Annotated in this window: 56 protein-coding genes and 1 tRNA gene (2 of these 57 cut by a window edge); 40 read left to right on the top strand and 17 right to left on the bottom strand. The window is 36.8% G+C overall.

Features of this window, described 5'->3' with window-relative positions:
• Positions 1 to 128, bottom strand: partial view of a DUF1284 domain-containing protein gene (locus GZA11_RS01655; RefSeq protein WP_163182652.1) — the 5' portion only. It extends 289 nt beyond the left edge of the window; the window shows 128 of its 417 coding nt (coding positions 1-128); its start codon is at positions 126 to 128; the stop codon falls past the left edge of the window.
• A gap of 230 nt (positions 129 to 358) precedes the next feature.
• Here GZA11_RS01655 and GZA11_RS01660 point away from each other — a divergent pair, with 230 nt between their 5' ends.
• Positions 359 to 538, top strand: coding sequence for a hypothetical protein (locus GZA11_RS01660; protein WP_163182653.1), 180 nt, complete (start codon positions 359 to 361; stop codon positions 536 to 538).
• A 145-nt stretch (positions 539 to 683) separates the two neighbouring features.
• Here GZA11_RS01660 and GZA11_RS01665 read toward each other — a convergent pair whose 3' ends face one another.
• Together GZA11_RS01665 and tagU are read right to left on the bottom strand one after the other, a co-directional pair.
• Positions 684 to 1,751: a C40 family peptidase gene (locus GZA11_RS01665; RefSeq protein ID WP_163182654.1), complete on the bottom strand. Its 1,068-nt coding sequence runs from the start codon at positions 1,749 to 1,751 to the stop codon at positions 684 to 686.
• Between the two features lie 320 nt (positions 1,752 to 2,071).
• Positions 2,072 to 3,019 carry a polyisoprenyl-teichoic acid--peptidoglycan teichoic acid transferase TagU gene (tagU, locus tag GZA11_RS01670; protein ID WP_407938523.1) on the bottom strand — a complete coding sequence of 316 codons (948 nt, stop codon included), beginning with the start codon at positions 3,017 to 3,019 and terminating at the stop codon, positions 2,072 to 2,074.
• 244 nt (positions 3,020 to 3,263) lie between these two features.
• Between tagU and GZA11_RS01675 the strand changes: the two genes are divergently transcribed.
• Complete coding sequence (locus GZA11_RS01675; protein ID WP_158332811.1) at positions 3,264 to 3,419, top strand: hypothetical protein; 156 nt, start codon at positions 3,264 to 3,266, stop codon at positions 3,417 to 3,419.
• A gap of 96 nt (positions 3,420 to 3,515) precedes the next feature.
• Here the strand turns inward: GZA11_RS01675 and GZA11_RS01680 are convergent, their stop codons facing one another.
• Positions 3,516 to 4,289, bottom strand: coding sequence for an SGNH/GDSL hydrolase family protein (locus GZA11_RS01680; protein ID WP_163182656.1), 774 nt, complete (start codon positions 4,287 to 4,289; stop codon positions 3,516 to 3,518).
• 320 nt (positions 4,290 to 4,609) lie between these two features.
• Between GZA11_RS01680 and GZA11_RS01685 the strand changes: the two genes are divergently transcribed.
• The 31 genes from GZA11_RS01685 to manA all read left to right on the top strand — a co-directional run bounded on the left by GZA11_RS01685 (position 4,610) and on the right by manA (position 40,849).
• Positions 4,610 to 5,359 (top strand): YveK family protein, encoded by a 750-nt coding sequence (locus GZA11_RS01685; RefSeq protein WP_163182657.1) that lies wholly within the window; start codon positions 4,610 to 4,612, stop codon positions 5,357 to 5,359.
• The gene (locus tag GZA11_RS01690; protein WP_407938520.1) at positions 5,349 to 6,050 is read left to right on the top strand and encodes a CpsD/CapB family tyrosine-protein kinase; all 702 of its coding nucleotides are present in this window, start codon (positions 5,349 to 5,351) and stop codon (positions 6,048 to 6,050) included. Before GZA11_RS01685 ends, GZA11_RS01690 begins: the two co-directional genes overlap by 11 nt.
• A gap of 32 nt (positions 6,051 to 6,082) precedes the next feature.
• Entirely contained in the window at positions 6,083 to 6,844 is a 762-nt protein-coding gene (locus GZA11_RS01695) for a tyrosine-protein phosphatase (protein WP_163182658.1), read from the top strand.
• A 438-nt stretch (positions 6,845 to 7,282) separates the two neighbouring features.
• Positions 7,283 to 8,176: a UTP--glucose-1-phosphate uridylyltransferase GalU gene (galU, locus tag GZA11_RS01700; RefSeq protein WP_163182659.1), complete on the top strand. Its 894-nt coding sequence runs from the start codon at positions 7,283 to 7,285 to the stop codon at positions 8,174 to 8,176.
• A gap of 43 nt (positions 8,177 to 8,219) precedes the next feature.
• Positions 8,220 to 8,873 (top strand): sugar transferase, encoded by a 654-nt coding sequence (locus GZA11_RS01705; RefSeq protein WP_268926745.1) that lies wholly within the window; start codon positions 8,220 to 8,222, stop codon positions 8,871 to 8,873.
• A 21-nt stretch (positions 8,874 to 8,894) separates the two neighbouring features.
• Positions 8,895 to 9,836: a GDP-L-fucose synthase gene (fcl, locus tag GZA11_RS01710; RefSeq protein WP_163182727.1), complete on the top strand. Its 942-nt coding sequence runs from the start codon at positions 8,895 to 8,897 to the stop codon at positions 9,834 to 9,836.
• Positions 9,837 to 9,855: 19 nt separating this feature from the next.
• Positions 9,856 to 10,935, top strand: a complete 1,080-nt coding sequence (gene gmd, locus GZA11_RS01715) for a GDP-mannose 4,6-dehydratase (RefSeq protein ID WP_163182661.1) — start codon at positions 9,856 to 9,858, stop codon at positions 10,933 to 10,935.
• Positions 10,936 to 11,188: 253 nt separating this feature from the next.
• Positions 11,189 to 12,460: a glycosyltransferase family 4 protein gene (locus tag GZA11_RS01720; RefSeq protein WP_163182728.1), complete on the top strand. Its 1,272-nt coding sequence runs from the start codon at positions 11,189 to 11,191 to the stop codon at positions 12,458 to 12,460.
• Positions 12,461 to 12,464: 4 nt separating this feature from the next.
• On the top strand, positions 12,465 to 13,037 hold the full coding sequence (locus GZA11_RS01725) for an acyltransferase (protein ID WP_163182662.1): 573 nt from the start codon (positions 12,465 to 12,467) through the stop codon (positions 13,035 to 13,037).
• A 4-nt stretch (positions 13,038 to 13,041) separates the two neighbouring features.
• Positions 13,042 to 14,151, top strand: a complete 1,110-nt coding sequence (locus tag GZA11_RS01730) for a glycosyltransferase family 4 protein (RefSeq protein ID WP_163182663.1) — start codon at positions 13,042 to 13,044, stop codon at positions 14,149 to 14,151.
• A gap of 462 nt (positions 14,152 to 14,613) precedes the next feature.
• Entirely contained in the window at positions 14,614 to 15,921 is a 1,308-nt protein-coding gene (locus tag GZA11_RS01735) for an O-antigen polymerase (RefSeq protein ID WP_163182664.1), read from the top strand.
• Between the two features lie 22 nt (positions 15,922 to 15,943).
• Positions 15,944 to 17,008 (top strand): glycosyltransferase family 2 protein, encoded by a 1,065-nt coding sequence (locus GZA11_RS01740; RefSeq protein ID WP_163182665.1) that lies wholly within the window; start codon positions 15,944 to 15,946, stop codon positions 17,006 to 17,008.
• A gap of 96 nt (positions 17,009 to 17,104) precedes the next feature.
• Positions 17,105 to 17,920, top strand: a complete 816-nt coding sequence (locus GZA11_RS01745; protein WP_163182666.1) for an ATP-grasp fold amidoligase family protein — start codon at positions 17,105 to 17,107, stop codon at positions 17,918 to 17,920.
• A 25-nt stretch (positions 17,921 to 17,945) separates the two neighbouring features.
• Positions 17,946 to 18,440 (top strand): serine O-acetyltransferase, encoded by a 495-nt coding sequence (locus tag GZA11_RS01750; protein ID WP_204317734.1) that lies wholly within the window; start codon positions 17,946 to 17,948, stop codon positions 18,438 to 18,440.
• A gap of 10 nt (positions 18,441 to 18,450) precedes the next feature.
• Positions 18,451 to 19,881, top strand: coding sequence for a flippase (locus GZA11_RS01755; protein WP_163182667.1), 1,431 nt, complete (start codon positions 18,451 to 18,453; stop codon positions 19,879 to 19,881).
• A 185-nt stretch (positions 19,882 to 20,066) separates the two neighbouring features.
• Positions 20,067 to 21,443 (top strand): UDP-glucose dehydrogenase family protein, encoded by a 1,377-nt coding sequence (locus GZA11_RS01760; RefSeq protein ID WP_163182668.1) that lies wholly within the window; start codon positions 20,067 to 20,069, stop codon positions 21,441 to 21,443.
• On the top strand, positions 21,418 to 22,452 hold the full coding sequence (locus GZA11_RS01765; protein WP_163182669.1) for a GDP-mannose 4,6-dehydratase: 1,035 nt from the start codon (positions 21,418 to 21,420) through the stop codon (positions 22,450 to 22,452). The genes GZA11_RS01760 and GZA11_RS01765 overlap by 26 nt, the downstream gene beginning before the upstream one ends.
• A gap of 156 nt (positions 22,453 to 22,608) precedes the next feature.
• Positions 22,609 to 23,997, top strand: coding sequence for a sugar phosphate nucleotidyltransferase (locus tag GZA11_RS01770; RefSeq protein WP_163182670.1), 1,389 nt, complete (start codon positions 22,609 to 22,611; stop codon positions 23,995 to 23,997).
• Positions 23,998 to 24,063: 66 nt separating this feature from the next.
• On the top strand, positions 24,064 to 25,185 hold the full coding sequence (locus GZA11_RS01775) for a glycosyltransferase family protein (protein WP_163182671.1): 1,122 nt from the start codon (positions 24,064 to 24,066) through the stop codon (positions 25,183 to 25,185).
• A 22-nt stretch (positions 25,186 to 25,207) separates the two neighbouring features.
• On the top strand, positions 25,208 to 26,917 hold the full coding sequence (locus GZA11_RS01780) for a phospho-sugar mutase (RefSeq protein WP_163182730.1): 1,710 nt from the start codon (positions 25,208 to 25,210) through the stop codon (positions 26,915 to 26,917).
• A 204-nt stretch (positions 26,918 to 27,121) separates the two neighbouring features.
• On the top strand, positions 27,122 to 28,093 hold the full coding sequence (gene galE, locus GZA11_RS01785) for a UDP-glucose 4-epimerase GalE (protein ID WP_163182672.1): 972 nt from the start codon (positions 27,122 to 27,124) through the stop codon (positions 28,091 to 28,093).
• A gap of 1,087 nt (positions 28,094 to 29,180) precedes the next feature.
• A complete protein-coding gene (locus tag GZA11_RS01790; RefSeq protein WP_163182673.1) occupies positions 29,181 to 30,323 on the top strand; it encodes a GntR family transcriptional regulator in 1,143 nt (380 codons plus the stop codon).
• 15 nt (positions 30,324 to 30,338) lie between these two features.
• Positions 30,339 to 31,343, top strand: a complete 1,005-nt coding sequence (locus GZA11_RS01795; RefSeq protein WP_163182674.1) for an ABC transporter substrate-binding protein — start codon at positions 30,339 to 30,341, stop codon at positions 31,341 to 31,343.
• The gene (locus tag GZA11_RS01800) at positions 31,343 to 31,660 is read left to right on the top strand and encodes a hypothetical protein (protein ID WP_163182675.1); all 318 of its coding nucleotides are present in this window, start codon (positions 31,343 to 31,345) and stop codon (positions 31,658 to 31,660) included. The genes GZA11_RS01795 and GZA11_RS01800 overlap by 1 nt, the downstream gene beginning before the upstream one ends.
• A 160-nt stretch (positions 31,661 to 31,820) precedes the next feature.
• A complete protein-coding gene (locus GZA11_RS01805; protein WP_163182676.1) occupies positions 31,821 to 32,753 on the top strand; it encodes a carbohydrate ABC transporter permease in 933 nt (310 codons plus the stop codon).
• 18 nt (positions 32,754 to 32,771) lie between these two features.
• Entirely contained in the window at positions 32,772 to 33,614 is an 843-nt protein-coding gene (locus GZA11_RS01810; protein ID WP_163182677.1) for a carbohydrate ABC transporter permease, read from the top strand.
• Positions 33,615 to 33,654: 40 nt separating this feature from the next.
• On the top strand, positions 33,655 to 34,548 hold the full coding sequence (locus GZA11_RS01815) for an N-acetylneuraminate lyase (RefSeq protein WP_163182678.1): 894 nt from the start codon (positions 33,655 to 33,657) through the stop codon (positions 34,546 to 34,548).
• A gap of 114 nt (positions 34,549 to 34,662) precedes the next feature.
• The gene (locus tag GZA11_RS01820) at positions 34,663 to 35,541 is read left to right on the top strand and encodes an ROK family protein (RefSeq protein WP_163182679.1); all 879 of its coding nucleotides are present in this window, start codon (positions 34,663 to 34,665) and stop codon (positions 35,539 to 35,541) included.
• A 269-nt stretch (positions 35,542 to 35,810) separates the two neighbouring features.
• Positions 35,811 to 37,730, top strand: a complete 1,920-nt coding sequence (locus GZA11_RS01825) for a BglG family transcription antiterminator (protein ID WP_163182680.1) — start codon at positions 35,811 to 35,813, stop codon at positions 37,728 to 37,730.
• 106 nt (positions 37,731 to 37,836) lie between these two features.
• Entirely contained in the window at positions 37,837 to 39,783 is a 1,947-nt protein-coding gene (locus GZA11_RS01830) for a fructose-specific PTS transporter subunit EIIC (RefSeq protein ID WP_163182681.1), read from the top strand.
• Between the two features lie 109 nt (positions 39,784 to 39,892).
• Complete coding sequence (gene manA / locus GZA11_RS01835; RefSeq protein ID WP_163182682.1) at positions 39,893 to 40,849, top strand: mannose-6-phosphate isomerase, class I; 957 nt, start codon at positions 39,893 to 39,895, stop codon at positions 40,847 to 40,849.
• A 223-nt stretch (positions 40,850 to 41,072) separates the two neighbouring features.
• On the opposite strand, the gene GZA11_RS01840 is transcribed toward manA, so the two are convergent.
• The 6 genes from GZA11_RS01840 to GZA11_RS01865 form a co-directional block, all read right to left on the bottom strand.
• Positions 41,073 to 41,291, bottom strand: coding sequence for a DUF2922 domain-containing protein (locus GZA11_RS01840; RefSeq protein ID WP_163182683.1), 219 nt, complete (start codon positions 41,289 to 41,291; stop codon positions 41,073 to 41,075).
• A gap of 37 nt (positions 41,292 to 41,328) precedes the next feature.
• Complete coding sequence (locus tag GZA11_RS01845; protein WP_163182684.1) at positions 41,329 to 41,547, bottom strand: DUF1659 domain-containing protein; 219 nt, start codon at positions 41,545 to 41,547, stop codon at positions 41,329 to 41,331.
• Positions 41,548 to 42,968: 1,421 nt separating this feature from the next.
• On the bottom strand, positions 42,969 to 43,217 hold the full coding sequence (locus GZA11_RS01850) for a hypothetical protein (protein WP_235924804.1): 249 nt from the start codon (positions 43,215 to 43,217) through the stop codon (positions 42,969 to 42,971).
• Positions 43,218 to 43,243: 26 nt separating this feature from the next.
• Positions 43,244 to 43,314, bottom strand: a tRNA-Cys gene (locus GZA11_RS01855).
• 46 nt (positions 43,315 to 43,360) lie between these two features.
• A complete protein-coding gene (locus GZA11_RS16570) occupies positions 43,361 to 43,558 on the bottom strand; it encodes a hypothetical protein (protein WP_038537584.1) in 198 nt (65 codons plus the stop codon).
• Positions 43,555 to 44,145 (bottom strand): sigma-70 family RNA polymerase sigma factor, encoded by a 591-nt coding sequence (locus tag GZA11_RS01865; protein WP_038537582.1) that lies wholly within the window; start codon positions 44,143 to 44,145, stop codon positions 43,555 to 43,557. The genes GZA11_RS16570 and GZA11_RS01865 overlap by 4 nt, the downstream gene beginning before the upstream one ends.
• Before the next feature lie 284 nt (positions 44,146 to 44,429).
• Between GZA11_RS01865 and GZA11_RS01870 the strand changes: the two genes are divergently transcribed.
• Both GZA11_RS01870 and GZA11_RS01875 read left to right on the top strand, forming a co-directional pair.
• Positions 44,430 to 44,600 carry a hypothetical protein gene (locus GZA11_RS01870; protein WP_158332809.1) on the top strand — a complete coding sequence of 57 codons (171 nt, stop codon included), beginning with the start codon at positions 44,430 to 44,432 and terminating at the stop codon, positions 44,598 to 44,600.
• Positions 44,601 to 44,695: 95 nt separating this feature from the next.
• Positions 44,696 to 45,478, top strand: a complete 783-nt coding sequence (locus GZA11_RS01875) for a hypothetical protein (protein WP_163182685.1) — start codon at positions 44,696 to 44,698, stop codon at positions 45,476 to 45,478.
• A gap of 139 nt (positions 45,479 to 45,617) precedes the next feature.
• On the opposite strand, the gene GZA11_RS01880 is transcribed toward GZA11_RS01875, so the two are convergent.
• From GZA11_RS01880 to GZA11_RS01905, 6 genes are all read right to left on the bottom strand, one after another.
• Positions 45,618 to 45,875 carry a hypothetical protein gene (locus GZA11_RS01880; protein WP_163182686.1) on the bottom strand — a complete coding sequence of 86 codons (258 nt, stop codon included), beginning with the start codon at positions 45,873 to 45,875 and terminating at the stop codon, positions 45,618 to 45,620.
• An 89-nt stretch (positions 45,876 to 45,964) separates the two neighbouring features.
• Positions 45,965 to 46,897: a S8 family peptidase gene (locus GZA11_RS01885; RefSeq protein WP_163182687.1), complete on the bottom strand. Its 933-nt coding sequence runs from the start codon at positions 46,895 to 46,897 to the stop codon at positions 45,965 to 45,967.
• Positions 46,898 to 46,970: 73 nt separating this feature from the next.
• Positions 46,971 to 47,222: a glutaredoxin family protein gene (locus GZA11_RS01890; RefSeq protein WP_268926744.1), complete on the bottom strand. Its 252-nt coding sequence runs from the start codon at positions 47,220 to 47,222 to the stop codon at positions 46,971 to 46,973.
• Positions 47,223 to 47,737: 515 nt separating this feature from the next.
• A complete protein-coding gene (locus GZA11_RS01895) occupies positions 47,738 to 49,069 on the bottom strand; it encodes a (Fe-S)-binding protein (protein WP_163182689.1) in 1,332 nt (443 codons plus the stop codon).
• On the bottom strand, positions 49,066 to 50,478 hold the full coding sequence (glcD, locus tag GZA11_RS01900; RefSeq protein ID WP_163182690.1) for a glycolate oxidase subunit GlcD: 1,413 nt from the start codon (positions 50,476 to 50,478) through the stop codon (positions 49,066 to 49,068). The genes GZA11_RS01895 and glcD overlap by 4 nt, the downstream gene beginning before the upstream one ends.
• A gap of 209 nt (positions 50,479 to 50,687) precedes the next feature.
• Positions 50,688 to 52,394: an L-lactate permease gene (locus GZA11_RS01905; protein WP_163182691.1), complete on the bottom strand. Its 1,707-nt coding sequence runs from the start codon at positions 52,392 to 52,394 to the stop codon at positions 50,688 to 50,690.
• Between the two features lie 343 nt (positions 52,395 to 52,737).
• Here GZA11_RS01905 and GZA11_RS01910 point away from each other — a divergent pair, with 343 nt between their 5' ends.
• The 5 genes from GZA11_RS01910 to GZA11_RS01930 all read left to right on the top strand — a co-directional run bounded on the left by GZA11_RS01910 (position 52,738) and on the right by GZA11_RS01930 (position 57,446).
• On the top strand, positions 52,738 to 53,466 hold the full coding sequence (locus GZA11_RS01910) for a FadR/GntR family transcriptional regulator (RefSeq protein ID WP_163182692.1): 729 nt from the start codon (positions 52,738 to 52,740) through the stop codon (positions 53,464 to 53,466).
• A 244-nt stretch (positions 53,467 to 53,710) separates the two neighbouring features.
• Positions 53,711 to 54,427, top strand: a complete 717-nt coding sequence (locus GZA11_RS01915) for a (Fe-S)-binding protein (protein WP_038537560.1) — start codon at positions 53,711 to 53,713, stop codon at positions 54,425 to 54,427.
• A 27-nt stretch (positions 54,428 to 54,454) separates the two neighbouring features.
• Entirely contained in the window at positions 54,455 to 55,882 is a 1,428-nt protein-coding gene (locus tag GZA11_RS01920; RefSeq protein WP_163182693.1) for a LutB/LldF family L-lactate oxidation iron-sulfur protein, read from the top strand.
• Between the two features lie 2 nt (positions 55,883 to 55,884).
• Positions 55,885 to 56,610, top strand: a complete 726-nt coding sequence (locus GZA11_RS01925) for a LutC/YkgG family protein (protein ID WP_163182694.1) — start codon at positions 55,885 to 55,887, stop codon at positions 56,608 to 56,610.
• A gap of 509 nt (positions 56,611 to 57,119) precedes the next feature.
• A complete protein-coding gene (locus GZA11_RS01930) occupies positions 57,120 to 57,446 on the top strand; it encodes a hypothetical protein (protein WP_204317735.1) in 327 nt (108 codons plus the stop codon).
• 211 nt (positions 57,447 to 57,657) lie between these two features.
• On the opposite strand, the gene GZA11_RS01935 is transcribed toward GZA11_RS01930, so the two are convergent.
• Positions 57,658 to 57,671, bottom strand: the final stretch of a protein-coding gene (locus tag GZA11_RS01935) for a competence protein ComK (protein WP_163182696.1). Its footprint extends 457 nt past the window's final position; 14 of the gene's 471 nt are visible here — the last part of the coding sequence; the start codon falls outside the window, past its right edge; its stop codon occupies positions 57,658 to 57,660.

Raw genomic sequence — 57,671 nt, forward strand, 5'->3', positions numbered from 1 at the left:
ATGAATGTGCTTGGCTCGTTTCTTAACGTTTGATGAAGAATAGTCATGTTTTTCACATATTCTTCGGAATAGCCCATTCCCCGATAGCCAAGCAGGCAAAATAGATGATGGCCTCTTAATTTTAACACCATTACTCCCCCTTAAATGTTAACTTAATTCACAAAAAGGTTAACTTATATTCATCATACCATGCTTGACGAAAAAGTGGTTTTTTCTTTGAGCTAAATTTTAAAATGAAAAATAATCCAAAATCTACAATGACTCCAAAAATTTTACAATATTCACCGGGAAAATATTTACAATAATCTATTATCATAGTAAAATATGACTAATTATGTAGATGGGGAGGATTGAACAGTTGGATCAGAAAAAAGGGAAGACAAGCCCGGCAATAGCCGATTTTGCTGAGATTTTAAAAAAGGCATACGAAAAAGGCATGAATGAAGCAGAAATAACGGTAGAGAAATTAATAGAAGAGTTAAAAGTTGATTTGAAGCAATTACTAGTTGGAGATTCCCAAGCAGTGGTTAAGCTGTGATAGTTTTTCTTTATGGTCCAAGATGGCTTCCCTCCGCCTTAACTAATATCATATTGGCAAAAAAATAGATTTCCATATAGTGAACGGCACCATAATGGTTTCTACCAATTGCGGTGCCGTTTTAGTTTTTAGGCGTTTTTTCAGATTAATAGAATCGCTTAAAACTATCAAAATGCTGTGTCCAATAAGGGTTTTTTAGATCGGAAATCGTTACTCCCTTTGAGGAGCTGGCATGGATAAATTGATTATTCCCCAGATAAATTCCCACATGCGAGATGCCTTTTTTATAGGTGTTTTCGAAAAAGACAAGGTCTCCTGGTTGAGGGGTGTTGACATAGTAGCTGCGGTCATAATAGCCAGCTGCCGAATAGCGGCCAATCTTGTAACCGGCTTGGTTGGCGGTGTAATAAATGAATCCGCTGCAGTCAAATCCTGATTTTGAATTACCACCCCAAACATAAGGCGTACCAAGGACGCTTTTTCCTACCGAAATCATTTTTTCAGCCACACTGGACCCGGTAGGAGCAGGAGTCTGTTGGGAAAGCTTTGTTTCCGTCATTGTTTTTTCTCCAGAAACCTTCAGTTTTTGTCCTACATAAACGAGATCTGATTTTAAGCTATTTAATGATTTCAAATTTGCAACGGTTGTCCCATATTGATTCGCAATCTTCCAGAGCGAATCACCACTTTTTACGGTATAGACAGTCCCTGTACCATTTTCTGTGGATGATGAAACCTGATTGGTAGAAGTATTTTTCACAGTTGTTGTTGTGGATGTTGTTGTTATCCCTGTAACTTTTAGTTTTTGTCCCACATAAATAATATCTGAAGTTAGACCATTTAGTGATTTCAAATCCTGTATCGTTGTTTTATAATCTCTGGCTAATTTCCAAAGAGAATCCCCTTTTTTAACTATATGTACAGTAACGGAATTGCTCGTATTCCCTGTATTTTGTTGCGTTGATCCGCTTGTTGTAGGTGCCGTGGTGGTATTACCTGGTGCAGATACCTTCAGCACTTGCCCAGGATAGATTAAGGTCCCTGAAAGATTGTTCCATTTCTGCAGTTCAGTTACTGTCACATTGTAACGATTAGCAATTTTAATAAGGGCATCCCCTTTTACCACCTTATATGTACTGGCATTGGCCGTTCCAGCGTAGGCCATTGAAATGAGTGCCGTTGTCGATAAAGCACGAATAATGGTTTTCTTCATCTAATAAAATCACCTCTTTTTATTTTTTTATTCTATAAATTTTACCATAGTTTCCTAGAATTCGGGTGGGTTTCTAAAAAATTTGTGGAAATTGTGGTAGAAAACAGGAAAAAAGTCATTTAAATTTTCAAGATAGAATATTAAGAATGACCGAAATGGATTTTGTCATTGGTTGGGGGATTAGAAGAGTTACGAATCATATGGCAACTGTTCAAAAATTGGTTTTACCTTCCATGAGGGCTGTTCGCCCAATAATTAAAAATAAAGATTGTAACAAAAGGCACCCGGTTACCGGATACCTTTTAATGGAGTATATATCATTAGTTGCTCGCTTGCAATTTTAATTCCAATTGGGCTTTTAATTCATTTTGAATTCGTTGTTTTTCTTCCGCAGAAACGATTCCATAATAAATGCCATTAATTTTTGTTCCTTGTTCTTTGATTTCCATTTGTTCAACATTTTGACTGGCCTGTTTATAATTCTTTTGGATATCGACCATTTCGTCAAAAGTTAGGTTTGTCTTGACATTTTTGCCAAGGGCGCTAAAAATGCTCGAATAGTTCGTTAACGTGGATAGGCTAGCTCCTTCGTTAATAACCGCCTGGATAATTTGACGTTGTCTTGTTTGGCGTCCAAAGTCTCCGCGAGGGTCCTCTTTTCTCATTCTCGCAAAGGCTAATGCTTCTTCACCATTCAAGTTGATTTCCCCTTTAGCAAAATGGAAGCCATCATAACTAAAGTCTAAATCATTTCGAACGGTAACACCACCGACAGCATCGACAATATCTTTAAAGCCTTCCATATTCACTTGAATATAATAATCGATCGGAATATCAAGGAAGTTTTCTACAGTATCAATCGCCATTGGAACTCCGCCAAATGCATAAGCATGGTTGATTTTATCTTGTTTTCCTTTTCCGACAATTTCCGTGCGAGTATCACGTGGAATGCTGAGCATTTTAACGGAATTATTGTTTGGATTGACCGTCAAGACGATGATCGTATCCGAACGACCGCGATCATTGCCGCGCTGGTCCACCCCTAGCATTAACACAGAAAATGGGTCTTTTTTACTAACTTCGATAGGAGTTTCACGTTTTTCTGATTGCTTTCGATCAATCGGCTGATGCATGGTATTCACAGCAGTTTTAAATGATTTATATACAGAATATCCATAAACTCCTGCTCCAATAATTAGAACAAGAAAAAGGATACCAGTGATCTTTAGCCATTTTCTATTTTTTCTTCTTTCTGACCGCAAACAAATACACCTCCAAAATATTTACAAATTTCGCATACCAAAAATAGATTATCAAAATTATAGGAAAAAAGATAGAATAAAATAGTGGAATTTTGTTAATTCCTTATTTCGAATCGTTATGAAGGGATAACCTCTTTTAAAAGAAATCTACAAAATTCACAAATGTTTTACAATTTCAGCCAACTTATTTACTTCTCCGAACTTCCTCTAGTAAGATGACGCTAAATACGTTGGATGGAGGATTGAATCGTTGAATCATAAACAAGAGAGAACCAATCAAGCAAATGACGAGTTTACTAAGATTGTGAAAAAGGCGTATGAAAAGGGAGTTAACGAAACGGAAATGACCGTTGAGAAATTATTGGAAGATTTAAAGACAGATCTAAAGCAAATAGTTATTAGTTAATGGCTGTCGAAGGAGAACTTCGGCAGTTTTTTAATAGAGTAAACAAAAAGGGATGTCCCTAATAGTGATACGTTTGGGACACCCTTTGTCAGTAGATTATTTACTGATGAGAAATTGAATTAAATAGTCACTCCAAACTTGAGCCCCTTTTTCATTCGGAGCACTTTGGTCTGGGGTCAAATAGTTTTTCAACTCTTCTGTCGCTGGGTCTGGCCAGGCGGTCCAGTGATCTAGGTATGGAATTTGATGGGTTTCGGCATATTTCTTCAGCTCTTCCACCTGACGGGGATAGATTTTCGCGTTGTATAATGGGTAGGATGGCTGGAGAATCATTGTTGATTCAGGCTTTGCGACTTTCACAGTATCTATGATGGTTGCTAAATCCATTAATGTATTCTCGATTAACACTTCCCCATTGTTTTCTAAAATGAACGGTTCAAGAATATACAAATCAGCTGCTTCAGCACGAATCTCATCTTGTTTCTTATTGTTAATAAATTGGGTGGAAGTCATATCAAAGGTTTTTAATTGAACGTCTATATGATCCCCATAAGTTTCCTTAAGTTTCTGCTTTACAAGTGCGTAAGCCCCCTCAGTATCTGAGCCAATGGCTGGGGAACCAACAAATAATATTTTAAATGGTTTGTTATTTTTCAAAGATTGTTTAAATCGTTCCACAGCTTCCGCTGGCCAGTTCTTCGTAAGTTTAAGCAACTCAGCGCTTGAATGTTTTTGTTTGTTAAATTCCTTTTTAGCTGATGTCGGTGTATCAGAGGAAAGAGCCTTGTTTTGTTGATTCCAGTGGGTTTGACCAAAGAAGATTAATAGAATAAGAAAAATACCTAATAAAACGGTAAGAAACTTCTGCATATTGTAATTAACCCCCAATAAATATATACAAGTTATTCTATGATAGCATTATAGCAGAAAATTTTTCCTAAATAGGCAGTTTTCGACAAAAATTATAAGTTTTAATAGGCGTAGAGTTCTATAAACAAATAGGAAAAAGGATAGAAAATTAGGAATTTTAACCCCGACGACAAGATTCGACAAGATTCTGTAATTCTTTATGGTAAACTAGGAAAGGTTACCCAGAAAAATTTCAAAATCCTACAGATTTTAGTCATTTTTTACAATTTTCATGGTATAATTAGTCACGGTTTTTTATAGAAGATACAGGGAGGATCAGAATGGAAGAAACGATCAGTTTAAAAGAATTGTTTGAAATATTAAAGAAGCGTCTTTCGTTAATCATAAGCCTAACTTTAATGGCTGCTTTAGTGAGTGGAATAGTGAGTTATTTTTTCCTTACGCCGATCTATCAAGCTTCGACACAGATTCTTGTCAACCAAGCAAAAGATGAACAAGCGATGTACAATCCAGGCCAGGTTCAAACCAACCTTCAATTAATCAATACATACAATGTCATTATTAAAAGCCCAGCGATTTTAGATATAGTCGTAAAAGAACTTGATTTAGATATGACTGCTTCCCAATTAAATGAAATGATTACTGTCGGCAGTGAAAAGGACTCCCAAGTAGTCAATCTATCGGTACAGGACCCGAATCCTAAGAAAGCAGCTTTAATTGCGAATAAAACCGCAGAAATTTTTCAAAATGAAATTGTCAAAATTATGAATGTGGATAATGTCAGCATCTTGGCGAAAGCGGAGGTTAGCGAGAATCCATCTCCTATTAAACCAAAACCATTATTAAATATCGCAATTGCCTTAGTTGTAGGACTGATGGCAGGAGTAGGTCTTGCCTTTTTACTAGAGTATTTGGATAATACGGTGAAAAATGAACAAGAAATTGAAAACTTAATAGGGGTACCGGTACTCGGTGTGATAGCCGAAATGGATAATTCGGATGTGATAAGCAGCAAATCAAAAAGAACAGAACGTCAGGCGAAATTAAGAGGTGAGACCGTTGGTTCGTAAAAATAAGAAGAAACTCGTTCAAAATCATAAACGTTCACTCGTAACGATGTTCAATCCGAAATCACCGGTTTCTGAGCAATTTCGTACAATTAGAACCAATATTCAATTTTCCTCGATTGATCAGGAAGTGAGAACATTAATGGTCACTTCCCCTGGTCCTGCGGAAGGAAAATCAACGATTGCTGTTAATATGGCTGTTGTCTTTGCTCAACAAGGTAGACGTGTCTTGTTAGTCGATGCGGACATGAGGAAACCGATTATGCATTATACGTTTAATCAGTTAAATACCTATGGATTAACAAGTGTCCTTACAAGGGAGATGACATTGGTTAAAGCGGTGAAGGAAACGAATGAGAAAGACTTATTTGTCCTCACTAGTGGTCCGGTCCCACCAAATCCGGCTGAACTACTAAGTTCGATGGCGATGGAACGATTCTTCCGAGAGGCGGAAGAACAATTTGATATGATCGTGTTTGATACGCCCCCATTAATGGCCGTCACCGATGCGCAAATCTTGGCGAATAAATGTGATGGGACAATTCTTGTTGTTTCTAGTGGAAAAACCGATAAGGATCAATTAGTAAAAGCAAAAGACCTATTGGACTCTGTACAAAGTAAGTTATTAGGCGTTGTTTTAAACAATAAAAAATTGAAAAACACAAATTACTACTATTATTACGGTGCAAAATAAAACAATGTATGAATGAAAAGGGAGTGGACGTAGTGATTGATATCCATTGTCATATCTTGCCTGGCATCGATGACGGCGCCAATAGGATGGAAGATAGTTTATTAATGGCAAAGGAAGCGGCCAAGGAAGGGATTCGTACGATCATCGCCACTCCTCATTTGAATTCACAATATGACAATCGTAAACCACTGATCATAGAAAAAGTGGAGGAATTGAATCAAGCCCTACGGCAAGCAAATATTGAAGTGAACATTCTTCCTGGACAAGAACCAAGGATTTATGGTGAGATTTTAGAAGATTACGAGAAGGGTGACATTCAAACATTAAATAGCACTCCATACCTATTTATCGAGCTACCATCAAGCCATGTGCCAAGGTATACAGAAAAGCTACTGTTTGATATTCAAGTAAAGGGGCTTATCCCGATCATTGTTCATCCCGAAAGAAATGCTGAATTAATTGAACGCCCAGAAATGTTGTATCGATTCGTAGAAAAAGGAGCATTAACCCAGGTGACTGCATCCAGTTTGTGCGGTTACTTTGGGAAAAAGATTAAAAACTTTTCTATTCAATTAATTGAGGCAAATCTCACTCACTTCTTAGCTTCCGATGCCCATAATATTAGGAATCGTACGTTCAAAATGGAAGAGGCAATGGATCTGGTAGAATCCGAGTTTGGTATAGATTACATTTATCTCTTTCAAGAAAATGCAGAATATTTGATTGAGGGGAAAAATATTATTTATGAAATGCCAACTCCCATTAAAAAGAAAAAGAAATTTCTGTTCTTTTAAGGGGTTTTTTTGTTCTTGTTATAAGTCTTTTGGATGATAGATACTAGTCACAAAATAAAGAATATGTATGTTGTGATTGGGATCATTATCATTAGATATAAGTTTATTAAGATTAAGAAAGACCTATTCTTTTCATCTACTGTTTATTGTTGGAGATAGATCAATTAATTTTTTCAGGTAACAAGCCTGAACGGGGAGGCTACCCTGTCCGTTATCCATGGGGGCACTCGGTCATGCTGTGGGTCTTACGTAGGGAGGACCTTAGACGCGAGTCGTCGAGGGCATGATGTGAGGGTGGGTTAGATGCCCAATTTTAATAACGAATAAAACAATAAATATCTAATGAAAGTTCAAGTATGAAAACACTTGCATTTCCGTTAGATATTTATTTTTTTGTCTATTTTTTTTAGAAAAACGAAAGAATGGGAGGAGAAACGATTGAAAAAAGTTAGAAAAGCCATTATCCCAGCAGCTGGGCTAGGAACAAGGTTTTTACCAGCAACAAAAGCAATGCCAAAAGAAATGCTTCCGATTGTTGATAAACCTACTATTCAGTACATAGTTGAAGAAGCGGTTGCTTCTGGAATTGAGGACATTATTATCGTAACAGGTAAAGGAAAACGGGCCATTGAGGACCATTTTGATATGGCAGCAGAGCTTGAACGAAATTTAATTGAAAAAGAAAAATATGACATCTTGGAAAAGGTTCAATATTCTTCGAATCTGGCAGATATTCATTATATCCGACAAAAAGAGCCAAAAGGACTTGGACATGCAGTTTGGTGTGCCCGCAACTTTATTGGGAATGAACCATTTGCTGTTTTATTAGGGGATGACATTGTTCAAAGTGAAATACCATGTTTAAAACAGCTTATTAATCAATATGAAGAGACACTTTCATCTGTTATTGGTGTACAGCAGGTTCCTGATTCTGAAACACATCGTTACGGGATTATTGAACCGCATTCTCAAGAAGGAAGAAGATATCAAGTTAGTAATTTTGTAGAAAAACCAAAGATGGGCACTGCCCCGTCAAACTTGGCTATTATGGGGCGTTATGTATTAACACCAGAAATCTTCATGTTCCTAGATCGCCAAGAAACAGGGGCAGGTGGAGAAATCCAGTTAACCGATGCCATCCAAAAGCTCAATCAAATACAAAGAGTGTTTGCTTATGATTTTGAAGGTAAGCGATATGATGTAGGAGAAAAATTTGGATTTGTTAAGACAACAATTGAATTTGCAATACAGCATCAAGACCTCCATGATGAGATGCTAGAATACCTGAAAAATTTAGTATCTACATATGAGAAAGAGAAAGTAATGTTGTAGATAGAGGAAGGGGTCAAGGTTGGATAATCTAACAAATAGTGATATAAATTATTTTGATAAAAATACTACAATTATTAAAATAAATGATAGCAAATTTTATTTGTTATCAAAAAGAATTATCGATATATTCGGTGCAGCATGCGGAATCATTCTATTAAGCTTCCTATTTATTATTATCGGTATTTTAATTAAGATCGAAGACCCCAAAGGGAAAATCTTCTTCTCGCAAAAGCGCGTAGGATTAAATGGTAGAGTATTTAAAATGTATAAATTCCGCTCTATGGTATCCAATGCAGAGGAAAAGTTAGAAGAGCTTTTAAAGTATAATGAAGTTTCTGGGGCAATGTTTAAAATGAAAGATGATCCCCGAATTACAAAAGTGGGAAAGTTTATTAGAAAAACAAGTATTGATGAATTGCCACAACTTTTCAATGTGTTAAAAGGGGATATGAGTTTAGTAGGACCTCGTCCACCCCTGCCTCGAGAAGTAGCTGAATACACTGATTATGATAAACAACGATTATTGGTTACACCCGGCTGTACAGGTTTATGGCAAGTAAGTGCTAGAAATAGTGTTGGCTTTGCGGAAATGGTCGAACTGGATCTTCAATATATCCAAAACCGTTCTTTTCTATTTGATATGAAAATTATTTGCAAAACGTTTTTTGTTTTATTTGGGTCGAAAAACGCATTTTAGAAATGAGGTACAAAATTTATGATGAACAAAGACTCGAAAATATATGTGGCTGGACACCGTGGACTAGTAGGATCAGCTATTGTGAGAAAATTAGAGGAAAAAGGATACACGAATGTAGTATTTCGTACAAGTAAGGAATTAGACCTTAGAGATAAATATGCGGTAGACAATTTTTTTGCTGAAGAAAAGCCTGAATTTGTATTTCTTGCTGCTGCAAAGGTTGGCGGTATTGTAGCGAACAATGAATATCCAGCTGATTTTATACGTGATAACTTATTAATTCAAACAAATATCATTGATGCAGCCTACTGTACCAATGTAAAAAAACTGCTATTCCTAGGCAGTACATGCATATATCCAAAAATGGCTCCACAGCCATTAAAAGAAGAGTATTTATTAACTGGTGAGCTAGAACCAACTAATGAACCTTATGCGATTGCAAAAATTGCTGGTATTAAAATGTGTCAGTCCTATAATCGACAATATGGGACGCAGTATATTTCGGTTATGCCGACAAATTTATATGGTCCAAATGACAATTTCGATTTGCATACATCACATGTATTACCGGCATTAATTCGAAAGTTTCATGAAGCAAAAGAAAATAAAGCACCCTTTGTTGAAGTGTGGGGAACGGGTACACCAAGACGTGAGTTCTTATACTCGGATGATTTAGCTGATGCGTGTATTTACTTAATGAACAATTATTCAGGTAATGAAATTGTGAATATAGGTGTTGGAGAAGATATTGCCATCAAGGATTTAGCAAAAAAAATTAAAGCAGTTGTTGGATATACAGGTGAGATTCAATTTGATACAACCAAACCAGACGGAACACCGAGAAAACTAGTCGATGTAACCAAATTAAATTCATTAGGTTGGAAAGCAAAAATTTCTTTGGATGAAGGCTTAAAGAAAGCCTATCAATGGTATTTGGAAAACGAACTGAGAAAAGTAAACTAACACATACTTGGAGGACAAAATGAAAAAAGCATTAATTACAGGTGTAACAGGACAAGACGGATCATATTTAGCAGAATTTTTACTAGAAAAAGGGTATGAAGTCCATGGTATCATCCGTCGCAGCTCTTCCTATAACCAAGAGCGTTTAGAAGATATTTTAACAGAAGAAGAAGCGAATGCCTTAATTAATAATAAAAACTTTCACCTACATTATGGAGATGTAACAGATGCATTAAATATTACGAAAATAATAGGTGATATTCAGCCGGACGAAATTTACAATCTTGCAGCCCAATCGCATGTTCGTGTTTCTTTTGACATGCCTGGCTACACATTGGATGTCGATGCAAAAGGTACATTAAATATATTAGAAGCAGTAAGAATTTTGGGATTAACTAAAAAAACTCGTGTATACCAAGCTTCAACATCTGAATTGTTCGGCAAGGTCCAAGAAGTTCCACAAAAGGAAACAACACCTTTTTATCCACGTTCTCCATATGGTGTTGCAAAAATTTATGGATATTGGATTACGAAGAACTATCGAGAATCTTACAATATGTTTGCAGTTAATGGGATTTTGTTCAACCACGAATCAGAGCGTAGAGGCGAAACATTTGTTACCCGTAAAATTACTCTTGCAGCTGCACGTATCGCCCAAGGTAAACAAAAGGTATTAAAGTTAGGAAACTTAGATGCTTTACGTGATTGGGGTTACGCAAAAGATTATGTTGAATGTATGTGGATGATTCTTCAACATGAGAAACCTGAAGACTTTGTCATCGCAACTGGTGAAATGCATTCTGTACGTGAATTTGTTGAATTGGCCTTTAAACATGTTGGTATTGAAATTGAGTGGACAGGACAAGGTATTGAAGAGAAAGGTATTAATAAATTAAATGGAGAAGTAATTGTTGAAGTAGACCCTAAATTCTTCCGTCCTGCAGAAGTGGATCAACTATTGGGGGATCCAACCAAGGCTAAAACGTTATTAGGTTGGAATCCGACAAAAACTTCATTCGGAGAATTAGTCCGGATTATGGTTGAAGCGGATATGAAGAAGGTTGCAAAGGAAGATAAGGTCAAAAAGATGTTTGATTAATTCAAACTAAATAACCAATTTTGAAGTTGTTTAACAAATAATAACTATTCTAATTGATATATGCATATAGAATTACCCTCCTTTTATTTTGTTTATTATGTCGTTTTTATTAAACAAGATTTGGAGGAGTTTTTTTAAAAAAGTTCATATCTTAAATAATAGAAGTTTGGATTTATAAAATTAGTCTTTATTAAAGGTGATAACTTAATAATATTTGCATTTAGATATTTATTCTAAGAAACGGAGTTTGGGTATGACAAATATTGTACCAAATGTAAAGAAAAAATTACTGATATATGCCCACTATTATCATCCTGATGTAGCATCCACCGGCCAAATTCTAAAAGAGCTAGCGGAAGGAATGCGTCATGAATTTGATATAACAGTAATTTGTGTTGTTCCTTCCTATACTGGAATTGTTCCTGCTGAGTACAAAACAAAAAAGTTTTATAAGGAAGAAATCAACGGTGTAAAAATAGTACGAATCCGTGTACCGGAATTTACCAAAAGCAACAAAATGAGCAGAATTAAAAATATACTTTCCTACTTCTTTGGTGCTTTAGTTACAACATTTAAGGTCGGTAAGATAGATTATGTGTTTTCCATTTCTCAACCTCCTATACTTGGAGGTCTGATTGGTGTTTGGGGAAAAATGATAAAGAACGCAAAATATATCTATAATATTCAGGACTTTAATCCAGAGCAGATCATGGCTGTTGGTTACAGTAAAAATCAACTTATTTTGAAAGCTATGATGATGTTTGATAAATTTAGTTGTAAATGTGCAGACAAGGTAATTGTTGTTGGTCGTGATATGATTGAAACGCTGAAAGGCAGATTCAAAGATAAGAAGATACCGAAGCATGTGTTCATAAATAATTGGATTGATGAGAATAAAATTTACCCACTTGAGTCTGACAATGAGAAGGTTTTAGCATTTAAGAAAAGATATGGATTAAATGATAAGTTTGTCATCATGTATTCAGGGAACATTGGCCTATATTATGATTTGGAAAATTTAATGAAGGTAATTAAAAAATTCAAAGATAAGGAAGAAGTTGTATTCGCTTTTGTTGGTGAGGGATCTGTTCGTGACAAACTTATCTTGTATAAGGAAAATAATAAGTTAGATAACGTGGTTTTTATTCCATATCAGGAAAAAGCAGATCTGCTCTACAGTCTTAATGCTGGAGATATTCATTGGGTGGTAAATGCGAAAGGCATTCGTGGTGTTTCTGTTCCAAGCAAGCTATATGGTGTAATGGCAGCAGGAAAACCAGTGTTAGGGGTACTGGAGAAAGGATCTGAAGCAAGGCTAATTATAGAAGAAACAGGGTGCGGATATGTGACAGAGCCCGGAGATTATGAGGGGATTGAAGAGATTATTAAACGTATTCTTTATTTAAGAAGCGATTCCGCTTTGGTTGATATGGGGCGAAAAGGAAGAGAGTATCTGGTTGAGAATCTGACTAAAGACGTATCTATAAAGAAGTATGTAAAAGAAATTGAGAGCTGCGGGAGGTAATTAAATGAATAGTAATTGGTTTAAGATCTTCCTGCGTTTAAATAAGGTCCGTTATGGCAAGGGACTAATATTAAAGGGTTTGCCGGTTATTTTCAGCAAGTCTGGTAATAATTTATCCATTGGCGATAATGTAGTTATCAAATCATCTTTTTTGTCAAATCTGGTCGGTATTTATCAGAGAACTATTATTGTGACACGGACTAAAGATGCAGAAATCCGTATTGGAAATAATGTGGGGATTTCAGGTGCTACTATTTATGCACGAAAAAGAATCACAATTGGTGATAACACACTGATTGGCGGAAATACGAAAATTATTGATAATGATTTCCATCCAGTTGATCCAGAAATTAGGAGGAAAACACCAAATGAAAAAATGGGAATTCGGCCAATTGAAATTGGTGAGAATGTGTTCATAGGTTGTAACTGTTTGATTTTAAAAGGAACCAAAATTGGTGACAATGCAGTTATTGGTGCCGGCAGCATAGTTAGTGGTGAGATTCCGGCAAATTGTGTAGCTGCTGGGAATCCTGCTAGAGTGGTCCGGTATCTAAATACAAATATAGAGAAGGAATAATTCAATGAAAAAGAAAAAAATATGTTTTATAGCACAGTTTCCACCACCAATGCATGGATTGTCTAAAGCAGTGGAGACACTATATAATTCTAATCTTTCTAAACAGTTTGATTTTGAAAAGGTAGATATTACGAACAATAAAAGATTTCTAAGGAATCTTATTAAAATTTGGAAAAGCAAAGCAGATTTGTTTTATTTTACTATTAGTCAGACCAGAGGAGGAAATATTAGAGATCTAATAATACTTAAACTACTTAGTCTTCAAAACAAGAAATGTTTGATTCATCTTCATGGTGGCTATTATCGCAAGCTGGTAGATTTTGAATTGCAAGGTTGGCAGAAGAAAATGAATTACAAAGCCATAAATAATTTAGCAGGTGTGATTGTGCTTGGTCCCGCACTAAAGTCCATATTTCAGGGAATGATCAATGAAGATAAAATTTTTGTTGTACCAAATTGTGTTGACGATGTTTTCTTAATGTCAGACACAGAATTTGAGGAAAAGGTATCGGCAATATTTCAAAAGGAAGTATTGCATGTTCTATACTTAAGCAATTTTATTAGGAGTAAAGGCTATCCTGAAGTTCTAGAGATGGCTAAGCGGGAGAAAGAACGAGTTGCTACTGGCAGCAAGAAGCGGTTACATTTTAATTTTGCTGGTAAATTTTTTGAGGATAGTGAACGACAATTCTTCGAAAGTTATATTAAAGAAAATGAGCTTCAAGAATTTATTACCTACCATGGCATTGTTGACGGCCAGCGAAAGAAAGATTTGTTAAAGCAAAGTGATATTTTTATTTTGCTTACTAGATATCCGAATGAAGGTCAGCCAATTTCCATTTTGGAAGCTATGGGTAACGGTATGGTGATTGTAACTACAAATCATGCTGGTATTCCCGACATTGTAGAAGATGGTGTGAATGGAATAGTTTTATCCCTCGATAATAAGATATATATAAATACTCTACTAAATAATATTGTTTCTATCTTTCGAGATAATAATGCAACTAGAATGATTATTAACAATAGAAAATGTGTTGAAAAAAAATATAAGCAAGATTGCTATATTACAAATATGCACGAAATACTTAAATTGATCTTAAGAGAAAACTAAACACATAAATTCATAAAGTTAGCAATAAAGGAGTTTTATTAGAAATTATTCATAATATTATCCCTCATCTGTTTGCTCTCAACCTGAGATGAAAATAGGCTCTCCGACCTATAATGTAGAAATTACAAACAGTTAGTAATATAGTGGAGCTTTAATGATGATTTTACCTTGCAAAAAAATCTTCTGGGATGAATTTGAATAACGTTTTTTTCGTGGAAGATGTATTCTAATAGAAAAACACATAATTTCAAATTTATTCCATAATTTTTTCGATAAGTTAGTTTTCTATAAGTATATTTCCCTTCCATTTAAATTAGTCAGTGTTATAAAACTTATTTTAGGTGTATCCATGAATCTATACTAGCCATCATAGAAAAGTTGATGGAACTAAATTATTTGTAATTAGATAATGTATACTAGGAAGATATTTTGAAAAAATTTTTATATTAGAATGAGGCGGGTATGCAAATATTAATATTTTCACTACTCATATTGATACCATACTTTGTTTTAATGATGTTATCTTTTAAAGTGTATAAGTTTAAGATAAACCCAGTTTCAATATATAGTACTATGTGGCTTGGTTTCACATTTTTGGCAAGTCAAGGATTTTTAGATATATATATACCTTCTATAAAAACAATATTTTATATATTACTTAGTACATTGTTTTTTAGTTTGATATCATTTATCACTTTTTTAAGATATAAAACAATAGGTTTCAGTAATAAAAAATTTAGTTTTTCCGAAAGCAGAACGAATTTATTATTATTAATTTTAAATATAGTAGCAATTATTTGGTTGATACCTTTTGTTGTAAAAACTGTCCCACTGCTTACTGCTGGAGATTGGCAAAAAGTAAGATTCTACTATTTAAATGCAAATACAATTAATGTGATATTTAACACGCAACAAGCATTAATTTGTCAATGGATAATATTTCCGATTTTTTATGCTACAACAATAATCTCAGCGTATTTAGTAACAAAAAAGAAAACCAATATTACTCTATTATTAATTTCAATAATTGGAATTGTTATGATTGTTCTTGCTACAGCTGGTAGGAACGCTCTATTTAAATGTCTAGTATTCTATATACTTGCATTTCTAATTAATTCTAAACAAATTAAAGATGTCTTAAAAAAAATTAAAGAAAGTAATATAGTTATAAAGCTTTTAATAGTTTTTGCTGTAGTGTTTATGATTTTTATAAGTTCTAAAAGAAGCTTATCTAATGACACCAGTGCTTTGCAAAATGCATACTATTACTTTACAGGGCCAATAATATATTTAAATTATATTATCGAGAATCCAGAACAATTTGCTTTAAAAGATAATTTTCTTTTTGGAAGGGCAACTTTTGGATTTTTATCTACACCATTTGAAATTGGATATTCTAGACTTTTTGGACATGATTATGCGGGAGCAGACAATATAATTACATCGTATGTAAATCAGTTTATTAACTTTACACCTACAATAAAGGGGAACGCAGTTTCAACTGCTTTATATCCATTTATGAAAGATTTTGGGGTATTAGGAATAATAATAGGCCCCAGTATTTATGCGTTTATAGTTAATTATGTATATGCTAATTCCAATAGGAATATGTTTTGGAATTGTTTGTCGATATTCATGCTCTATACGGTATTCTTTAGTGAGTGGCAATATGAACTACTTTTTCCACAGTCGTTTTTTATTATAGCAATTCTTTATATTTTTGGTGGAATTAAACCGTTTAATTATAAATTAGTATGGAGAAGTAATTAGTTTAAATGGAAGGAATAAGAGTATGAGTAAAAATAGTACTCCGTTGATATCGGTAGTAATGTCTGTTTATAGAACAGATAATAAATTTTTAAGAGAAGCTATTGAAAGTATTCTGAACCAAACGTATGGTAATTTTGAATTTCTTATAATTGATGATTGTACAACTAAAGATAATATTAAAACAATTTTAAGTTATAAGGATCCGAGAATTAAACTAATCCGTAATGAATTTAACTTAGGGCTTACAAAGTCCTTAAACAAAGGGATTGAGTTGGCTACTGGGAAATATATAGCTCGAATGGATGCTGATGATATTAGTGAATTGGATCGGTTTGAAAAACAAATTGCATTTTTAGAAAATAATCCGGATGTAATTGTGTTAGGCGGCTATGCTCAGGTTCTAGGCAGTAATAAAATTTTTATGTCAAAAGTAGAAGATTTTGAAGTTTTAAAGATGAGGATGATTTTTTTTAATTGTGCGTTGGTACATCCTACAGCAATGATAAATAAGGATTTGCTTGTACAAAATGGAATTAAATATAATGAAACTATAAAAAAGTCACAGGATTATATGCTTTGGGCTGATTGTATGACGGTAAAAAAAATTAAAGTACTAGATGAAGTTGTACTACAATACCGAATTCATGAAAGTCAAGCATCAATAGCAAATAGTGAAGAACAGAAGCAATGTGCCATGATTGTTCAAAAAAAACTATTAAAGCCTTTACTAGGAGAATACTTGACTGACAAAATTCAACTATTACACTACAGTATTGTGTTTGGAAATTATTGTGCTAGCATTAAAGAATATGAAAGGCATATAAGTACTCTTATAAAACGTAATAATGAATTAATGCTTTACGAGCCTAGAAAGTTTAAAAGAGAGTGTTATTTTATGTGGCTTTTAATGTCAATAAAAGGTGCCGTTTTTTATCGTGATTTTAGAGGTGTTGCTTCTCAGTATTTTTGGAAAGCGTTGATTCATTTAGATTTCTGGGCATACTATATTAAGTACTTTTTAAAAGTATCAATTGAAGAAAAAAAAGTAATAAAAAAAATGAATAATAGAAAGAGGATTATTGAATGAGATTTATAAAATATGTATATAACCCGAAGAAATTACTTATAGCTGCCTTAAGTCGGGTAGGGAGGGATTTTATCTGACAAAACATATTTACATCTTATGTATTATCTCCACTTTGGTAAGAAGTTAAATCTTGTAAATCCTCAAACCTTTAATGAAAAAATACAGTGGTTAAAATTATATGACCGTAATCCTTCATATACACGTTTAGTAGATAAATATGAGGTAAAGTCTTTTGTTAAAGAGAAAATTGGTAGTAAATATGTTGTGCCTACTTATGGATGTTGGGATAGTTTTGAAGAAATTGATTTTGATAAATTACCCCAGCAATTCGTATTAAAGTGTACTCACGATTCCGGTGGATTGGTAATTTGTAAAGATAAACAGAAAATGGATTTAAATAAGGCAAAGGAAAAAATTAATAAAAGTTTAAAAAGAAAGTTCTATTTGTACGGAAGGGAGTGGGTTTATAAAGATGTTAAGCCGCGTATTATAGCAGAAAAGTATCTGGTTGATGAATCGGGTGACCAATTAAAGGATTATAAGTTTTTTTGTGCAAATGGAAAACCTGTACTGATGTACGTGGCTTCGGATAGAATGATAGATACAAAATTTGATTTTTTTGATGTGAAAACATTTAAACATATTCCAGTAAAAAATGGCCATGAAATGGCGGGGGAAAAAAGTTTAACAAAACCTAAATATTATGAAGAAATGGTAGAATTGGCGACAATATTATCAGAAAATATTCCATTTGTACGTGTAGATTTCTATGAATCTGAAGATAGTGTATTTTTTGGAGAAATGACTTTTTACCATATGTGTGGTTTTGCACCATTTGAACCGAAGAAATACGATTATCAATTTGGGCAACTTATTGATCTTAATTTAGTTTCTCATAATAAAAGTAAATAATAATTGACTATAAAGGGGGAATTAGATGATAAAAACAATAATTTCCGAATATAAAATAATGACAGGTAGAGTGAAGGTTAATATATTTAAAATCCTTTATAATTGGCTGTTTAATCCAAATTTTAGAGTAATAGTTTGGATTGCATATATGCAAAAAGTAAAATCAAAGTTAATAAAAAAATTAATACAGAACCATCTAGAGATCAAATACTCTGTATTAATTTCTATGCATTGCAAAATTGGAAAAGGTTTTAAATTGGATCATTTTTTGGGTGTGGTAATTGGTCGTGATGTAATAATAGGTGATAATTGTAAAATTTATCAACAGGTTACACTAGGTCAAAAAGATGGTAAATATCCGATAATAGGAAATAATGTGGTGATCTTTCCTGGAGCAAAGATAATTGGTGGAATTAAGATTGGGAATAATGTTCAAATCGGTACAAATGCTGTTGTGCTCCATGATGTTCCAGATAATTCAATAGCAGTTGGAGTACCAGCTAGAATTATTCGTAATTAAGAGGAAAATTATGTCTAGTTTAAAAAAGAATGTTATTTATAATTTTTTATACCAATTTTTAATACTTTTTCTCCCATTTGTTACTGCACCGTATCTTTCAAGAGTAATTGGCCCTAGTGGTATTGGCACATATTCTTTATCATATTCAATAGCATTATATTTTACTTTTTTTACTTTGCTAGGATTAAATAATTATGGAAATAGAGTAATTGCTTCATTACAAAATGATTTTGAAAAAAGATCAAGGACTTTCTGGGAGATTTACACAATGCAGCTTGTTTCTTTTGCAATTTGTTTAATTATATATATATTGTACACTATGAATTTTGCAATAGACAAAAAGGCTGCATTGATACAAGGTATTTTTGTTTTATCATCATTATTTGATATAAACTGGTTTTTCTTTGGAATGGAGCAATTTAAACTAACAGTAATTAGAAACACATTAGTTAAATTAACAACAGTTTTATTAATAGTTATTTTGGTTAAAAGTAAAGAAGATGTTTATATTTATATTGCAATAATGGCATGTGGATACCTTATTAGTCAACTAAGTCTTTGGCCTTTCTTAAGAAAATATATATGTTTTACTAAAGTATCTTTTAAAGATGTTATTCGACATTTTAAACCAAATTTAATACTATTTGTACCTGTTATTTCTGTTAGTATATATAAAATTATGGATAAAATTATGCTTGGTTATATGGGTACAATGAATGACTTAGGTTATTTTGATAATGCAGAGAAAATTATTAATGTCCCAATAGCTTTAATTACTGCAATTGGTACCGTAATGATGCCAAGAATAACTGCTTTAATGTCACAAAATAAAGTTGAAGAAAGTAGAAAATATATAGATAAAACAATGCTTATAGTATTGGCTTTTGCTACAGGAGCTATGATAGGTATTATATCAATATCCGAAGAGTTTGCTTTGCTATATTATGGGGAGAATTTCTATCAAACTGGTGTAATTATGAAATTTTTGGCTATAACGGTACTGTTTTTAGCATGTGGAAATGTGATAAGGTCTCAATACTTAATACCAAGTAAAAAAGATAAAATTTTTATTACATCTGCAATACTAGGTGCTATTTCAAATTTTTCTATTAACTTAATATTCATACCACGTTTCGGTGCAATAGGAGCCGCGATTGGCACAGTTATTGCTGAGTTCATAGTTTGCTTTTATCAACTTTTTAGTGTAAGAAAATCTTTTTCATATTTTAAGTATTTTAAATATGAATTGTTTTTCCTTTTTTCAGGAGTTTTAATGTATCTAACTATCAAGTATACGCCTGAATTTTCAAATGATTTTATAACCTTATTTATTCAGATTATGGTTGGAACTGTAGTTTATATTACGATAACTGGTTGGTATATATTTAAAATTCAAAAATTACATTTCTTTAATATAAGAAAAATTGGTTTAAAAAAATAGTTATTGATTTGATTATTATAATTTAGTAGTTAATAAATTATTGTTATTATTCAATTGCAATATCTTTAGTTTTTTATTTGAACCGATTTGTATTAAGAAAAACTATTGGTATCTTTTGTTTAGCAAAAATGTAAACAGTAGTTTTGGAATTCAATTTTGTAATACTAAAAAAAGGTAGGTATTTTATGTATAATATAGCAGTAGCAGGTACAGGATATGTCGGATTAGTTGCAGGTGTTTGTTTTGCTGAAGTAGGACATCAGGTTACCTGTGTTGATATTGATGAAAAAAAAGTTAATTTAATGAAACAAGGAATTTCTCCCATTTACGAAGCTGGACTTGAAGAACTAATGAAAAAGAATTATGCAGTAGGGAGATTAAACTATACTACAGATTATAAAGAAGCATATAAGAATGCAGATGCTATTTTTATTGGAGTTGGTACACCTGAACAACCTGATGGCTCTGCAAATCTATCATATATCGCAACAGTGGCTAGACAAATCGCTGAATCAGTAGAAAAAGATTGTCTAGTAGTGGTAAAATCTACGGTTCCCGTTGGAACCAATGATAAAGTAGAGCAGTTTATTCAAGATTTTTTAGTCAATGATGTAAAGGTAGAAGTGGCATCCAACCCAGAATTCTTGGCACAGGGTTCTGCTGTTCATGATACCTTGCATGCGGAAAGAATAGTTATAGGAACGGAAAGTAAATGGGCAGAAGAAATGCTTATGAAAATTTATGAGCCATTTCATTTGCCCATTGTTTCTGTTAACCGAAGATCGGCAGAAATGATTAAGTATGCATCAAATGATTTCCTTGCTCTTAAGATATCCTACATGAATGATATCGCTAATCTTTGTGAATTAGTTGGTGCGGATATTCAAGATGTGGCAAAAGGGATGAGTTATGACGAGCGGATTGGCAGCAAGTTTTTAAATGCCGGTATTGGTTTTGGTGGTTCTTGCTTCCCTAAAGATACAAAGGCATTAGAGTATATTGCGAGACAGCATGGTTATGAGCTGAAAACCGTTAAAGCTGCGATTGAGGTAAACAAAGAACAAAAAACAATGTTATATAAGAAAGCTAGTAAAAGATTAATCACTTTTGATGGTCTGAAAGTAGCAGTATTAGGATTGACTTTTAAACCTGGAACAGATGATTTAAGAGAGGCTGCTTCACTTGAAAACGTACCTTTATTATTAGAACAAGGTGCCGATATTTATGCCTATGATCCTGTAGGTGCAAAAAACTTTGCTCAAGTGTACCCAGAAGGTAAAAATGGAAAAGGTAGTATCACGTATGTATCAAATATTGAGCAAGCTCTAGATGCTGCAAATGTCTGCTTTATTTTTACAGAATGGGAAGAAATAAAAGCAGTATCACCAGAAACTTATAAGAAGTTGATGAGAACACCTTTAGTGTTTGATGGAAGAAATATATACAGTGTTCAAGAGATGAAAGAAGCAGATGTGGAGTATCACTCTATTGGTAGAAAACCTGCAACTAGAGAAGGATTAAAGGAGCGGAGAAATCATGGATTACAATCCTCTAGATACTAGTAAAACATATCTAATAACCGGATCAGCTGGTTTTATTGGATATTTTTTATCAAAAGAATTACTTGAGCGAGGCTGTCGAGTGATTGGCATCGATAATATTAATGACTACTATGATGTAAATCTCAAATTTGCTCGCCTAAAGAAACTAGAGCCTTTTGAGCAGTTTACTTTTATTAAAGGTGATATTTCTGATAAAGAGTCTATTACTAAGATTTTTGAAGAGTACAAGCCTAATATTGTGGTCAATTTGGCTGCACAAGCAGGTGTCAGATATTCAATTGAAAATCCGGATGTATATATCCAGAGCAATATCATCGGTTTTTACAATATACTAGAAGCTTGTAGGCATAATCCAGTCGATCACCTTGTCTATGCTTCCTCAAGCTCTGTTTATGGAGCAAATAAAAAGGTTCCTTTTGAGGAGACGGACTTTGTGGATACCCCGGTATCCTTATATGCATCCACCAAGAAGTCAAATGAATTGATGGCGTATACCTATAGTCATCTTTACAATATACCGGCGACGGGGCTTCGGTTCTTTACAGTTTATGGTCCTATGGGACGACCAGATATGGCTTATTTCGGATTTACTAAGAAGTATTTTGACGGTGAGCCAATTAAGATTTTTAACAATGGTGATTTTGAAAATGATCTTTATCGCGATTTCACATATATTGACGATATCGTTGAAGGGATTATACGTCTCCTAAATAACCCTTCTGTAGGAGAGAATAATGTTCCACATATAGTCTATAACATTGGAAACAATAGTCCAGAAAAATTGATGGTGTTTATAAATACTTTAGAGAAATGTTTAAGTAATTCATTAGGTAGAGAAGTACAATTTGAAAAGGTCTTTGAACCAATAAAGCTAGGAGATGTACCTGCTACTTATGCATCAACTGAACAATTGGAACAGGCTGTTGGATTTAAACCAAAAACATCAATTGAAGAAGGGTTGCAGCATTTTACAGATTGGTATTGTAATTATTATAAAAAACAATATTAAAATAGGATATTTGCTTTCTAATCTTTTAATTTAAATTAATACCATTTAATTCCTTTTGTAGTTGGTAAGTTGATTTTATAATATTATCATTTTTTAACGTGAACAATATAAATATAAAATCAGGTCCATTGGGCCTGATTTTTTTGGAGGTGTATTATGAAGCTTGTATTACTTTCAGGAGGTTCGGGTAAGCGTCTTTGGCCATTATCGAATGATACTAGATCGAAACAGTTTCTGCGAGTATTAGAAGGTCATGAGAATGAGAAGCAATCCATGGTCCAGCGTGTTTGGGGGCAGTTGAAAACAGTCGGGCTTGCTGATTCCTCTGTTATTGCAACATCGAAATTGCAAAGAGATATGATTCAACGACAGATTGGAATGGATGTTCCTCTAATTATAGAGCCAGAACGCCGGGATACATTTCCAGCGATTGCATTAGCAGCCTCTTTTTTATTTTCTGTTCAAAGTGTTTCGGTAGATGAAGTAGTAGTTGTATTGCCGGTTGACCCATACGTGGAAGAGAGTTTTTTTGAGAAGGTAAAAGAATTAGAAAATGTTTTAATTGAGTCAAAGGCAGAGTTGGCATTAGTAGGAGTAAAGCCAACATATCCCTCATCTAAGTATGGCTATATTGTTCCAAAAGGAATAGTTAATGGAGAAAATTATTTTGAGGTAAATAACTTTACAGAAAAGCCAAGTGAAGAAAAGGCAAAAGAGCTTATTAATATGAATGCACTATGGAATTGTGGCGTGTTTGCATTTAAGCTAAGGTATTTAATTGATATATTGTTAGAAAAAGGGTTGCCACTAAATTATGAAGAGTTAGTACAACAATATAAAACTCTTCCTAAAATTAGTTTTGATTATGAAGTAGTTGAGAGAGCTAATCATATTGTGGCTTTACCTTATAATGGATGCTGGAAAGATCTAGGAACATGGAATACTTTAACTGAAGAGATGGCTACTTCTCAAATTGGAAAAGGTATTCTTAGTGATGATACCCAAAATACACATTTGATAAATGAATTAGATATACCTGTTACTGTTCTGGGAGTAAAGGATATCATCGTTGCTGCAAGTCCTGATGGTATTCTGGTTGCAGACAAGTCTTCTAGTCCAAAAATTAAGGACTTAATTAGCGGAATTGACCAGCCCCCAATGTATGAAGAGCGAATTTGGGGCTGGTCTCGTGTCCTTGATTATGCTAAATATGATGATGGTAATGAAATGGTTACAAAACGAATTTGTATTCATGAAGGGAAGAATTCGAGTTACCATTACCACAACCTGCGAGATGAAGTATGGACTATTGTCCGTGGTGAAGGAGAGTTAGCATTGGACGAGTCAATTACGAGAGTAAAAGCTGGAGATATCATTCATCTTCCGGCTGGGAAAAAGCACGGTATTAAGGCTCTTTCTGAATTGGAATTTGTTGAAGTTCAAACCGGAATAGGCATTAGTGATGAAGATTTTACTCGTTTATATTTTGATTGGAATGAAGTAATAAATCATTTTCAAAAGTCAAAAGCAAAAGTGATTCTGTAAATAATTTTTTGGAGGAAAGGACCTCAGTCCTTTCCTCTCTTTTACTTATGTTTGAGGTGTAATATTTTGAAAAACATTGCCTATTATATTTCAGATTATGGATATGGGCACGCTTCTAGAAGTATAGCTATAATGAGAAAACTTCTTGAAAATCGAAATTTGAATATCATTGTTTGTCATTCTTTTGCACTGCCTTTTATTAAAGCATCAATAAATTGTAATAGGATAAGCTATCGAGAAATTGGGACTGATATAGGATACTTTTTAGAAAAGGATTCAATCTTTCCAGATAAAATACAGTTACTCGAACAATACAAGAAATTCACTTCTAATTGGGAAAGTAAAATTAAAAAAGAACAGAAATTCTTGTCGGACAATAGGGTAGATTTAGTTTTATCGGACATTTCTCCATTACCATTTGAGGCGGCTAGAAATTTAGGCATTCCTTCTGTAGGAATCTCGAACTTTACTTGGTATTCAGCATATCATGGTTTAATTGACCATTCGGAGTTACTTCTATTAAAGAATGCGTATAGTAAGATGGATTATTTTTTTTCATTAGCTGGTAGTAAGGAGAAATGGGATATTTCTATTAAAGAATATGGATATTTTTCACGGGAAGTTAATTTACGAGAGGTTGATAGAATTAGACAATGGGTTAATCCTGAAAATAATAAATCAATTATTTTTTTGGGGCTTGGAATGAAAATAGATGTTGCATCGCTTGAACAATTGTCTATTTGGAATAGTCCAAACTGTGTGTTTTTGGTTTCTTCAAATGTTAACGTTAACTATCCTAATGTTTATCAAATCTCAAGGGATTACTTGGAATCTCAAAATTTCATTGCTGCTTCAGACTTAGTTATTTCAAAAGCAGGATGGGGAATAATTGGGGAAGCATTAAGTGCTGATGTTCCTTTATTAATTCTTAATAGGCCATCAATGAAAGAAGACCAAAATACCATTGATTATTTAATTCAACGAAATCTTTGTAAAACCATTAATTGGGAAGAATTTAAAACCTATCATATCAATCTGTCTATCATAAATGAATTAAAATCATCAATAAAGAAGAATAGTTCGTATCATCAGAAACAAATTGAAAAAATTGTAGCAGACTTAATGAAAATATCCAACATGCAACAATTGGGAAAGGTGAAGAAATTTGACTTGGTTAGACAATGCTGAAAAATGGTTTTCTTTTAATAAAATGGATAAAGAGTTAAAAGATAAATTATTCGAATATAAAAATATTAAGAAGGTTTTAGAGGATAGCTTTTATAAACATTTAGAATTTGGAACTGGTGGAATGAGGGGGGAGCTAGGGCCAGGTATAAATCGTTTAAATATTTATACTATTCGCCGGGCTGCTGAGGGACTTGCTCAGTATATTTGTGAACAAGGTGATTTAGCTAAAAAACGGGGAGTAGTGATTGCATACGATTCTCGCCATAAGTCCCCTGAGTTTGCGTTAGAGGTAGCTAAAACGGTTGGAAAGCATGGTATAAAAACTTATATATTTGATGAACTTCGGCCAACTCCAGTTTTATCATTTGCCGTTCGCTATTTAAACGCATTTTCAGGAGTTGTTATTACAGCAAGCCATAATCCGCCGGAGTATAATGGATTTAAAGTGTATGGCGAGGATGGTGGCCAGATTCCACCTGAAGCTGCGGATACCATTATACGGTATGTGAATGCCGTAGAAAATGAGTTAACGGTAGAAGTGGCCGAAGAACATGAGTTACTAAATGGTGGATTATTAACCTATATTGGAGAAGAAGTGGATGTAGCCTATGTTGAGCAATTAAAAAAACTTCAATTAAATCCAGAAATTGTGGCAAGCGTTGCTAAAGAATTGAAAATTGTATACTCTCCATTACATGGCACCGGAAATAAACTAGTACTTACAGGATTAAAGGCATTTGGTTTTGAGAATGTAACTGTTGTAAAAGAACAAGAACAGCCGGACCCAAACTTTTCAACTGTTAAATCTCCTAATCCTGAGGAACATGCTGCTTTTGAATTAGCTATTCAGTATGGAAAACAAATAAATGCAGATATCCTTATGGCAACAGATCCTGATGCAGACCGTTTGGGTGTTTCGGTAAAAAATCAGGACGGTGAGTATGTAGTATTAACAGGGAATCAGATGGGAGCCTTGATGCTAGAATATTTACTATCGCAAAAACAAGCAAAAGGCATCCTTCCTGAAAATGGTATTGTGATCAAAACGATTGTGACTTCTGAAATTGGACGCGCAATTGCAGAACACTATGGCCTGCAAGCTTTGGATACACTAACTGGCTTTAAGTTTATTGGTGAAAAAATTAATGAATTTGAACAGAATGAGAAGCATACATTTTTATTTGGATTTGAAGAAAGTTATGGGTATCTTATTGGAGACTTTGTTCGAGACAAGGATGCAGTTCAATCTGCCATTTTTGCTGCAGAGGTAGCAGCTTATTATAAATCTAAAGGTATGACTCTATACAAAGGATTATTAGAGATTTTTAAGAAATATGGCTACTTTCGGGAATCTCTACAGTCGATTACCTTAAAAGGAAAAGATGGTGCTGAGCAAATTGCTAAATTAATGGATAGGTTCAGACGCGATAGGCTGAAAGAAGTAGCAGGTATAGAAGTTGTGGCAATTGAAGATTACTTAACTTCCATAAGATACACCAAGGATCTGGAGACAAAAATTGAGTTGCCATCATCAAATGTATTGAAATACTATTTGGAAGACGGTTCGTGGTTTTGCTTACGTCCATCAGGTACAGAACCAAAAGCAAAATTTTATTTCGGAGTCAAAGGAAAGTCAATGGAGGATGGTATGAAGAAATTGTCCGCTATCCAAAATGCAGTAATGTACAAGGTAAATGGAATTCTTGCGGAACATCAGGCTGATGTAAAATAAAAAGAATGGTTAGAATTAATCGTGGAAATCTATACCCTTGTTCAAATCGTAGGCAAGGGTTGTTTTTTTTACATAGGATGGAATTAGCATTATTCCAAGCAAACCACAATAGTATGATAGATTAATTGAAAGAATTTAGAGCAATAATTGTCTATAGAGTATTGAATAATAAGTTTATTAAATGATTGCAAAGGAGGAAAAAATATGATTCTCGTTGTTGGTGGAGCTGGTTATATCGGTAGCCATCTTGTAAAGGAATTAGTAGAATCAGAAAAAGTATTGGTTCTGGATAACTTGACTACCGGCCATCGTGAAGCTATCGATAGTCGAGCTATCTTTTTTAAAGGGGATTTAGGAAATCAAGAAGATTTGGAAAAGGTATTTTCAAGTTATCCAATTAAAGCGGTAATGCATTTTGCAGCGTTTAGTTTAGTTGGTGAGTCCGTTGTCGAACCGATGAAATATTATCAAAATAATGTGGCAGCCACTTTAACATTACTAAATACCATGATTAAACATAACGTAAAAAAATTTATTTTCTCTTCCACTGCTGCTACCTATGGAATTCCAAATGTAGATATTATTAAGGAGACCTGTCCAACATCACCGATTAATCCATATGGACGTTCGAAATTAATGATTGAACATATTCTTGCTGATTTTGCAAAAGCCTATGGGTTGGAATATATAATACTTCGATATTTCAATGCCGCTGGTGCCCATGAGACAGCAACGATTGGAGAAAGCCATGATCCAGAAACTCATTTAATTCCGATTGTTCTTCAACATTTGCTTGGTAAGAGGGATCGGGTTTCAGTTTTTGGTTCGGATTATGATACAGAAGATGGCACATGTATCCGTGATTATATCCATGTCACCGATTTAGCACATGCTCATATCCGTGCTCTCGATGCACTTTTAACGGGTAAAAAGTCGAATGAAGTGTATAACTTGGGAAATGGTCTAGGCTATTCGGTCAAAGAAGTTATTGAAACGTGTGAAAGGGTAACAGGTTTAAAAGCTAATGTGGTTCTATCCGATCGTCGACCAGGGGACCCGGCAAGACTCGTAGCCTCTTCAGAAAAAATCTATGCTGAATTAGGCTGGAAAGCAGAGCGGAATTTAGAACAAATTATTAAGGATGCTTGGAAATGGCATCAAAATCAATTATATTAATAATGTCCCTTTGTCTACATACGTAGGCAAGGGATTATTAATATTAAACATCTAATTATTTTTGCGACATTAGGCACTTGATTTGTATCCTTTCTGAAAAGTAATTTTGAAACGAAAAAGCATATAGATCTCTAATTTAAAAATTTTGCTATTTTTATCATTGCAAAAGATAATGAGAGATGATTTTAATCCAACCAATAAAAGCAAGCCATAAAGGTACGCTTAGTGCTGTTCCCCATAATAAACCAACTAAAATATTTCCTTCTTCATCCATTGAAATCACTCCTATAAATTGGTTTAAGACCAATATGTGTTTTCAATTGGTGTAGGACTAATATTGTAACTATCATATGTTTAATGATCGAATTTATTTGATCATCAACAGTATTTCCATTTAAGCTTAAATTTATCATACCAAGTATTCGTTGCGGATAAAGGAGAAGCTTGGAATATAGGGGGGGTATTATTTCGACATAAGTAAATTGCTAGAATCTAGTATCTGTATATCGGGAGACATTCAAATAGAAAGGTCATGACTAAAATGCTCTCGATGTGATTCAACTTACCATCACCGTATATGACCCGTTCGAAATTTCAATGAAAAAGTCCTCAAATACCTCTAAAAATGGTTATTTCCATGGTGCATATAACCTTCAGGATTACACATTTCTATTGAGTTCTCAGCTAAAATCAACCGCTAAAATTTTTTCCTTGAATTCAATTAAAGTTCCATTAGATAATATGGTTTCTACTTATCTTCAATTATTTCGTCAAATTTTTTGAGTTTAATAAGCTAAAATTGTTATTTTCATAGGAATTTGCCTAAATTTAATCAAACGATTGGTTAGGAGACAATTTTACACAAACGTTTGATTAATTTCTTTGAGGAAAATGGCAGAAACCCTAGGTATTGACTAGGAGAAGGCTCATTCAATATTTGGTGTCAGGCATTATCAACAAAAATTTTGGGGCAGTTTTAGTAAAGCAATGCCCCGCATTTGTACGAACAAGCATCAAAACAGACGGTCTGATTTTATAAATTAGTAAATCAATCGGTCAGGTTTTAGGAATATGAGGGTGATAGCAGATGAAAGAAGAAATGAATTTATACGAAAAAGTAAAAAAGAGAATTCTAGAAGACATTCAAGTATTAGAGGCTGATCAGAGGATTCCGTCACGCATTCAATTGGCCAAAAAGTATGGGGTAACTAGAACGACTATTGAACGAGCTATATCCGAGCTAGTAGGGGAAGGGTATTTATACGCAAAAGATGGAAGCGGTACTTATATAAGCGGTTCATTTTCAAATAAGGGAAACGATTCCTCCAATCAAAATGTGAAGCGATGGGGAGTGATTTTGCCGAATATATTAGAAGATACCTATCCTGGTATTTTAAGAGGAATAGAGGATGTGGCAAGTCAACATAGTATCGTTACCCAAGTTTGCAATCACGATAATGATCCCGACAAGCAGAATCATTATATCCAGAACATGCTCAATGTCGGTATCGATGGGATTGTTCTTGTTCCTTCCATTATTGAAGATGGAAATGTAAGCGTATTTAAGTGGATGGAGGAGAAAGAAATCCCTTTTGTCGCCTGTAACCGTAGTATTGCATCCATACAATCGCCAAAGGTAATTTCGAATAGCTATCATGGCGGCTACCTTGCCACTAAGCATTTAATTGAACAGGGCTATCAAAATATTGCGTATATTGCCAGTTTAAGTTATTCCATATCGATTGAACGTTATCAAGGATATTTGGCAGCTATTACCGATTTTGGTCTTACTCCGAATGAGGAATTTGTTCATTTTGAAGAGTATTCTCCGTCTTCTATTAAATTCGATAAAGTCAATAAAATTGGGTATCAAAATGTAAAAGAAATGTTGTCAAAAGACAATCGACCGGACGCCTTTTTTTGTTTCGATGATTTAATTGCCCAAGGAGCCTATTATGCAATCAGTGAATCAGGATTTCAGGTAGGAACGGAAATTGGATTGGTCGGTTATAACGATAACTATTATATTTGCAATAGTCTTCCTGGAGCTCTAACCTCTATTGATTTCAAGGCTTATGAGGTAGGCAATACGGCAGCCAATCTATTACTAGATATGATGAGTGGCAAGAAAGTATCAAAAAGCAAAACGATCGTGATTCAACCAGAAATGAAAGTAAGGGGGAGCAGTCAAAGATTGGTTCCAATCCCATTACGGGAACAAAATATATAACAAGGGGGAAGAAGAATGAAAAAGGGAACAACTTGGTTTCTTGCATTCCTATTAATTTTAGCTCTAGCTTTAACAGGCTGTAGCAAGGAAAGCTCTAAAACGGAAAATGCTAAAACCGGCTCCTCAGGAGGGGAACTGAAAGCAAACTTAAGAATTCTTTGGCCGGGTACTAGTGAGTCTGAAAAAAATGTCGCTCTTAAACTGCAAGAAAAAGTAAAAAAGGAATACCCCGGAATTAACATTGAATATTTGTTTCTCAATTGGACAGATATTGAGAAGAAGATGACGGTAATGGTGAAGTCGGGTGATGCGCCTGATCTGATGTTAATTCAGGATGTGACGAATCCTGTGGCAATGGATGCTTTAGAACCATTAGATAGCTATTTAAACGATAAAGTTAAAAAGGAAAATTATATTCAGGCGTCTTGGAATTCGATGAACCGAAATGGCAAGCAATATGGTATCCCAGGTCTCGCGATCATTTATTCACATGTCGCAAACACGGAACTTTTGGATCAAGTCGGAATGAAAGTGGAGGACCTGAAAACGTGGGAGGATGTCATTAAAGCAAGTCACGCCATTAAGAAAGCAGGAAAATCTGGTTATGCTATGGCAAATGGGGGAGAAGGGCGTTTTACATTTAGAGACTTTATGATGGTTTCATTAAGTAATGGGATTACACCTGACATGGTCGATGATAAACATAAAAAATCTTATATCGAAGTATTAGAGTTGTTTAAGGAATTATCAGAAGACATGCCTAAATCACAAGTGACTTGGTTATATCCTGAATTGTTTAAAGCTTGGGAAGCCGGTGATATTGGTATGATGCATACTGGAAACTATTTTACGCCAAATTTATTGGCTCATGGCACAAAGGCCATGGATCGGACAAAGCCGTTCGTCTTCCCTGCAGGACCGTCTGCTGATCAATCGCAAGTCATGGTAGGAACAGTTGGAATATCGATGTTAAAAGGATCAAAAAATAAAGAAGCGGCATGGAAAGTCATTAGGAACTGATGAGTCCTGAAATCTTAGGTTTATGGTGCGGAACCATTAACGCAAGTGCGGGTACTTATGTGGATTCGTCTATATTGGAGGAGGCAGCCAAGAATGTTTATCCCGATGTATACAAACAGCATAGTGCTTTAAACGAGAAATGGAGTCAATTGGCGGACCGGTACGGTATTCCTATGCCAGCGATTTTAGGCCAACAGGCTATGGAAAAAGTGGTTCAAGGTGCACTCATTAAATTGACAGAAGGAAAGGTGACTCCTGAAGAAGCCTATAAGGAAATTAGGTCTGGTATTGAAAAAATTAAAGATCAGTATAAGTAATAATAGAAAACAATGGCCATTGACATAAGTTAATTCTATTTATAGTGAAGGATGAAGCTGGATGAATAAGATAGATGAAAATCAAGTGATCCAGCTTCTCTTTCACCAGCAGTGTTGGGTATCAGTCAAAGGACTACATAAAATGAGGTGAGGCCTTACCATGAAATCCGATTTATCCTATAGTAATACTATTTATCGGGAAAGACGACCGGGGATGCTTACAGTCATTCGGGAGAATTATAAAATATACAGTATTGCCTACTGGTTTATCCTTCCAACAATTGTATATCTTGGTGTGTTTCAATTATATCCATTAATTGAGTCATTCAGATTGAGCTTTACGAATTTAAATTATCTCATACCAACTAGTGGACAATATGTTGGTTTGGACAATTACAAGGAATTGCTTTTTCATGACCTTCATTTCTGGAGGATTGTTGGGAAGAGCTTTGTATGGGTCATTTTATCAACCATCTTGCAGTATCTTATAGCGGTGCCGGCTGCCGTCATTTTAAACCAAAAGCTGAAGATGCGTTCTCTGTGGAGAGGATTGATCATGGTTCCATGGGTTACGCCTATTGTCATCATGGGACTCATTTGGAAATGGATTTATGACGGGGATTATGGATTGCTGAATCATTATTTAGGTACTGATTTTGTCTGGTTGGGAGATTCAAAGACCGTATGGCCATCCATTCTATTGGCTTCCACCTGGAAAGGGTTCCCTTATGCCACTATTATGATTTTGGCCGGACTCCAGGGGATTCCGAAATCACTTTTGGAAGCTTCTTATATCGATGGATGCTCCAAATTTCAATCTTTCTTCAAAGTTACACTGCCATTATTAACTCCTATTTTGGCGGTTTCAGCGATGATCAGCGTGGTGATTACTTGGACGAAGTTCGAAATGATTTGGGTGTTAACAGCTGGTGGTCCAGGGGTAAAAACTAGTATCCTGCCAACCTATATTTATACGAAATCATTCCAAAATTTTGAGATGGGAATGGGCTCAGCTGTTGCCGTTCTTTCGATGCTTATTATGATTATCTTTATCTTGCTCTATTTCAGGATTCTAAATAGAGTACAAGATTGAAAAAAAGGGGGGAACCACATGTTTGTAAAGAAATGGCCGAACCAGCTATTGATTTATGTCAGTCTATTTTTTCTCTTACTTTTTACCTTGCTCCCTAATTTATGGCTAGTTTCTAGTAGTTTAAAACCAGACAAGGAAATTTTTCATATTGTTCCTCATTGGATCCCTGAAACTTTTACATTGGATCATTATAAATGGTTATTTAGTTCAACCGGGTTAAATTTAGGAACCCTTATGTACAATTCTATTTTTGTTTCTGGTGTTACTGCTCTAATTACTTGCGTATTTGCAGCTACCGGTGGATATGCATTAGGACGTTTTAATTTCCCAGGATCGAAAGTCATTGGTTTATTTTTATTATTATCTCAAATGTTCCAAGGGCCATTAATTATGATCCCATGGTATCAAATGGCTTCGAATTGGGGGGTTTTGAATACGAAACTCGTTCTTATTCTCATTTATGGAACGGCTACGATACCGATTGGTGTATGGCTGATGATGGGATTCTTTAAAACTTTGCCGAAAGAGTTAGAAGAATCAGCTATGATAGATGGATGCAATAAGCTACAAGTATTTACGAAAATTTATTTCCCCCTTGTTAAACCAGGGCTCGTGGCCGTTTTGCTTTATTCCTTTATCTTGAGTTGGAATGATTATCAATACGCGTTAATTTTAACAAGCTCGATTGATGCAAAGACGATTCAGCTGGGTATTGCTGAGTTAATGGATAGTATGGGAAAAGCAAACTGGGGCGGAATCATGGCAGCAGGAGTTGCCACCACCATTCCGATTATTCTATTATTTGCCTTTATTCAACGGCAATTGATTGAGGGGCTGACAGCGGGTTCAGTGAAAGGTTAATAAGCTTCATAAATTGATAGAAAAAGAGGAGATTATAAATATGGATAAATTTAAAGGAATTTTTCCTGCACTAGTTACTCCCTTTCATGAAAACGGAGACATTCATGAGGAATCCTTGAGAAAAATTGTACAGTTGAATTTAGAAAGAAATGTGAAAGGATTTTATGTGAACGGAAGTACGGCAGAAACATTCATCCTGTCTATGGATGAAAGGAAAAAATTGATTGATATTGTGACAGATGAAGTAAAAGGCCGAGCTACGATTATTTATCATGTAGGCAATATCGGAACGAGAGAGGCAATCGAGCTCGCCCAATATGGGGAACAAGCTAAAGTCGATGCGATCTCTGCGATTCCACCTTTTTACTATAATTTTAGTTTTGAAGAAATAAAAGGCTATTATCAAGAAATCATGGACAGTGTGAATGTTCCGATGATTATTTATCATTTCCCTGCCAACTCAGGTGTGCAATTTTCCATCGAGAATTTCAAAGAACTATTACAGGATGATCGAGTGATTGGAATTAAACATACATCCATGAATTTATATGATTTGGAACGTCTTCAATATGAAAGCAAAAAATTCATTTTGAACGGACATGATGAAGTATTCCTTGGCAGTCTCAGCATGGGGGCCATTGGTGGAGTGGGCAGTACGTATAATATGATGGCGGATAAATTTGTAACCATTCAAAAACTATTTGAGGAAAATCGTATGAAAGAGGCCTTTGCCCTCCAAAGGGAAGCGAATAATGTTATCAACGCATTGATAAAAGTGGGGGTTAACCAAGGAATCAAATACGGATTGGAGAAAATGGGAATCCCTTGCAATGGCTGTCGGAAGCCATTTAAACGTTTGGATAAGAAAGAAAAGCAATTCCTAGATAAGGTATTTGCTGAGAATCATGTCATGAATAACTTCATCAATACCTAATTTGGTCACTGCTTCAAAAAAGAGGAAAGATCGAGTCATGTTAAGGACAAAGGGTTACGTTGAATATGATATCCTAATCATAGTATGAATCACTATATTTTGGAGGAAGCGGCCATGTTAGGAGCAATTGAAGCAGGTGGGACAAAGTTTGTTTGTGCAGTGGGGGATGAAAAAGGGAACTTAATGGAACGCATACAGATTTCAACGACTGTACCAGAAGAAACAATGCCAAAGGTGGAGAGCTTTTTTAAAAAGTATCCTATAAAAGCCATAGGGATTGGCTCATTTGGCCCCATTGATGTAAACAAGGAAAGTCCTAAATATGGGTACATTACTTCCACACCTAAAACAGCATGGAGAGATTTCCCGTTTGTGCAATCGATGAAAGCCGCATTTGATCTTCCGATTGGATTTACAACCGATGTAAATGCAGCGGCATTAGGAGAAGCGACTTTCGGTGCTGCAAAGGGGTTAGATAGCTGCATATATATAACGGTAGGAACAGGAATTGGTGCCGGAGCCATCGTGCAAGGGAAACTTTTGCAAGGGGTGTCCCATCCGGAAATGGGACACATCCTTGTGAGGAAACATCCAAATGATCCGTACAAAGGAAAGTGCCCATACCATTCTGACTGTTTGGAAGGCTTGGCATCTGGTCCAGCCATTGAGGAACGATGGGGAGAAAAAGCAGAAAACCTTGCTGCTCGTGAAGTAGTCTGGGATATGGAAGGATATTATCTTGCTCAAGCTCTTATGCAATATATCCTTATTCTTTCGCCTAAGAAAATTATTCTTGGTGGCGGAGTGATGAAGCAGAAGCAAGTTTTCTTTTCCATCTATCATTACTTGCCAAAGCTACTCAATAGCTATGGCTCGTTGCCGGAGATTTCGGATTATATTGTTAGTCCTAGATTAGGGGACGATGCAGGAATCACCGGGGCATTGATTCTTGCTCGGCAAGCCCATCAAGAATCACTCAAGAAGGGAATTTGATTGGCTCTCACTCAAAAGCGTAAAGATCCATCATAGGAACTTTACGCTTTTATTTTTGCTTTGCTATGAAAAAACAATATTAGGTATGACCATGGTCCTATATATGTTAAAGTATAATGGATAACAAGTATATTGTCTTTCTAGTGTTGGTCAATGTTTCGGTGGAAATAATAGGAAAAATGGATTGCTGTATTTGTCCTTAATGATAGGTAAAGGAAGATAGATTCAATGATGGTTTTCAACCAGCAATGAGTGAAGTAGGGATCAGAATGAATGAGAGACAGAGGGAACTATTACATATTTTATTAATAGAACAAAATGAAGCCATTCAAGTGCAAGAGCTCGCAGACCGCTTAATTTGTTCGGAAAAAACGGTTCGCAATGATTTGAAACAATTAGAGGAAGAATTAAAGGATTATCGTAGCCTCAAGATTGTTCGTAAACCTGGACTTGGTGTGCATTTAGAAATCAATCGATCCGAACGGAATACGTTGTATCAACTTTTACTTTCAAGAAATCAAAAATCAGAAGATGAGCGGACAGTAGAAATTGCTTATCAATTATTAAACAGTCAGAAACCGATGACACTCCATCAACTTGCCGCTAAATACTATGTGACAAAAACCGTCATTAAGCAAGATCTCGAGCGGATTTCTCAATGGCTGAAACGCTTTAGATTGGAAATCATCTCGAAACAGCGTTTAGGAAACATGGTTCGTGGTCCAGAACTAAATAAACGTAGTGCTCTTGCTCATTTATCAGACTTACTTCCATCCCAAACGAAAGTAGGAAAATATGTATTAGATTTATTTTTACCATCAGAAATATATGCCGTAAGAAAAGTGATTGCAGATTTGGAAGAGAAGTTTTCCATTTCCTATACGGATGGAGCCAAAGAAAGTTTATTAGTCCATGCACTCATTATGATGAAGCGGACGAAACAAAAGTCTACTGTTCAAATTTTGCCGGAAGAAAAAAAGGAAGTGGTGCAAAGGCAAGAGTTTCTTTACGGGAAATGGTTTTTGAAAAAGCTAGAAGAAGAATTTCACCTATCTTTCCCTGAAGATGAACTGATTTATTTTACCTGGCATGTAATTAGTGCTAAAAGAACGGATGTCGAATTGATTGCGTTGGTGGAAAAAGATCAATTAGTTTGTAAAATGGTCGAGCAAATGATTCAGAGGGTTGGTCAGTTAACCTTAGTGAGCTTAAATAGGGATACAGTGTTACAAGAGGGGCTTAAAGTTCACATGCATTCTGTCATCCATCGACTCAAATACGGCTTGTTCATTATGAATCCACTTCTTACCAATATAAAAAAAATGTATCCCTATATGTTCAGTATGATCGTTCTTGCTTTAGATGATTTGGAAAAGACCTATCAATTACACATACCAGAAGATGAAGCGGCTTATATTGTTCTTCACTTCCAAGCGGCCATTGAGCGCTTAATGAAGAACAGAAATAAAGAAAAACGAGTGTTAATTGTTTGTCACTATGGGACGGGTATGTCTTATTTACTATCAGCGAAGCTGGAGAAATATTATAAAGGGATGAAAATTATTCATGCTTTAGGGAAAGAAGAAGTAAAGGATTTCTTAAAGGAGCATGAGATCGATTTTATTATTTCCACTCTTCCGTTAGAAAAGGTGAATGTTCCCTATGTCATCATTTCGCCGTTATTAAATGCCGAAGATAAAGGGAAATTAGATGCCTTTTTCCAAGAAGTGGATAAAAAAGAATCATTGGAGTCGAAATCGGTTTTAGAGGATTTCTTACACCCTAATTTCTACTTTCCTCAATTGAATAAAGGTCATCGTTATGAAATTGTTGAAATGATGGGCAATCAGTTAGTTGAAGCGAAGAAAGTTCAGCCGAAATTTGTCCATAGTTTATTATTACGAGAGAGAGCTTCCGCAACAGCGATTGGTGGAGGAGTAGCTATCCCTCATGCCCATCCTCATTATGTTCAAGAATCTACGATTGCCGTTGCTATTTTAAAAGATCCCATTGAGTGGGGCAATGAGCTTGTGAGTCTTGTATTTTTATTGGCCATTAGTGAGAAGGATAAAACGGCCTTAAGATCGATGATGAAACAAATATCGGACATTAGTAACGATCCCAATCTCGTCAAAAAACTAGTAGCTTCAAAGGATTTTCCTACCTTTGTTCAGTTATTACTGAAATAATTAGTTTTTACCGGAGTTTCGGTAAAAACTAATTATTATTTTTATGTAATCCCTTTCTATAATGAATGTAAGCGGTATATTCTATCGAAGAATGGAGGATACGGAAATGGACGACAAAAAGATTTTAGCCATCACGGCTTGTCCTGTCGGTATTGCCCATACGTATATGGCAGCCGAAAATTTACAAAAGGCTGCTGAAGAAATGGGTGTCAATATCAAAGTGGAAACCCAGGGCTCTATTGGGGTTGAAAATGAATTGACGGAACAGGAAATTGCCGAAGCAGAAGGGATTATTATTGCAAGTGATAAAGAAGTTTCAAAAGAGCGTTTTGTAGGTAAAAAATTATTAGTTGTTGGTGTTCAAGATGCCATTCACCGTCCAAAAGAATTAATTGAAAAAGTGAAAAGTGGGAATGTGCCTGTTTATAAAGCGGGCTTAAAAACCATAAATGAAGTGAAACAAGCGAAGAAAGAAAAGCAAAAACCTGTTTATAAACACTTGATGAATGGTGTATCTTATATGATTCCATTCATCGTCGTAGGTGGATTATTAATTGCCCTTGCTTTAGCCTTTGGGGGAGAGCAAACACCGGGTGGTATTGTCATACCAGAGGATTCTTTCTGGTATCAAGTGAGTGCATTAGGTGGAGCAGCCTTTTCGTTTATGGTCCCTATCCTAGCAGGTTTTATTGCTTATAGTATTGCAGACCGTCCAGGTTTAGCCCCAGGTATGATTGGTGGTTATATTGCAGCCAATGGTCATTTTTATGGAAGTGAAGCTGGTGCCGGTTTCTTAGGCGGTATTATCGCCGGTTTCCTCGCAGGTTATGTTGTACTAGCGATTAAGAATCTAAAAGTACCGAAAGCCGTCCAACCAGTTATGCCAATCATTTTTATCCCTGTCATTGGTTCTTTAATCGTTGGGTTATTATTTATTTTTGTCATTGGTGAACCAATTGCCAGCATATTTGAAGCGTTAACAAATTGGCTAGAAGGTATGCAAGGGACAAGCTCGATCGTATTAGCTCTTATTCTTGGAGCCATGATTGCTGTAGATATGGGAGGACCATTCAATAAAACAGCCTTTTTATTCGGTTCTGCCTTAATTGCAGAGGGGAACTATGAAATTATGGGACCTATTGCCGTGGCGATTTGTATTCCACCATTAGGAATGGGTCTTGCCACTTTCATCAATAAACGAAAATATAGTGAGGCGGAGCGTCAAACAGGTAAGGCCTCCTTTACCATGGGTCTATTCGGGATTACCGAAGGGGCGATCCCGTTCGCTTCTCAAGATCCACTACGGGTCATTCCAAGTATTGTGGTCGGTTCCATGGTTGGTTCGGTTATTGCGATGTTAGCTCATGTAGGTGACCGAGTTGCCCATGGTGGTCCAATTGTCGCTGTATTAGGGGCGGTAGATAATGTGCTCATGTTCTTTGTCGCAGCCATAGTTGGTACAATTGTTACAGCTTTCATGGTTAACTTTTTGAAAAAAGATGTTGTCGCAACAGCCCAAGTTGGACAAGCCATAGTTGCTAAAGAAGAACCACAAGTGAAAGTGGAAGAAAAAGCATCAACTGTTCATAAAGAAATTAATAAACTGACTGATATTACAACGAAAGATTTAGTCCTTCCACATTTAAAAGGCGATACGAAGGAACAAGTGATAGATGAATTAATTGATACATTATATAAAGAAGGTATTCTATCATCAAAGGAAGAATTTAAAAAGACCATTTTAGCTCGTGAAGCAGAAGGTTCTACAGGGTTAGGAATGAATATTGCCATCCCACACGGAAAATCGAAAACGGTTAACCGTCCAGCCGTTACATTTGGAATCAAGCGTGAAGGGGTAGATTGGAATAGCATCGATGGGACGGATGCAAAACTAGTATTCATGATTGCCGTACCGGAAGAAAGTGCTGGAGATGCTCACTTGAAGATTTTACAACTATTGTCCCGTCGTTTGATGGATGATCAGTTCCGTGAAAACCTAATGAAAGCAACAACGAAAGAAGAAATTTATCAGTTGCTTGAAACCATTCAGTAATTCTTACTATAATTGGCAATGTTAGAACCTGTTGCCTGGATGGATTCCACGTAACAGGTTTTCTTTACATTGGAATGAGGCAGGATTGAATCAATTGGAGGTAAAAAACATGTATAAAGAGCCCATTTTTTTAGAACCCGTTTTCCAAGAAAGAATATGGGGTGGAGATAAATTAAAGACCGAATTTGGATATGAGATTCCTTCTAATAAAATAGGAGAGGCATGGATCATTTCTGCCCATCCTCATGGTCCAAGTGTGATCAAAAATGGACCTCTTGCTGGAAAAACATTACAAGATGCATGGCAAGAAAACGGAGAATTATTTAACAAAGAGAAGGACAATGAAGAGGAGTTCCCTTTACTCGTAAAAATATTAGATGCCAACGATGATTTATCTGTACAAGTGCATCCGGATGATCAATATGCGAGAGAGGTAGAAGGTGTTTCTTATGGGAAAACGGAATGCTGGTATGTATTAAGTGCAGAGCCAGATGCTGAGCTTATTTTAGGTCATCAAGCTCATACCCGTGAGGAATTAGAACACATGATGGACTCCGGAAAATGGAATGAATTATTACAAAAGGTGAAAGTGAAAAAAGGGGACTTTGTCTACGTTCCAAGTGGTACTTTACATGCCATTGGGAAGGGAATTGTTATTTTAGAAACACAACAAAGCTCAGATATTACATACCGTGTGTATGATTATGACCGAACAGATGATAAAGGGAATAAAAGAGAGTTACATTTAGATAAGGCGAAGGAAGTAACAACCGTACCACATAAACCTGTTTCACTCGATTTTTCAACCGTCATTGTAGATGATTTAACAAAAACACAACTAGTTGAGGCACAATATTTTACTGTGGAACATTGGCAATTACAAGGACAAGCCTATCTATCCATGAATAAAGACTTCTTACAAGTTAGTGTGATAGAAGGAAAGGCAGAAATCGATATAGACGGTCAATCTTTTCCACTACAGAAAGGAACGAACTTTATATTACCTCATGGAATCAAAGATTTTACTTTAAAGGGAGAAGCAGGATTCATCGTTTCTTGGCCATAAAGTTATAACCGTTAAAAGCATATATGGAAAAAGAAAAAATAGTTCAGAGGTAAGTTAACTAGTGATCTCTATTTCTTCATTAATGTAAGGAATAAAAATAAAGAGCCAAAAATATGCAAGTTTTTATGCACTACTTACGTATTTTTGGCTCTATTTGTATTCAGAAAAGAATCTACTATTTATAGCATTTTTTATTGTTAAACACAGGTAAACTAGCCTCATATTAGACGATCTCGTATTCAACGACATTACGGTTGATGACGCGAGCACCTTTTGCGACTGCTAGTTTTCCTGTAGCTGTGAAGAACACATCCGATGCAATGATTTGTTCCATGGAAAGTTTTAGTTGAGCCTCATCAATTGGCTCCTTTGGATTGTCCACTGAAATCCGGGCCGTTTTTCCAAACTCCGTGCCAAACTCTAATTCTAGTGTCTTTGCCATATGATTCACCTCCCCTTTCAGTTATTTTTTCATTCCATTAACCGATGATTTGAGAGCTGTCCGTACGCTCGAGTGTGTTTAGCGGGTCATTGCATAACACTGAAAGAGCGGTGGCTGCCAAGAATAACTGATCCGCCGTTGCCTCCTTTCGAACATTGCTAAACGTTTTGGTTCTTAAGATTGGTTTGCCGTCATCATCCAATCCTGTTTGAAAAACCAATTTCAATTTCGTTCCGATTAATAAGGATTCTGCCATCCTCTTCACCTCCTTTCACCCTTTATATAGGAGTTTGGAGGGCAAAAGGACAGGGGGGTGGGAAAAATTTTTTCTTATTTTAGTTAGGTCAATTTGGTTAGAGAGATAAAAGAAGGTAAGTCACATTTGTAGCATACCTTTTTCTGAACTATCTTTATAATCATCGTAAGACTTGTACAGTAGCCCAATGCCTCCATGAAGATGGGCATCCTATTTAACTTATTTATTTTTAACCAAGGAAACAACTTTGCTTATTCGAAACGGTGTTGGTTTAGCTTCTCTAGTTTTTTCGACGACTTTTTTGTGTGAATCTGCATATAAAACCTTTATTATCCATAACTATGAGACTTTTAATCAATTTATTTAAATGACAAAAATTTTAGGTGTGTATTACGTAGATCCTTGCAACATTAGGAAATCCATCTTATTTAAATAATCGTTTGATTAGTATAGGTAGGTCGGAACTATAGTGAAGAATGTCGTTATTTGTTGGGCTTGTGGTGAGAACTAAAATTTACAGGCGATATTTCAACAAGTATTTCCCTAGATGTAAGAACAAAATAAAAGAATACCAATCGTTTCAAACAATTTAATCAGACGATTAATTAAACGACATCATTTATACAGCCAAAACCATGAAAAACTTATTCTAACAAGTCTTGTATCCAAACTAAACAAACGATTAGTTAATTAAGTAACTTGGGGATTATGTCAGATGATGTCGATCAGGCAATAAAGACGAGGGACGTATTATGCAGCCTGTGTGGTAGTTAACAATGTAGCAACTTCGAATATAGAAAGAGATCAGGAAAGACGCTTCATTCATAAGCATGACCTAGTCTTTCCACTAAAACTGTTTTTTATGAATTATCCCTTTCACTGCAGCGACTTTTTCTCAATAAATAAACTTTTTTCATCATACTCAGTACCAATTAAAGGGATTTTAGAGGTTAGTAGATACATACGATAATAACCCAGTCGAAGCCTCTTTATAAACCGGAAAATGACTTAAGAAGCAGTTATCATCTGTATAAAATCTATTTAATATTTTTGATGGTCAACTATATACATGGAAAGATAGCTAGGTCTTACGAAGTGAAGGACCAATGTTGTGGAGTGAAGCAAACAAACCATGTTGGATGTTGGCACCAGTAACCAATTGAATGTCCTTTTAATCTAAGCCCCAAAACAACAAACCCGTCCTTTTGAGATAAATAAACGTAAATGAGAAAGTGGTCGATAGGATTACTTGGTGATTGATAAAGATGGATATAAGAGCAATATATATTACGCTCACAATGGGGCGTACTAAAAGAAGAACCGAGTACGACAGTTAGGTTAAAACAGGATAGAATTGCTATAGGTGTAGCTGTCTTTGTTATTGTAGTTATGAAAATATATAAAACAAAGAAGGGGTATTTTCATACGCCTTCTTTGTTGAAATCACAACATGGACAAATCTCTATATCGTAAGAATCTTCAATGAATTTTTTTATTTGTTTAAGTTCTTTTGAATACTCTAAACAGACATTTTGATAAAACTCTTTTTCTGATGTTTCGCTACAGCTATCAATACATTTTGCCATTTTCAATAGATCGCTTTTTATACGGTTGTATTTTTTTAATTCCATCTCAATCTTGACATTTTCCATTCTCTTACTCACAGCCATATGTTTCACCTCATATATGTTTTGAAAGGTGACACCCGGATTTGAACCGGGGATGAAGGTTTTGCAGACCTTTGCCTTACCACTTGGCTATGTCACCATCTACTATATATAAGAAGTGAAGCATATGGAATAATAATAAACTTTTAAGCGTTAATAAGATCCCAAAATTTTGGTGCTTCATTAAATTTATGATTATGATATTTTTCGATCATTTTTAATTTAATTTCTTGCTCCAAATCTTCGCGTTCCTGGTAAGACGTTTGTGATAAGCTTTTTTTAATTTTTGGTTCTAATAATTGCAATAATATCTCTAAATTGAAGTTATAACAGTCAGTAGTCATAGAATATCACCATCCATTTTCATTTGATTTTTAAGCTTTTTTAAAGCCTTTTTGAGTGTATTGGAAACATTCTGTGGAGTCGAATTTAAAATAGTAGCTATCTCGATGTTAGACAGCTTTTGTACATATTTCATTTGTAAAACTTCTTTTTGTCTATCGGTTAAAACATCTAAGGCTTTGAATAGGCGTTTATTCGTAATTTGAGATTTCAAAGTCTGTTCGCCCTCATAAAAATAGGGGGCTTTAGGATCTGCTATCATATCTTTTATAGATGTTGTTTCATCGGTATCTGATTGAAGAGGTTGGTCTAAGATAAGTAAGTAACGGTTATTAAGTTTACATATTTTTTTGTTATAGTCGATTCCAACAAATTTGATCATACTGCTAAAATAGGATATTTGACGTACTTTTTCATAATATTTCGAAAAAGATTCTTCTACTAATCTTTTATTTTCTTCTGTTGGTGCAATCAATGCATTACCATATAATCTCCTATTTTCTTCATCTTCTAGGAATCCCTTTATCAAAGGGTTTTTCGCCTCCCTTATATGTTTATCGATGATTTCTTCTAGTTGTCTGTTAAACATATTAGAAGTTTTCAACTCCTTATTTTATTTTTATTTTCTCTATTTTATTAAAGTGATAGGAACTCTATTATTTTAAACCATAAGGGAACATATGTTCTATATTTTTGTCTTTATTTGGTATTTTTTGGCAAGTTTATTTTTTTAATTAAATTTCACTTTATTACTTATGGATGACATAGCCAAAAGGAAAGGCAAAGGGAGGCATCCCTAGATTCTTTGGTTCGATTCCAAAGTGTTGTCCTGAGCGTGGTTCACTCTATTCCAAACAGAAGGAGGTGGAAATGATGGTAAGAAAACCAATTGAAGAAATAAAGCAGGATGAAGCTGTTATAACACCAGCAGTTGAAGTCTACTGTTCCAAGCATCCTAACTGTTGTTCTGTGAAAGGTTGTCCTGGATTATTCAAGCATTTTCCGAGTGGCAATTCCGTTTGGGACGGTACTTGTTGTTATTAATTTAAAAAATTTTTTATAAAGAGGTTTAGTTTTAACAATAAAAACCTCTTTATAAAGTGTAAGCAAAATAAAAAACAAAAGGGGAGTAGGAAACGTTGAGAATTAAAACGAGAGAGATACCAAAAGGCGATTTAGAGCCATATACTTTACCATTATTGGCTACTAAGGATGTAAAAGAAGCGATTGCACTTGCAAAGAAACACAATCTTTTTAATGAAAACAACATTGCTGAAGTCAAATCCTATGAAAGTGAATATTTCCTTCAAGAAGAAGGGGAAAAAGAAGCTAAAAAAATTGGGGACCAAAACAACACATATTTCCGATTTAATGATCAGCTGTATATTAATGTTCTATCAACTCAGGCTCCAAACAATGATAAAGTTTACCGTCTAATCAACATTGTTTACCTAACAAAAGAAGATGGCGTTGTCAAAAAGAACAAAAAGGTGATCATTGATGGAGAGTTAGCTGTAGAAACAACTTTCCCACATGAAGGAGAAGTGCTTGAAATTCCAAAAGATGTTCTTTTAGATATGGTTCCTGAAGAAGATCTGAAAGAACAAGCTATTAGTGGTGTAGTTCCTTGTTTCGACTGGACCTTAAATGGAACTTGCTGCCAATTCCGTTATGGTGGCATTCCAACTAACCCACTTGTAACATATAAATGGTGCGGTCAAGGTTGCGGTAGTGGTACACCTGTTAATGCTTTGGACACATGCTGCCGTACTCACGATTATTGCTATGACTCATTTAGTTCATATCCTGACCGTTGCAGCTGTGACCGTAACCTTATCAATTGCGCATCTTACACTGATAACGCTGGAACGGATCGTGTTATTGCTGCTTTCAAAATTAAAATGGCTTGGTATGGTTGCTAATAAAAAAGGAACGTCCTCTAAGGGGAGGGCGTTCTTGGTATGCTCTCGGCATGGGTATAGTTTATAAGTGAAAATATCGAGCCATTAGAGCAGTCATAATAGTTAGCTTAAAGCAAGGGTGTCCGTAGTGATTCGGAATCTAAAATTCGTTTAGAAAACCCGCCCCGATGATTCCTAGCAAGGAAACTGTCAGGAATACAACAGCACTAATGATAATAGAAAACCATTTTCCTTTACCTGAGTTTTTCATTCCTAACACAAGAGCGATAATAGGACATACGATCATTGCAATAACTACAATGGGGCCAAAGTTTCCAAAAGAAATGTTTGCCTGTATTAGACCGAACAGAATTAAAGATATAGCTAGAAAAATATATGGCGATATTTTAGCTGCCAAAATATTTACCTCCTTTTAAAAAATGGAAATCTTTTCTATAACATTATAAATTAGACCAGTCGCTTCCGAAACTGGTCTAATTTACTATATTATGAAATTAATTGAATTAGCCCGTTACCAACTTGATTTATTGGAAAATCAAGAATTTTTACATGATCAAGAAGGTACTGGTATACAAGGTATGGAATCATAACTGGATTTGAAGTGTCTATATCCAACAACTTCAGAATAAGGGCAACGGCGCCTGCAACAAATGGAGCTGCCATTGATGTTCCTGACAATTTGACATAACGGCCATTTAAATGAGTGGAAAGAATATTTTCACCAGGTGCAACAAAATCGAGATTTACATTGGTATTTGAAAAAATAGATGGTTTTTGGTCTATTGTGATCGAACCAATTTGAATTACTTCTTTATAATATCCTGGGTAAGATATTTCAAATGATTCTGCATCACCATCACCTTGATTACCTGCTGCTGAAACAAGTACAATACCGTTTTGTCTCGCTTCCTTGATTACTTTATGCAACAAATCATTTGGTTTTGGACCTCCAAGAGACATATTAATGACATTCACACGTTCGCCATTCGGACCAACCCAATTAGTAGCATATTGGATAGCTTTAATTAAGTTGTCGTAACTTCCAGAGCCGTTTTTATCAATTACTTTAAGAGCCAATATTTTACTCTTTGGTGCCACTCCAACAATACCTTCGCCATTATCACTAGCTGCAATAATTCCGGCAACGTGTGTCCCATGACCAGTGTAATCAGTAAAATTGTTAGGATCGCCATTATCGTCTTCGGTGAAATTATAACCACCTATAATATTTTCTTTTAAATCTGGGTGATCTTTGTCTACACCTGTATCTAATGTAGCAACCACAATACCTTCTCCTTGTTTAGATTGTGGCCAGACATCTCTTGCTCTGATCACATCTAAGTTTTCAGGAATCGTGTTTAATACTTCAAATACTGTAATTATTTCGTGAGGTTTTAAGAACATTTTCTGATCAATCATATGAATCTCCTCCTTTATATGATAAAGTGAAAGATCGTATTTTAAAAAAAATAAAAAGCCGAAAAAATCGGCTTTAAAATAATGCGGCTGCTAATTTTTCAAGGTTATAACCTATGACCTGTTCAGTTTGTCCAGTTTTTTCATCTGTAATAAGAGTTAATGGGATTCCTTGAACATTGTATTTGATAAATTCTTCTTGGATTTCTGGTTTAGTTACATCAAGAACAGTAAAAGGAACATTTTGTTTAGTGAGCCATTCCTTTGTTTTGGTACAAAAACCACAATAATCTGCAGAATAAACAACGACTTTTTTCAATTGGACCAACTCCTTATAATTTGCTTACTCTATATAAAGTGAAGGTAGATATGCTTTTTGAAATCATGGGAACATATTTTTATGAATGACTTTTTGTCTTTTTTTTACATTAGTTTATAACGGTGGGAAAACCTTGAAATTTTCTACACGAAAGGGAAAAAGGAGGGTATGGTAAAGTAATAACAACATGGGCTAAAACAAGTAGTGTGCGTGGAGGTAGAGTTTTGGAAAAATGCGACATGCGCCGAACAAGTACCAGCTTGGAAAAAGCCAAACCGAAACACTGGGTAGCCTGCCACTTATTCTGATAGGGGATCAAGTGTTTTCCATTTTCTCTCTTAATTAAAAGGAAGATTGATAGTTTTATCCGAAAAGAAGGCCCGTTTTAGCAGGGCCTCTTCCCTTATAATTGCTCTTTATAAAAAATGAATTCTTTCTGACAAACCTTAATCCCATCATAGGTACCTCCCACTATGGAGAAAAGCACTTCATTTCCATTAGGAACCCCAAAGTGCCAGGCATGATTATTCTTCCCCCACAACCGCCTCTAACAGTAAATCGACGATATGGACGGCGCGCATTTTCGTCGATAGGCCTTCTTTTTCAATCCCAAGTTTCATTTGTAGCAGGCAGCCAGGGTTGGCTGTGACAATGGTGGTTGCCTTGGTGTTTTTTGCCTGTTCCATCTTGTAATCTAGCATTTTCATCGACATTTCCGATTCGATAATATTGTAGATTCCGGCAGAACCGCAGCAATGCCCGGCATCGTTCATTTCTTGATAAACAGAGCCTTGGATGGCTTTCAGCAAAGTTCTTGGGGCCTCTTCCGTCTTCATCACGTTGCGAAGGTGGCAGGAATCTTGGTACGTAATGATTTGCTGTGGAAGCATCAGTTTCACCTTTTGATGAAATCCGACTGCCACCAAGATTTCGGTAATATCTTTGACTTTTTCGGAAAAAGCTTTGGCCCGTTCCGCCCACATAGGTTCATCCTTTAACAAGTGGCCATATTCGACTAGGAATCCGCCACAGCCGCCAGCATTGGTGATAATGAAATCGACATTCAGCTCTTCAAAAGCTTCGATATTTCGTTTTGCCAACTCTTTCGATCCCGATTTTTCGCCATAGTGGCCGTGCAAAGCGCCACAGCAGGTTTGGTCTTTTGGTATAACGACTTCACAGCCAGCGAGCTGGAGCAAGCGGGTGGTCGCGTCATTTGTTTTTAAAAACATGGAATCCATGAGACAGCCGCTAAAAAAGGCGACGCGATGGGTTTTCGTTCCGATCGGCTCCAAATGTTCAGGTCGATTTTTTACTTCCTTTCTTGTTGGCATGTCTGGGAGTACTTTTTCCATCAGTGCCATATGGGCAGGAATGAGCCCGAGGAAGCCAATTTTACGGGCTATATTTTGTAAGCCGGAGCGTTGGTAAAAACCAAGCAACCCTGCTGTCCTTTTCATCCGGTTTGGATTCGGGAACAGACCGTTGAACACCGTTTTTCGAACCGCTCTTACCGGAAGGGAATAGGAATTATATTGTGCGAGAATATCACGGGCATCCTCGAGCAAATGGCCATATTTCACGCCCGATGGACAGACGGTTTGACAGGCCAAGCAGCCGAGGCACAGATCAAGGGATCGTTTGAACTCCTCATCTGGCTCGATCAAACCATCCATGACTCCTTTCATCATCGCAATCCGGCCTCTTGGGGATTGAGATTCCTTGAAACCGGACATCGTGTAGGTCGGGCAGGACGGTAGACAAAAGCCACAGCGCATACAATTGAGGAGTTCGTCTTCATTCATCCGCTCTTTAAATTGTTCCTGTATCATTTTCTGTTTTTTGGCTGTTGTCATTTGTGGATCACCAACTTGGGTTTATCGTTTTTGGCAAAGATTTTTCCAGGATTCATAATGTTGTTTGGATCAAGTGCCTGCTTGATCGCTTTCATTACGGCAATACCGGCTTTGCCGAGCTTTAATTCAAGGTAAGGGGCTTTGGCAATGCCGACCCCATGTTCGCCAGTAATCGTGCCGCCCAGTTCGACTGCCTTCTCAAAAATTTCGGCAAAGGCTTTATGAACGCGTTCCATTTCTTCACGGTTTCTAGCATCGGTCGGGCAGGTCGGATGAAGGTTGCCATCTCCCGCATGGCCGAATGTACAAATAAGTAGATTGTATTTTTCCGCAATTTCACCGATGGCGCGAACCATGTTAGCAACTTCCGACCTCGGCACGGTGGCGTCTTCAAGAATCGTTGTCGGCTTAAGGCGAGCCAAGGCAGATAAAGCCCAGCGGCGAGCTGTGGTCAAAGCGGTTGCTTCCTCTTCTGTTTTGGCGACTTCCACGGAAAATGCGCCTTCTTCCTGACAGATCGCCGTGATTTTTTCAATATCACGCTGGGCAACAACAGGTGAGCCGTCTTGTTCAATCAAGAGAACGGCTTTGGCATCTACCGGAAGGCCGATTTTGACATAATCCTCGACCACTTGAAGAGTAGGTTGGTCAAGGAATTCAAGCGTAGCTGGGATGATTTTGCTGGCGATAATTTTCGAGACGCTTCTTGCGGCTGCTTCAAGGTCATGGTAAAGGGCGAGCATCGTTTTTTTCGATTCCGGTTTTGGTACGAGCTTGAGGGTGGCTTCTGTAATAATCCCGAGTGTTCCTTCTGAGCCGACCATTAGACTCGTTAGGTCGTAGCCAGCCACATCTTTGGCGAGTTTGCCACCGGTTCTAAGAATGTCCCCGTTTGGCATGACGACTTCAAGGCCGATGACGTAATCACGGGTGACTCCGTATTTGAGGCCGCGTAAGCCACCAGAGTTTTCATTGATGTTCCCGCCGATAGTGGAAATTTTCATAGAACCTGGATCGGGTGGATAGAACAAGCCTTTGTCTTCGACGGCGGTAATGATATCGAGTGTAAGGACGCCTGGTTGGACCGTAATGGTCAGGTTTTCTTCGTCCAGCTCGAGGATTTTGTTCATGTGTTTAAATAGCATGACAATCCCGCCCTCCACCGGACAGGTGCCACCACACAGGTTCGTCCCAGAACCGCGCGGGACAATCGGGATTTTATGTTCATTGCAAATTTTGACAATCTCAGAAACTTCTTTTGTATTTCGCGGGCTGATGACGGCATCGGGCATGGCCTGCATGTCTGGTGAGGAATCAAAAGAATAGGACAAGCGCTCTACCGGAGAGTCTTGAAAATTTTCGGGTGAAACAATGGAGATAAACTTCCTTCTTATTTCTTGATGGATCATGATCGTTCCTCCAATCTGGTTGAATCTATAAATAAGTACTTTTTATCCTTGTGAGGTAGTACTTTTGTAGGGTCGTCTTTGAAAAAATATTCTTCTTGCCAAAAGCCTCTCCCAATTTAGCAAACTAGCAAGTTATATTCTGGACAGTCACCTTTCTAATAGGCAGTAAGGCTCTTTCCGAAACCGGATAGAGCCTAACACCTTCGTGGTTATGGAATCATAAAGCTCAAAACGGAATTTTGCAACCACACCATGACTCCAATTAAAACGACGAGGAACAGACTGTGTTTAATAGTAAAGCGGAATAGATCTGATTCCTTGCCGACTAGTCCAACAGCAGCACAAGCCACAGCAATCGATTGTGGTGAAATCATTTTTCCGGTTACTCCACCGGATGAGTTGGCGGCAAGGGCAAGAACTGGATCCATGCCGATGGATTCGGCCGTAATTTTTTGCAAGTTGCCGAACAAGACGTTGGCAGATGTATCCGAACCCGTCACAAACACGCCAAGCCAGCCAAGGAAAGGCGAGAAGAACGGGAACAAGATAGCCCCTGTTTTGGCAAGGGTTAAGGCAAGGGTCGTGCTCATTCCAGCCAAATTGATGACATAGGCAAATCCAACGACGGAAGCGATGGTAATGAGCGGGAACTTCACTTCATTAATCGTTTCCCCAAAGGTGATTACCCAATTTTTCCAGGATATGCCGACAATAAATTTGGTGATAATGGCCGCAATCAAAATGGCTGTACCGGCAGCGGCAAGCAGTTCCATTTTATAAAACGCAGGAGTAGCGGCTGCACCGGCTTTGCTGAATACTTTGTTATGAACGAACGGAACTTCTGGCATAAAAGTGAAAGACTGTCCAATGACGTTTACGGCTTTTAAGATGGCGTTGCTACCTTCATAATGGCCGCTCAACGCTGATTTGATGGTTGGTATTCCCCATAGTGTGATCGTGCCCGTTAATAGGATAAAAGGAGACCAAGCTTTAAAAATTTGTCCACCTGTATAATGAACGACTTGTGCTTGTTTCGTTTGGCCAGCTTGCATGGCAATGGTAGCCGCAAACTCTTGTTCATGGGAAAAACGGAAAATCGTTTTTGGTTTCCAAAACTTTAAAAATACGGCCATAGCAATTAAAGAGACTAAGGATGATAAAATATCCGGAAGCTCAGGTCCTAAGAAGTTGGACGATACATATTGGGTGACGGAAAAAGAAATTCCAGAGACGAGTATTGCCGGCATGACTTCTTTCGTTTTTTTCCAACCGGCCATAATGAATACGAGATAGAAAGGGATAAAGACGGATAAAAACGGCAGTTGGCGTCCGATCATTTTGGACACTTCAAGAGCCGGGATTCCAGTCGGGCCTTCCAGTGCAATAACCGGGGTTCCGATCGCACCAAATGCAACGGGTGCGGTATTGGCAATCAAGCAAAGGCCAGCTGCGTAAAGGGGATGGAAGCCCAATCCAACTAACAAGGCCGCTGAAATCGCTACTGGCGCACCAAAGCCGGCCGCTCCTTCCAAGAAGGCACCAAATGAGAACGCTACCAATAAGGCCTGTAAACGACGGTCTTCGGTAATGGATAGGACCGAGTGGCGAATGATATCAAATTGACCTGATTTGACGGTTAGTTTGTACAAAAAGACAGAGGCGACGATAATCCAGCCGATGGGTAAAATCCCATACACGGCCCCTTGTGAAGCGGACATGAGTGCCATCCCGGCTGGTACTTTAAAGGCAACAATAGCAAGCAGAATGGCAAGTGCTAGCGTTGTTATCCCAGCAATATGGCCTTTCATTTTCTTAATGGCCAATGCCCAGAAAAAGTAGAGGATTGGGATGAGGGCAACCGCTGCACTAAGCCAAAGGTTTCCTCCGACTGGCGTAAAATTTTGAATAAATGTCATGGATCATTTCCTCCTGAGATTAACTTTTGCTTTTGGCTTGGCTACGAATCTCTGAATATCATTGATTTTTGAATAGATAACAAACAGGACATTACCCCTTTCCTTTTAGTAACCGCTTACAGATGATGAGAAGGTCATCTGATGACTAGATGTTTAATATGGTGATAGGAAAATTATAAAGGCAGATTCATAAAAAAAACAATAGAATTTTTTGAAATTTTTTCACTCTTTTGATTTTAGTCGCTAAACAGAGAAAATGAAAGGGAAAGGATGCAAATTTTTCGGAAATCGGTATAATTAAATTGCGTGTTTTAGGACGATTCGTTAAAAGGAGTCCCATTCAATGGAATATAAAAAAATTAAACCGAAAAAGATCTATGAACAAGTGGCGGAAGCGATTTATGAGATGATTCGTACCGGCGAGTTGAAGCCGGGAGACAGGCTCGATTCCGTGCAGCAGCTTGCTGAAAATTTCAATGTGGGCCGGTCCGCCATCCGTGAAGCCTTGACTTCTTTACGGGCCATGGGCCTTGTTGAAATGAGGCATGGCGAGGGGACATTTGTGAAGGAATTTGAGAATGATCTTATTACCTTCCCGCTTTCCACAGCCATTTTGATGAATAAAGAGAATATTGCTCAACTGGTAGAAGTTCGGATGATTCTGGAGGCCGGGACTGCCGCGGCGGCGGCAAGACGCAGGACACAGGAACATCTGGAGAAATTGGAAGAAGCGCTGAAAGTGATGCTGGAGGCAAAAGGGGATGAAGAGCTCGGGGAAAAAGCTGATTTACAGTTCCATCTCACACTGGCTGAAGCGTCGCAAAATCAGATGTTAATTTCTTTGATGCAGCATGTTTCCGGCATGATGGGGGAGACGATGCGGGAAACAAGAAGGCTTTGGCTGTTTTCGAAACAGACGACCATTGAGCGTTTATATCAGGACCATTTGGCCATCTACATGGCCGTCAAGGACCAGGATGAAGAAGTAGCCCGCCAACGGATGCTTAACCATCTGGAAAGCGTCGATGCGATCTTAAAAAAATATTATATGCATGCCCCCAAATCCATTTAAATAACGATAACGGAGCTGTCCTATCCATTGCCAGGACAGCTTTTTTTATGGATTCGATTTCGAAAGTCTAGTGATCGTATCGGTTCGCTGCTACACGTTCATATCTAAAAAAATAGGTAGAATATTAAAAATATTTTATTGAAATCCCTTTCAACATGGTGTGTTTCTGTTGTAAGATATAAAATATTAATAGTGTTAAGTCATCAGATGACCTGTTTATCGGTTAAAAGAGAGGAAGAAAAGGATGAAAGTTACACTTTTTGCTACGTGCATCGTGGATCTATTCCAAAGCAATGTCGGAAAAGCGACGGTGGAATTGTTAGAAAGGCTTGGATGTGAAGTGGAATTTCCACCCTCCCAAGTTTGTTGCGGCCAGCCTGCTTATAACAGTGGATATGTAAAAGAAGCGAAAGAAGCGATGAAGCGGATGATTGAAACGTTTGAGCATGCGGAATACATTGTTTCTCCATCCGGTTCTTGTGCGTTTATGTTCCGAGAGTATCCCCATGTTTTCAAAGGGGATCCTGTATGGGAACCGAGGGCACAAAAACTAGCCGATAAAACCTATGAACTGACCCAGTTTATTGTTGAGGTGTTGGGGATTGAGGATGTCGGGGCCCGGTTTGAAGGGAATGTCACGTATCATACCTCATGCCACATGACAAGGCTTCTTGGTGTCAAGGAACCGCCTATGATTCTATTAAAAAATGTCAAAGGGCTGAAGTTTACCGAATTACCAGGAAAAGAACGTTGTTGTGGATTTGGTGGAACATTTTCCGTGAAAAATGTGGCCATTTCCGAGCAGATGGTGGATGAAAAAGTCCATCATGTCGAAGAAACGGGTGCCCAATATTTGGTTGGCGCGGATGCCGCTTGCTTGATGAATATTGGGGGCAGAATGGAACGTCTTGGGAAACCAATTAAAGTTCTGCATATTGCCGAGGTTTTGAATAGCCGTTAATTTTTTTCATAATAGGGGGAAGTACCAATGGCCATGAAGATAAGCACGGAGAAATTTAATGACCGGGTCGAACAAGGAATCCATGATTCCTTCATGCGTGGTGCGGTCGCCGGGGCCCAGGACGGAATGGGGGTCAAGCGACGGGTGGTGACCACGGATGAATTAAGTAACTGGGAAGACTGGCGTAACCATGCAGAAGAAATCCGCCAGCATGTCCTTGCCAATCTAGATTACTATTTGGAGCAATTAAGTGAAAATATTGCGCAACGTGGTGGCCATGTCTTTTTTGCACAAACGAAGGAAGAGGCCAATGAATATATTCGCGGTGTGGTGCAGCGGAAAAAGGCCAAAAAAATAGTCAAATCCAAGTCGATGGTTACGGAGGAAATCAGTCTGAACGCCATGCTGGAAGAGGAAGGCTGCGAGGTGGTGGAAACGGACCTTGGCGAATACATTCTTCAATTGGATGATCATGATCCGCCTTCCCATATCGTTGTACCGGCTTTGCATAAAAACAAAGAGCAGATTCGTGATGTTTTTGCCCAAAAGATCGGTTATACAAAAACATCGACACCAGAAGAGTTGGCTTACCATGCCCGCGTGACATTAAGAGAAAAGTTTTTGGAAGCGGATCTCGGCATTACCGGCTGTAATTTTGCTGTTGCGGAAACAGGATCTTTTTGTTTAGTCACAAACGAAGGAAATGCCGATTTGGTTACGGCGCTACCGAAAACCCAAATTACAGTGATGGGGATGGAGCGATTGGTTCCAACCTTCGAGGAAATGGAAGTACTGGTCAGCATGCTGACACGTAGCGCAGTCGGTCAGAAACTGACAAGTTATATTACGGTACTCACGGGTCCGAGAGAGGAACTCGATGTGGATGGTCCGGAAGAATTTCATTTGGTGATTGTCGATAACGGACGTTCTGATATTCTCGGCACAGAGTTTCAATCGATCTTGCAGTGCATCCGTTGTGGTGCGTGCATCAATGTGTGTCCGGTGTACCGTCATATCGGCGGCCATTCGTATGGTTCGATTTATCCAGGACCGGTGGGAGCGGTTCTGTCACCATTGTTGGGTGGCTATGATGACTTTAAGGAGCTTCCATATGCTTCGACCCTTTGCGGTGCCTGTACAGAAGTATGTCCGGTGAAAATTCCGCTTCATCAGCTATTGCATAAACATCGTCAAGTGATTGTAGAAAAGGAAGGGAAAGCACCGTTTTCAGAAAAGATGTTGATGAAGGCATTTGGACTTGGAGCCGCATCGCCAGCTCTTTATAATATGGGCTCAAAAATGGCGCCGGTCGCAATGAATCCATTTACGGTTGGGGATAAAATCTCCAAAGGACCTGGCCCGCTCAAGGCATGGACGGAAATTCGCGAATTCCCGGCACCGAATAAGGAACGATTCCGGGATTGGTTCAAAAACCGCGAAAAGGGAGGCGAATAAACATGGCAAAGATCGGGACGATTCACAATCGGGATTCATTTTTAAATAAAATCTCAAAAAGCTTAAATCGGCCACGTTTGTCCGGGCCCATTCCGCGTCCTGAGTGGAAATATCAGCCACAGCATGAGGTATTTAAGGGCGCGAGTCCGGATGAGCTGCTCGAAATCATGAAGGTTCATTGCCAAAAGATTCATACGAACTTGTATGAGACCGATCTGAAAGGATTGCCGGCTGTTTTAAATGAAGTGGTTGAAGGATACGGCGGAGGCCCAGTGGTCATTAGTAAAGACGAGCGTTTCGCTGAGTGGGGGCTCGATTCTTTACTAAAGAAGGAATGGCCTTCCCGTGATATGGATGTGTTCGAATGGGATTATACATTAGGAGATGAAAATGTACGCCGTGCGGAACAGGCCAATGTCGGCATCACCATCAGTGAAATCACCTTAGCTGAGTCAGCCACGGTCGTTCTCTTTTCTGACAAAGACCACGGTCGGACCATCAACTTCCTGCCGGCTACGTCTATTATGCTCATTCCAAAAAGCACTTTGGTTCCGCGCTTCACCCAGGCAGCCGTGAAAATGCGGGAAATCCACCAACAGACAGGTCGCGTTGCCTCCTGCATCAATTTCATCACCGGCCCAAGTAACTCTGCCGACATCGAATTAAACCTAGTTGTAGGCGTACATGGCCCTATTAAAGCCAGCTACATCGTTATTCATGACCTATAGGGGTGCTACTGGTTGGAATAGGGAATAGATTAAGCCGAGAAAGGAGAGCTTTCTCGGCTTTTGATGTATATCCGGCATTTCTATTTAAACTGACTGCTATCTATCAAAGTTTACGAGTATTAGGATTGAACCATCATAATTTTTCCATAATATATAATTTTATCCAATTATTTTACAATTTCGTGTAAAATAGAGTTAGAAACTCTATGTTGGAGGAATGATATGTCATTAAATATATTCATACCAATATTGATATTAGCCTTCATTATTGGTGTAGTCTTCTTTTTCGTTAAGTTATTTAAAAAGTAGATGTAAGTGCCATTCCACTATACCGAGGCAAGTTGAGAGGAAACCATTCAAATGGAGATTTCTCATTTTTTTTATAAACATTAACATTCCCGTTTTGCCTTTTCCCCCGATTGGGAAACTAGTAATCTTTCTGCATTTGGAATCTTTCCCCTTTCTGTTCATATAGTGTAGTAAGACGAGCTGGAAGGGTGAATGGAATGGTGTTGGTGACCATTTTGGACTACTTAATCAGTCAGCGGCTAAAACACAGCATGGTAATAGACCATAGGGAGGTGTTAAAGAATATCACGCTAGAATTCTATCAAATGAAAAATCAATTCTGCTTCCTATACACGGAACAGGGACATGAACTGAAATTACCTGTACCTTCCTATCCAAGAATTTGGCTGGAATCGTTAGGAAGGGAAGCGACAGATCACGAAGAAATGAAGAAGTGTTTAAAAGAACTGGATACAAAAAAGCCCTATAGTGTTTATTTGATAAATGATCAAGGGGGACGAGTCTATGGATTTTACCAAATTGGGTGACCATGGGGGCGAATTGGTTTGTCAGCGCTATAGGAAGAAAAGAGGAAGTCGTGAAACCGCCCCAATGGTATGGTGATTTTGTTATAGAATAGCAGCAATAGATTTTCGGTCGCTTGCTACTACGAATCAAGAGTTCCTTTTATTGGGGAAACCCTTTGAATTTCTTATGTATGATGTCCTTCCTTGTTGCGGTTATATGGATACACATGGTTTAATGGGATGGCG

This window comes from Neobacillus sedimentimangrovi (assembly GCF_010614825.1).
Lineage (GTDB): Bacteria > Bacillota > Bacilli > Bacillales > Cytobacillaceae > Neobacillus > Neobacillus thermocopriae.

Excerpts from the sequence above, each read along its gene's own strand:
- GZA11_RS01735 (WP_163182664.1), top strand. The coding sequence starts at position 14,614 with ATGCAAATATTAATATTTTCACTACTCATATTGATACCATACTTTGTT.
- GZA11_RS01885 (WP_163182687.1), bottom strand. The coding sequence starts at position 46,897 with ATGATTGATCAGAAAATGTTCTTAAAACCTCACGAAATAATTACAGTA.
- GZA11_RS01850 (WP_235924804.1), bottom strand. The coding sequence starts at position 43,217 with ATGGCTGTGAGTAAGAGAATGGAAAATGTCAAGATTGAGATGGAATTA.
- glcD (WP_163182690.1), bottom strand. The coding sequence starts at position 50,478 with ATGATCCATCAAGAAATAAGAAGGAAGTTTATCTCCATTGTTTCACCC.
- GZA11_RS01805 (WP_163182676.1), top strand. The coding sequence starts at position 31,821 with ATGAAATCCGATTTATCCTATAGTAATACTATTTATCGGGAAAGACGA.
- GZA11_RS01745 (WP_163182666.1), top strand. The coding sequence starts at position 17,105 with ATGTATTATCTCCACTTTGGTAAGAAGTTAAATCTTGTAAATCCTCAA.
- GZA11_RS01820 (WP_163182679.1), top strand. The coding sequence starts at position 34,663 with ATGTTAGGAGCAATTGAAGCAGGTGGGACAAAGTTTGTTTGTGCAGTG.
- GZA11_RS01925 (WP_163182694.1), top strand. The coding sequence starts at position 55,885 with ATGGCAAAGATCGGGACGATTCACAATCGGGATTCATTTTTAAATAAA.
- GZA11_RS01830 (WP_163182681.1), top strand. The coding sequence starts at position 37,837 with ATGGACGACAAAAAGATTTTAGCCATCACGGCTTGTCCTGTCGGTATT.
- GZA11_RS01755 (WP_163182667.1), top strand. The coding sequence starts at position 18,451 with ATGTCTAGTTTAAAAAAGAATGTTATTTATAATTTTTTATACCAATTT.
- GZA11_RS01840 (WP_163182683.1), bottom strand. The coding sequence starts at position 41,291 with ATGGCAAAGACACTAGAATTAGAGTTTGGCACGGAGTTTGGAAAAACG.
- GZA11_RS01680 (WP_163182656.1), bottom strand. The coding sequence starts at position 4,289 with ATGCAGAAGTTTCTTACCGTTTTATTAGGTATTTTTCTTATTCTATTA.
- GZA11_RS01845 (WP_163182684.1), bottom strand. The coding sequence starts at position 41,547 with ATGGCAGAATCCTTATTAATCGGAACGAAATTGAAATTGGTTTTTCAA.
- GZA11_RS16570 (WP_038537584.1), bottom strand. The coding sequence starts at position 43,558 with ATGACTACTGACTGTTATAACTTCAATTTAGAGATATTATTGCAATTA.
- GZA11_RS01870 (WP_158332809.1), top strand. The coding sequence starts at position 44,430 with ATGGTAAGAAAACCAATTGAAGAAATAAAGCAGGATGAAGCTGTTATA.
- gmd (WP_163182661.1), top strand. The coding sequence starts at position 9,856 with ATGAAAAAAGCATTAATTACAGGTGTAACAGGACAAGACGGATCATAT.
- GZA11_RS01915 (WP_038537560.1), top strand. The coding sequence starts at position 53,711 with ATGAAAGTTACACTTTTTGCTACGTGCATCGTGGATCTATTCCAAAGC.
- GZA11_RS01810 (WP_163182677.1), top strand. The coding sequence starts at position 32,772 with ATGTTTGTAAAGAAATGGCCGAACCAGCTATTGATTTATGTCAGTCTA.
- GZA11_RS01685 (WP_163182657.1), top strand. The coding sequence starts at position 4,610 with ATGGAAGAAACGATCAGTTTAAAAGAATTGTTTGAAATATTAAAGAAG.
- fcl (WP_163182727.1), top strand. The coding sequence starts at position 8,895 with ATGAACAAAGACTCGAAAATATATGTGGCTGGACACCGTGGACTAGTA.
- galE (WP_163182672.1), top strand. The coding sequence starts at position 27,122 with ATGATTCTCGTTGTTGGTGGAGCTGGTTATATCGGTAGCCATCTTGTA.
- GZA11_RS01665 (WP_163182654.1), bottom strand. The coding sequence starts at position 1,751 with ATGAAGAAAACCATTATTCGTGCTTTATCGACAACGGCACTCATTTCA.
- GZA11_RS01720 (WP_163182728.1), top strand. The coding sequence starts at position 11,189 with ATGACAAATATTGTACCAAATGTAAAGAAAAAATTACTGATATATGCC.
- GZA11_RS01740 (WP_163182665.1), top strand. The coding sequence starts at position 15,944 with ATGAGTAAAAATAGTACTCCGTTGATATCGGTAGTAATGTCTGTTTAT.
- GZA11_RS01865 (WP_038537582.1), bottom strand. The coding sequence starts at position 44,145 with ATGTTTAACAGACAACTAGAAGAAATCATCGATAAACATATAAGGGAG.
- manA (WP_163182682.1), top strand. The coding sequence starts at position 39,893 with ATGTATAAAGAGCCCATTTTTTTAGAACCCGTTTTCCAAGAAAGAATA.
- GZA11_RS01760 (WP_163182668.1), top strand. The coding sequence starts at position 20,067 with ATGTATAATATAGCAGTAGCAGGTACAGGATATGTCGGATTAGTTGCA.
- GZA11_RS01765 (WP_163182669.1), top strand. The coding sequence starts at position 21,418 with ATGGATTACAATCCTCTAGATACTAGTAAAACATATCTAATAACCGGA.
- GZA11_RS01920 (WP_163182693.1), top strand. The coding sequence starts at position 54,455 with ATGGCCATGAAGATAAGCACGGAGAAATTTAATGACCGGGTCGAACAA.
- GZA11_RS01790 (WP_163182673.1), top strand. The coding sequence starts at position 29,181 with ATGAAAGAAGAAATGAATTTATACGAAAAAGTAAAAAAGAGAATTCTA.
- GZA11_RS01795 (WP_163182674.1), top strand. The coding sequence starts at position 30,339 with ATGAAAAAGGGAACAACTTGGTTTCTTGCATTCCTATTAATTTTAGCT.
- GZA11_RS01825 (WP_163182680.1), top strand. The coding sequence starts at position 35,811 with ATGAATGAGAGACAGAGGGAACTATTACATATTTTATTAATAGAACAA.
- GZA11_RS01725 (WP_163182662.1), top strand. The coding sequence starts at position 12,465 with ATGAATAGTAATTGGTTTAAGATCTTCCTGCGTTTAAATAAGGTCCGT.
- GZA11_RS01780 (WP_163182730.1), top strand. The coding sequence starts at position 25,208 with ATGGATAAAGAGTTAAAAGATAAATTATTCGAATATAAAAATATTAAG.
- GZA11_RS01895 (WP_163182689.1), bottom strand. The coding sequence starts at position 49,069 with ATGACAACAGCCAAAAAACAGAAAATGATACAGGAACAATTTAAAGAG.
- GZA11_RS01910 (WP_163182692.1), top strand. The coding sequence starts at position 52,738 with ATGGAATATAAAAAAATTAAACCGAAAAAGATCTATGAACAAGTGGCG.
- GZA11_RS01815 (WP_163182678.1), top strand. The coding sequence starts at position 33,655 with ATGGATAAATTTAAAGGAATTTTTCCTGCACTAGTTACTCCCTTTCAT.
- GZA11_RS01770 (WP_163182670.1), top strand. The coding sequence starts at position 22,609 with ATGAAGCTTGTATTACTTTCAGGAGGTTCGGGTAAGCGTCTTTGGCCA.
- GZA11_RS01905 (WP_163182691.1), bottom strand. The coding sequence starts at position 52,394 with ATGACATTTATTCAAAATTTTACGCCAGTCGGAGGAAACCTTTGGCTT.
- GZA11_RS01750 (WP_204317734.1), top strand. The coding sequence starts at position 17,946 with ATGATAAAAACAATAATTTCCGAATATAAAATAATGACAGGTAGAGTG.
- GZA11_RS01800 (WP_163182675.1), top strand. The coding sequence starts at position 31,343 with ATGAGTCCTGAAATCTTAGGTTTATGGTGCGGAACCATTAACGCAAGT.
- GZA11_RS01730 (WP_163182663.1), top strand. The coding sequence starts at position 13,042 with ATGAAAAAGAAAAAAATATGTTTTATAGCACAGTTTCCACCACCAATG.